General features: G+C 68.7%; 37 protein-coding genes (1 of these 37 cut by a window edge). 21 read left to right on the forward strand and 16 right to left on the reverse strand.

Features of this window, described 5'->3' with window-relative positions; translation table 11 throughout:
• Both BS329_RS06900 and BS329_RS06905 read right to left on the reverse strand, forming a co-directional pair.
• Nucleotides 1-2094: the 5' portion of an FtsX-like permease family protein gene (locus tag BS329_RS06900; protein ID WP_076156678.1), read on the reverse strand. Its footprint begins 153 nt before the window's first position; 2094 of the gene's 2247 nt are visible here — the first part of the coding sequence; its start codon is at nt 2092-2094; the stop codon falls past the left edge of the window.
• Nucleotides 2094-2789: an ABC transporter ATP-binding protein gene (locus BS329_RS06905; protein WP_076156681.1), complete on the reverse strand. Its 696-nt coding sequence runs from the start codon at nt 2787-2789 to the stop codon at nt 2094-2096. The genes BS329_RS06900 and BS329_RS06905 overlap by 1 nt, the downstream gene beginning before the upstream one ends.
• A 180-nt stretch (nt 2790-2969) precedes the next feature.
• On the opposite strand from BS329_RS06905, the gene BS329_RS06910 reads away from it, so the two are divergent.
• From BS329_RS06910 to BS329_RS06920, 3 genes are read left to right on the forward strand one after another with little or no spacing between them, the layout of a single operon-like run.
• Nucleotides 2970-4754, forward strand: a complete 1785-nt coding sequence (locus BS329_RS06910; RefSeq protein ID WP_076156683.1) for a sensor histidine kinase — start codon at nt 2970-2972, stop codon at nt 4752-4754.
• Nucleotides 4751-5401, forward strand: a complete 651-nt coding sequence (locus tag BS329_RS06915; RefSeq protein WP_076156686.1) for a response regulator — start codon at nt 4751-4753, stop codon at nt 5399-5401. The genes BS329_RS06910 and BS329_RS06915 overlap by 4 nt, the downstream gene beginning before the upstream one ends.
• A gap of 14 nt (nt 5402-5415) precedes the next feature.
• A complete protein-coding gene (locus tag BS329_RS06920; RefSeq protein ID WP_076156688.1) occupies nt 5416-6723 on the forward strand; it encodes an amidohydrolase family protein in 1308 nt (435 codons plus the stop codon).
• Nucleotides 6724-7364: 641 nt separating this feature from the next.
• Here BS329_RS06920 and BS329_RS06925 read toward each other — a convergent pair.
• The 8 genes from BS329_RS06925 to BS329_RS06960 all read right to left on the reverse strand — a co-directional run bounded on the left by BS329_RS06925 (nt 7365) and on the right by BS329_RS06960 (nt 18342).
• Complete coding sequence (locus BS329_RS06925) at nt 7365-8051, reverse strand: SDR family oxidoreductase (protein ID WP_076156690.1); 687 nt, start codon at nt 8049-8051, stop codon at nt 7365-7367.
• Nucleotides 8052-8065: 14 nt separating this feature from the next.
• Complete coding sequence (locus BS329_RS06930) at nt 8066-9790, reverse strand: arabinofuranosyltransferase AftB family protein (RefSeq protein ID WP_076156693.1); 1725 nt, start codon at nt 9788-9790, stop codon at nt 8066-8068.
• A gap of 53 nt (nt 9791-9843) precedes the next feature.
• Nucleotides 9844-10461, reverse strand: a complete 618-nt coding sequence (locus BS329_RS06935) for a class I SAM-dependent DNA methyltransferase (RefSeq protein ID WP_076156695.1) — start codon at nt 10459-10461, stop codon at nt 9844-9846.
• A 32-nt stretch (nt 10462-10493) separates the two neighbouring features.
• Complete coding sequence (locus tag BS329_RS06940) at nt 10494-12122, reverse strand: DUF7850 domain-containing protein (RefSeq protein ID WP_244197046.1); 1629 nt, start codon at nt 12120-12122, stop codon at nt 10494-10496.
• 133 nt (nt 12123-12255) lie between these two features.
• Nucleotides 12256-14352: a PhoX family protein gene (locus tag BS329_RS06945; RefSeq protein ID WP_076156698.1), complete on the reverse strand. Its 2097-nt coding sequence runs from the start codon at nt 14350-14352 to the stop codon at nt 12256-12258.
• Nucleotides 14353-14531: 179 nt separating this feature from the next.
• On the reverse strand, nt 14532-16580 hold the full coding sequence (locus BS329_RS06950; RefSeq protein WP_076156701.1) for a PhoX family protein: 2049 nt from the start codon (nt 16578-16580) through the stop codon (nt 14532-14534).
• Between the two features lie 96 nt (nt 16581-16676).
• Entirely contained in the window at nt 16677-17894 is a 1218-nt protein-coding gene (locus tag BS329_RS06955) for an MFS transporter (RefSeq protein ID WP_076156703.1), read from the reverse strand.
• Nucleotides 17884-18342 (reverse strand): MarR family winged helix-turn-helix transcriptional regulator, encoded by a 459-nt coding sequence (locus BS329_RS06960; protein ID WP_076156706.1) that lies wholly within the window; start codon nt 18340-18342, stop codon nt 17884-17886. Before BS329_RS06960 ends, BS329_RS06955 begins: the two co-directional genes overlap by 11 nt.
• A 77-nt stretch (nt 18343-18419) precedes the next feature.
• Here BS329_RS06960 and BS329_RS06965 point away from each other — a divergent pair, with 77 nt between their 5' ends.
• Entirely contained in the window at nt 18420-19064 is a 645-nt protein-coding gene (locus tag BS329_RS06965) for an HAD family hydrolase (protein ID WP_076156708.1), read from the forward strand.
• A gap of 187 nt (nt 19065-19251) precedes the next feature.
• Here BS329_RS06965 and BS329_RS06970 read toward each other — a convergent pair whose 3' ends face one another.
• Nucleotides 19252-20334 carry an inositol-3-phosphate synthase gene (locus BS329_RS06970; RefSeq protein WP_076156711.1) on the reverse strand — a complete coding sequence of 361 codons (1083 nt, stop codon included), beginning with the start codon at nt 20332-20334 and terminating at the stop codon, nt 19252-19254.
• 63 nt (nt 20335-20397) lie between these two features.
• The gene (locus tag BS329_RS06975; protein WP_005168208.1) at nt 20398-20943 is read right to left on the reverse strand and encodes a PadR family transcriptional regulator; all 546 of its coding nucleotides are present in this window, start codon (nt 20941-20943) and stop codon (nt 20398-20400) included.
• A 248-nt stretch (nt 20944-21191) separates the two neighbouring features.
• On the opposite strand from BS329_RS06975, the gene BS329_RS06980 reads away from it, so the two are divergent.
• The 3 genes from BS329_RS06980 (at nt 21192) to BS329_RS06990 (ending at nt 27187) form a co-directional block, all read left to right on the forward strand.
• Nucleotides 21192-21605: a DUF5318 domain-containing protein gene (locus BS329_RS06980; RefSeq protein ID WP_076156714.1), complete on the forward strand. Its 414-nt coding sequence runs from the start codon at nt 21192-21194 to the stop codon at nt 21603-21605.
• A 487-nt stretch (nt 21606-22092) separates the two neighbouring features.
• Nucleotides 22093-24501 carry a transglycosylase domain-containing protein gene (locus tag BS329_RS06985; protein ID WP_084749450.1) on the forward strand — a complete coding sequence of 803 codons (2409 nt, stop codon included), beginning with the start codon at nt 22093-22095 and terminating at the stop codon, nt 24499-24501.
• 160 nt (nt 24502-24661) lie between these two features.
• Nucleotides 24662-27187 carry a transglycosylase domain-containing protein gene (locus BS329_RS06990; protein ID WP_076156719.1) on the forward strand — a complete coding sequence of 842 codons (2526 nt, stop codon included), beginning with the start codon at nt 24662-24664 and terminating at the stop codon, nt 27185-27187.
• Here the strand turns inward: BS329_RS06990 and BS329_RS06995 are convergent, their stop codons facing one another.
• The gene (locus BS329_RS06995; protein ID WP_076156722.1) at nt 27188-28222 is read right to left on the reverse strand and encodes a Gfo/Idh/MocA family oxidoreductase; all 1035 of its coding nucleotides are present in this window, start codon (nt 28220-28222) and stop codon (nt 27188-27190) included.
• Between the two features lie 70 nt (nt 28223-28292).
• On the opposite strand from BS329_RS06995, the gene BS329_RS07000 reads away from it, so the two are divergent.
• Nucleotides 28293-29387, forward strand: coding sequence for an ROK family transcriptional regulator (locus tag BS329_RS07000; RefSeq protein ID WP_076156724.1), 1095 nt, complete (start codon nt 28293-28295; stop codon nt 29385-29387).
• Nucleotides 29388-29397: 10 nt separating this feature from the next.
• Nucleotides 29398-30936, forward strand: a complete 1539-nt coding sequence (locus tag BS329_RS07005; RefSeq protein ID WP_076156727.1) for a glycosyltransferase family 87 protein — start codon at nt 29398-29400, stop codon at nt 30934-30936.
• Here BS329_RS07005 and BS329_RS07010 read toward each other — a convergent pair.
• The 3 genes from BS329_RS07010 to BS329_RS07020 all read right to left on the reverse strand — a co-directional run bounded on the left by BS329_RS07010 (nt 30893) and on the right by BS329_RS07020 (nt 32839).
• Nucleotides 30893-31228, reverse strand: coding sequence for a hypothetical protein (locus BS329_RS07010; RefSeq protein ID WP_076156730.1), 336 nt, complete (start codon nt 31226-31228; stop codon nt 30893-30895). The genes BS329_RS07005 and BS329_RS07010 overlap by 44 nt on opposite strands.
• A gap of 44 nt (nt 31229-31272) precedes the next feature.
• Nucleotides 31273-31782 carry a hypothetical protein gene (locus BS329_RS07015; protein WP_076156732.1) on the reverse strand — a complete coding sequence of 170 codons (510 nt, stop codon included), beginning with the start codon at nt 31780-31782 and terminating at the stop codon, nt 31273-31275.
• Between the two features lie 277 nt (nt 31783-32059).
• Complete coding sequence (locus BS329_RS07020) at nt 32060-32839, reverse strand: deoxyribonuclease IV (protein ID WP_076156735.1); 780 nt, start codon at nt 32837-32839, stop codon at nt 32060-32062.
• A 172-nt stretch (nt 32840-33011) separates the two neighbouring features.
• On the opposite strand from BS329_RS07020, the gene BS329_RS07025 reads away from it, so the two are divergent.
• From BS329_RS07025 to dnaB, 12 genes are all read left to right on the forward strand, one after another.
• Complete coding sequence (locus BS329_RS07025) at nt 33012-33878, forward strand: hypothetical protein (protein ID WP_076156737.1); 867 nt, start codon at nt 33012-33014, stop codon at nt 33876-33878.
• A gap of 123 nt (nt 33879-34001) precedes the next feature.
• Nucleotides 34002-34886 carry a hypothetical protein gene (locus BS329_RS07030; RefSeq protein WP_076156740.1) on the forward strand — a complete coding sequence of 295 codons (885 nt, stop codon included), beginning with the start codon at nt 34002-34004 and terminating at the stop codon, nt 34884-34886.
• Between the two features lie 115 nt (nt 34887-35001).
• A complete protein-coding gene (locus tag BS329_RS07035; protein WP_076156985.1) occupies nt 35002-35886 on the forward strand; it encodes a hypothetical protein in 885 nt (294 codons plus the stop codon).
• Nucleotides 35887-35986: 100 nt separating this feature from the next.
• On the forward strand, nt 35987-36307 hold the full coding sequence (gene rpsF, locus BS329_RS07040; RefSeq protein WP_208619158.1) for a 30S ribosomal protein S6: 321 nt from the start codon (nt 35987-35989) through the stop codon (nt 36305-36307).
• A gap of 17 nt (nt 36308-36324) precedes the next feature.
• Nucleotides 36325-36834 carry a single-stranded DNA-binding protein gene (locus BS329_RS07045; RefSeq protein ID WP_076156744.1) on the forward strand — a complete coding sequence of 170 codons (510 nt, stop codon included), beginning with the start codon at nt 36325-36327 and terminating at the stop codon, nt 36832-36834.
• A gap of 90 nt (nt 36835-36924) precedes the next feature.
• Nucleotides 36925-37173 carry a 30S ribosomal protein S18 gene (gene rpsR / locus BS329_RS07050; protein ID WP_005168122.1) on the forward strand — a complete coding sequence of 83 codons (249 nt, stop codon included), beginning with the start codon at nt 36925-36927 and terminating at the stop codon, nt 37171-37173.
• 12 nt (nt 37174-37185) lie between these two features.
• Complete coding sequence (gene rplI / locus BS329_RS07055; RefSeq protein WP_076156746.1) at nt 37186-37641, forward strand: 50S ribosomal protein L9; 456 nt, start codon at nt 37186-37188, stop codon at nt 37639-37641.
• A 151-nt stretch (nt 37642-37792) separates the two neighbouring features.
• Complete coding sequence (locus tag BS329_RS07060; protein ID WP_076156749.1) at nt 37793-38203, forward strand: hypothetical protein; 411 nt, start codon at nt 37793-37795, stop codon at nt 38201-38203.
• A complete protein-coding gene (locus BS329_RS07065) occupies nt 38203-38802 on the forward strand; it encodes a DUF3558 domain-containing protein (RefSeq protein WP_076156751.1) in 600 nt (199 codons plus the stop codon). The genes BS329_RS07060 and BS329_RS07065 overlap by 1 nt, the downstream gene beginning before the upstream one ends.
• A 3-nt stretch (nt 38803-38805) precedes the next feature.
• Nucleotides 38806-40176 (forward strand): PPE domain-containing protein, encoded by a 1371-nt coding sequence (locus BS329_RS07070; RefSeq protein WP_143252887.1) that lies wholly within the window; start codon nt 38806-38808, stop codon nt 40174-40176.
• A gap of 97 nt (nt 40177-40273) precedes the next feature.
• Complete coding sequence (locus BS329_RS07075) at nt 40274-41071, forward strand: ESX secretion-associated protein EspG (protein WP_076156753.1); 798 nt, start codon at nt 40274-40276, stop codon at nt 41069-41071.
• A gap of 463 nt (nt 41072-41534) precedes the next feature.
• A complete protein-coding gene (gene dnaB, locus BS329_RS07080; protein ID WP_007032313.1) occupies nt 41535-42944 on the forward strand; it encodes a replicative DNA helicase in 1410 nt (469 codons plus the stop codon).
• Nucleotides 42945-42984: the final 40 nt, after the last annotated feature.

The following is a 42984-nucleotide window of genomic DNA, read 5'->3' on the forward strand; positions in this document are numbered from 1 at the left end:
GACGCCGACTCCGATCCCGACCACCCCCGCGCCGATGGTGGCCACCATCGCGGGCAGGGCCGCCTCCATCCGCAGCGCCCTCGCCAGCACCCGGACCGGGGTCCCGGCCGCGATGAGTGCCCCGAAGGTGCGACGGCGGTCCATCACCGAACCGGCGGTCGCCACGGCCGCGCTGCACCCGGCGAGCACTCCGGCGGCGATCAGGCCGATCACGGTGACCCGGCGCAGGTCGGCGAGTTCCTGCTGCTGGCCGACCAGGTGCAGGCCACGGCTGCCGATCTCCTGGCCCGGTGCCGCCCCGACCAGCGCGGTCCGCACGACCTCGCCGTTCTCCGAGGTCGTCGGCACGACCACGTCGAGCTTCTCCGGCTTGACGTCCGACGGCAGCAGGGCCGGGTCGATGACGATCGTGCCGTAGGTGTCCTCATCGGACTCGGGGAACGTGTGCGCCGGGACGTTCCCGAGCTGAGTACCGGCCTTGTCGTAGTCCGTCGTCACGCGGTACGACGCCGGGTCGATCTTGGTGCTGCTGTAGATCGCCGGACCAGGCTGGCAGGAGCCGCCGATGTTCACCCGAAGCAGCTTCGTGGCGTCTTCGCAGGTCATCACGAAGGCCCGGTTCAGCGTCTGGGAGCGGGTCCCCACCTCGCCGGTGGTCAGGTAGACCTGGCCGACCGCGACGGCCTTGTCGGCGATCCCGTTACGGGCGAGGGAGGCGTTGGTGTCCTCCACGATCTGCCGCGAGTGGGTCGCGTCGGCCTCGGCGTAGAGGACGTTGTCCCTGAAAGTCCGCCCGCCGCCCGCCATCGACTCGAACGAGGGCAGCAGGGTGAGCGCCATCGAGCCGGTGAACACCGCGAGCACGACACCCGCCGTGGCCCGGTAGGCGCTCTTCGGGTCGTCACGCAGCCTGCGCCCGGCCAGCAGCGACGCCGGTTTGCGCCAGACGCGGACGAACGTGCCGCCCACCGCCGAGGTGACCCACGGTCCGATGATCGCGGCCGACGCGACCAGCAGGAACAGGCCGAACATCACCATCGGCAAGCTGGCGTCGTCCTGGCTGACCGCGAACAGGAAGAAGGCACCGGACACGGGGACCGCGAGCAGACGCCACCAGTGCAGTGGCTTGCGAGCGTGCGCCGAGGCCGCGAACAGCGGCGTCTTCAGCACGCGGCGGATGCCGAGGACCCCGGCGAACACGACCAGCAGCGGGATCGCCACGGCGACCGCGATGGTCGAGCCGAGCGAAAGGCTGAAGTCCGACGCGAGCCACGTTCCGCCCGCCCAGGGAACGAACGTCGAGAGGCCTTGTAACGCCGGTGCCACGACGATGCCGAGCAGGGCGCCGACGACCGCGGACAACGCGGTCTCGGCGGCGACGATCTTCGTCACCTGCGCCGGGGTCGCGCCCGCCAGCCGCAGCGCCGCCATCCGCAGCTCACGCCGGGTGGCGGTGAGCCGGGCAGAAGACGCGACGAGCACCAGGCTCGGCACGAGCAGGACGATGACGCCGACCCAAGCGAGCAGTTCGAGCATCGGGTCAGGCTTCGCCTGCTTGGCGGGGAAGCCGTCCGCGGCGAGCGCCGACTGCGGCATCGACTCCGGGGTGTGGCCGACGACGGCGACCAACTGCTCCGGATACATCAGCGAGTCCGGGCCGAGCGAGTCGACGAGTTTGCCGAACCGGTCCCCGAGCTGGGCCTGCGGCGTCGACTGGATCAGTTTCCCGAGTTCGGGCGAAACGATCGACTCGCCGGGGGCCGGCAGCTTCGGGATGCCCGGCGGAAGGCTGAGCATCGGCGCGGTGCCGGTCTTGGCGATGTCGACGCGGATGATCTCGCGGTCACCCGAGTAGTCCTTGTTCGCCGCCATCAGCAACGGCGCCGGACGCCGGGCCTGCCCGGAATCGGAGTTGTAGCTGTAGATGTCCTGCCAGATCGCCCGCTGGGAGCGGGCCTGCGTGGCACCCGGGAGGGAGGCCAGCAGGAGCACCAGACTGGTCGCGACGGCGACCCCGACCGCGGTGAGGATGGCCGATGTGCGGGTCCGGCGGTCGACCCGGAGCACCCGCATGGCCAGCTGGAAGCTGTTCATTACGCGGCCAACCTCGTCGCGATCAGGCCGTCGCGGATGGAGACGGTGCGCGGCATGGCTTCGGCGAGTTCAAGGTCGTGGGTCACCACGATCACCGCGGCGCCGCTTTCGGCGGCGGCCGCGAGCAGCGCGTCCATGGTGGCGCGGCCGGTGCGGGTGTCGAGCGCGCCGGTCGGCTCGTCGGCGAAGATCACCTTTGGCCGGTGCGTCAGCGCCCGTGCGATCGCGACGCGCTGCGCCTCACCGCCGGAAAGCTCACCGGGGCGGCGCTTCTCCTTGCCCTCGAGGCCGAGCTTCGCCAGCCATTCGCGGCCCGCTTCGATGGATTCCTTGCGGCCCTTGCCACTCAGCAGCGACGGCAACGCGACGTTCTCCTCGGCGCTCAATTCGGCGACGAGCATCCCGGACTGGAACACGAAGCCGAACTCGGTGCGCCGCAGTTCGCTGCGCTTGCGCTCGTTGAGCTGGTCGACACGCTGTCCGGCGAGGAAGATCTCCCCGGAGTCGGCGCGGAGGATCCCGGCGAGTACGTGCAGCAGGGAGGTCTTGCCGGAGCCGGAGGGCCCGACGATGGCGACCGCGTCACCCGCCTGGATGTCGATGTCGATCCCGGCCAGCGCGTACTGCGTGCCGTACCGCTTCACCAGCCCACGCCCGGCGAGTACCGGCTGCCCTGTCCACTGTGGATCTACCACCGTGATTCTCCCTAGTCAGTCACTTGTGTTCCGCTTCGGGGAAGAGCTTCGCGGTGAACCACCTGTGTCCACTTCGGGCAGACGGCCAGTGCTGATCACCCGCGCATCGGCCGATCGGCCGAGGAGGGTCGGGCCGGTCGGCCAAGGTGCGGACGACGGTGGATCCTCTACCGTCACGGTGTGACAGTAGGTCCATCCCAGAACAAGTTCTACGCACGCGCGGGCTCGCTCGCGCGCCGCCTCGGCATGCCCACCGTCGTACTGCTGGCCGCGCTCGCCTTCGACCTGTTCTTCGTGACCGACGCCGCGCTCGACGACACGGGCCCTCGCGGCATCGACCTGCTGCTGTTCCCCGGCATCTTCGGGATGGTGTTCTGCGCGCTCTGGGCACAGAAACGGGCCGCCGTGGCCGCCGTCGCGGCTTCGGTCGTGCTGGTGGCCTACACGCTGGTCGTCCGGTACTTCACCATCCCGACCTACTCGAGCGTGCTCGCCCACCTGTCCATCACCGAGGTGGTGGCGGGGGTGGAGATCCTTTTCTACGCGGCGCGCCGGACGCGTCCCGGCGTCGCGGCCGCCGTGATCTCCGGCCTGGTGCTGGCCACCCTGACCGCGGTTTCCGGCCGGTACACCTACAACTACTACAGCGGCGGCTCCGGCGGCACCATGGCGCAGGCGCTGCTGTTCGGCGGCATCCTGCTGGGCGGCACGCTGGTCTTCGCGATTCCGGGGCGCGACCGCACGGCGAATCCGAAAAGCTACGAGAAGCTGCAGAAACTCAACAAGCTGGTGATGGGCCAGTGGCCGCTCATCGGCATGCTGGGCATCGCGCTGATCTTGGAATTCGGCTTCACCTACGCCAGCGGGGCGCACGGCTTGCCCATCCTGGTCTGCTCGATCGCCGCCGCGATCATCGCGGTCGCCGCGCCACGGCGACCGGCCGACGCGATCATCGCGCTCGCCGCCGCCATGGTGCTTTCCACGCTGGTCACCCCGTTCCTCCGGCTCGGCTACGACTACCCGCTGCCCGGCGGCGTGCCGGGGACACAGATCGTCGCGGGGATGGGTGTGGTCGTCGCGCTGGTCCGCGCGGTCGGGCCCGCCAAGGCCATGCCACGGCTCGCGGTGCTGTCCGGAGTCGTCGCGGTTTCCTCGATCCTCAACACCAAACGGCCGACTTCCAGGCTGATGACGGACCCCGACGACATCGCCGGGTACGCGGTCATGGCATTACTGCTGCTCGGCATCGCGGTGGCGGTCGGCGCGGCGCTGCGCTCGCGGGATTCGGAACGCACTCAGGTCATCCAATCGGCGATCAGCGACGCGCAGACGTCGGAGCGGATGGCACTCGCGCGCGAACTGCACGACGTCGTCGCGCATCACGTCACCGGGATCGTCGTGCAGGCGCAGGCGGCGAAACTGATGGGCGAGAAGAACCCGCGGGTCGCGGTCGAGGCGATGGGCCGGATCGAGGACGCCGGGGTGGAGGCGCTCGCGGCGATGCGGCGGCTCGTGCGGAGCATGCGCGGCGACGCCCCGGCCGGGAGCAGCGAGTTCAGCGAGCAGGCCACCACCGACCTCGCCGCCGACCTGCGGGCGCTGATCGAACGGTCGAACCACGGCGTGAAGACGTCGATGAGGCTCGAACTGCCGCCGAACGTGCCGCACGAGGTCGGGCGGTCGGCGTTGCGGCTGGTGCAGGAGTCGCTGACGAACGTCGGCAAGCACGCGTCCGGCGCGAAGGAGACGCTGGTCATCGCCGAGGTGTCCGGAACGGAACTACACCTCCAGGTGACCGACGACGGACGCGAGCAGGAGCACCGTCCGGCCGGTGGGTCGGGCGGCTACGGTCTGATCGGGATGCGCGAACGTGTCGCCCTGCTGAACGGCAGGCTTTCCGCCGGGCGGGCGCCGGGCGGCGGATGGCGCGTCGAAGCGTGGCTACCACTTGAAGGAGAAGAGTGATCCGGGTATTGATCGCCGACGACCAGGACATGGTGCGGATCGGCTTCCGGATGATCCTGGACAGCCACGACGACATCGAAGTGGTCGCCGACGTGGCGGACGGCGTCTCGGCGGTGGCGAAGGCACGCGAACTGCGCCCGGACGTCTGCCTGCTGGACATCCGCATGCCCGGGATCGACGGGCTGGAGGTCACCAAGCAGCTGGCCGGACCGGACGTCGCCGATCCGCTGAAGGTGGTGGTGGTCACGACCTTCGACCTCGACGAGTACGTGCACACCGCGCTGCGGAACGGTGCGAGCGGGTTTCTGCTGAAGGACGCCGGGCCCGCGCTGCTGATCGAGGCGGTGCGCGCGGCCGCACGCGGGGACGCGCTGGTCTCACCGCAGATCACCGTCCGGCTGCTGAAGCATTTCGACGGCGGGACCGTGAAACGCGACGTCGTCCCGCCTTCGGAGCCGCTGACCGCGCGGGAGCTGGACGTGGTCAAGGCGGCCGCGAAGGGATTGACGAACACCGAGATCGGGGCCGAGCTGTTCCTGTCGCTGTCGACGGTGAAGACGCATCTGGCGTCGGTGCAGGGCAAGGTGGGTGCGCGGAACCGGGTGGAGATCGCGGCCTGGGCGTGGCGGAGCGGCGTAGTGGACTGACTTAAGCTCCTTTCATGCAACGCCGTTTCCACGCTCCTGTCGTTCTCCCCGCCGACCCCGCCTGCTCGTTGCTGCGTGACGCCGTGGTCGACGTGGACGAGGCGGGGCGTGTCGCCCATGTCGGTCCCCTGTCCGGGGCTCCCGAAACGTCCGCTCCCGTGACTCGGTTGAGCGGTCTCCTCCTGCCCGGGCTGGTGAACGCGCACGCGCACAGCCCGATGACGCTGCTGCGCGGGATGGGCGGCGATCTGCCGCTGCTGCGGTGGCTGACCGAGATCATCTGGCCGACCGAGGCGAAGCTGAAGCCCGCCGACATCCGCGCCGGCATGCTGCTGGGCTCGGTCGAGATGCTGCGGCACGGTGTCACGACCAGCGCGGAGATGTACTTCGAAAGCGAACAGCTCGCCGACGCGGTGCTCGCCACCGGCGGCCGGGTGATCCTGGGCCCGCCGATCATGGAACTGCCGGGGATGGACTGGCGCGCGATGCTGAAGGGCATCGAACGCTGGATCGACACCGACGGTCTCCGGTTCGGCCCCGGCGAGCGGATCGAGGTCGGCTACGGGCCGCATTCGGCGTACATGCTGAACGTCGAAGCGCTGCGCGCGACCGCGGAATCGGCGGCCGAACGCGGTGCGCTGGTGCAGATCCACGTGGCTGAGGCGGCGCTCGAAGACGTCAAGCAACGCGAAGAGCACGGCTCGGTGCCCGCACTGCTGGAGAAGGTCGGGATGCTGCGGGGCCGGACGCTGGCCGCGCACGCCGTCCACCTGTCCGACGAGGACATCGCCCTGTTCGCCACGCGCGGCGTCGGGATGGCGCACTGCCCGGGCTCGAACGCGAAGCTCGCTTCGGGCATTGCGCGGGTGACAGACCTTCGGAAGGCAGGCGTCGCCGTCGGGCTGGGCACGGACGGCCCGGCGTCGAACGACGACATCGACCTGTGGGAGGAGCTGCAGCTCTCGGCGATGTTCGCACGGCTGGCGACCGGCGAATCAACCGTGCTGACCGCCGCCGACGCCTTCCTGCTCGGCACCCGCGGCGGCGCGGACGCGCTGGGCCGGACCGACATCGGCGCGCTGGAAACCGGCCGGTGGGCAGACATGGTGCACGTCGACCTCGACGACCCGGCCTTCGCGGCGGGCGTCGACGTCCCGGACGAGCAGCTGCTCTCGAACCTCGTATGGGCCGCGGGCTCGCGCCGGGTGCGCGACGTGTGGGTGGCGGGCGAGCAGGTCGTCGGCGACGGCGAATCCCTGCGCGTGGACCGCGCGAAGGCGCAGGCGGAAGTCGCCGAAACCTCAGCACGGCTGCGCTCTTAACTCACCTACGCAGCCCCCCACCCATCCCAGGGGGCGGCCCCAGGGCCAGTCTATCGGGGGTTTGAGGCCGGGACCGGGGAAAGTGCTGGTCGGGGTGGAGTTGTCCACAACGGGGTGGGGCTGTGGACAACTGGGGCTGGAGTTGGTGGCGCGAAAGTGGCGTTGGGGACAGGCGGGGCGGGGAATCCGCCGCGGAGTGAGCTGGAGTACTGAAGGCCACCGTTGAGACGTTGAACGTCTCAACGGTGGCCTTCAGGACATGCGGGCGCGGCCGAATGTCGAGGTTGGGACGCTCAGGGGCACCAATGTGGCATTGGGTGCGTTGAGTGCCCCTGATGTGGCATTCGGTGCACAAGGCTGAGCGGCTGGCATCCCATGAGCGCGAGAGCGAACGGAGCCAATGTGGCATTGGGTGCGTTGAGTGCTCCCGATGAGGCATTCGGTGCACGAAGCCTGAGCGACTGGCACCCCACGAGAGCGAGAGCGAACGGAGCCAATGTGGCATTGGGTGCGTTGAGTGCCCCCGATGAGGCATTCGGTGCACAAGGCCTGAGCGACTGACACCCCACGAGAGCGAGAGCGAACGCCGAGGTTGGGACGCTCAGCGTCACCCATGTGGCAGCGGGGGCAGAAAAGGCGAGCTAGACCAGGCCTCGTGGGCGGAGAGTCACGTCCGTAGGGTGGGCGTCGGCGGTCGCGGAGACGGCGGCGAGGACGGCGGCCGCGACGGATTCGGGGCGTAGGAAGCGGTCCGGCTCGTATGAGCGGCCTTCGTCGGCGATGATCGCCTGCTGCATCTCGGTGTCGGTACGGCCAGGGTAGATCGACGTCACCCGCAGTGTGGTTTCTTCGTCCCGCAACGCGTCGGCGAAGGCGCGGACAGCGAATTTGCTCGCCGCGTAGGGACCCCAGCCCGGACGCGCGTTGTGCCCGGCACCCGAGTTGATCACGACGACGTGGCCCTTCGCGGCACGCAGCGCGGGCAGCAGCTGACGGGTGAGCGTGACGATCGCGAGCACGTTGACCTCGAAGTTCGCCCGCCAGTCGGCGTCGGTGGCGGTTTCGACCGTGCCGAGCCGCGCGACGCCCGCCGAGTGCACCAGCACGTCCAGTTCGCCGAATTCGGCGGTCGCCGCTTCCAGTGCTTCGGCGTCGGTCAACTCGACCGGCCACGCCCGGGCGCCGGGCAGCGTGGCGACGAGTGCGCCGAGCGCGTCGGCGTCGCGGCCGCCGAGCAGCAGCCGGTGCGTGGGAGCGAGTGCGCGGGCGACCGCGGCGCCGATGCCACGAGTGGCGCCGGTGACGAGAGCGAGGGGAAGATCAGCCATGCCGTCCACGCTAGTCACCCGCAGGCGACCGGCACCGACGCCACCCGCGGGAACCGCACGGAACCCCTGGTGAACGACCCGATGAGGTTGTCCGCGAACCGTCCCGCCGTCAGCGGGTCCCGCACCGAGGCGTCGATCGCGACGATCTCCGGGCAGCTGAGCGCCAGCCGCGCGGCGGCGACGTCCTCGGCGCGGACCGGGCCGCCCTCGGCGATCGGGAGTCGCGCCGCATTCGCCAGCTCCCAGACCGGCGGCAGCCATTTCTGGTGCCCGGCACGGCCGTTGGGGAGCGACGTCGAATGCGCGGCGAACGGATTGGCGAGACCGTAACCGTCACGCAGCCGCGTTTCGAGCGGGATCAGCAGGCCGAGGGCACCCATGCTGTCCGCGGCGACGGTCACGTACGGCCGGTCCGTCGGGTACGCGTACCACCGCCGGGTCGAGTAGTCCTGGATCAGCACCGCGGGCTCTTCGACGGCGCGGATGGCGTCCAGCGTCGCGGGCATCGACGGATGGTCGGCGTAGTCCTCGGCCAGGACCGGATGTTCGTGCCCGGTCGAGCGAGACCAGAACGCCCGCTCGTCGGTGACGCCGACGGCACGCGGCGCGGCGGAGTACGGCGGCCGCAGCGATCCGGCGGCCACGATCGCCCAGACGCCGACGACCAGGAGGAGGACCGTCGTCGCTCTGGTCAACGGCAGGGCCAGCACGGGCAGCAGCAGGCAGAACAGCGCCGGGAGCAGCATGCGCCCGTGCATGAAATCCCCGCCCACCCGGATCGCGTACAGCGACAGCAGCACCGCGCCGACGATCGGGACCGCGGTGAGCACCAGGAAAGTTTTGTCCACAGTGGACGCGAAGACGGTGGTCGCGACCGCGAGAACCAGTAACGGGAGCCACAGCCAGTACGGCTGAACGAGATCGACCAGGTACGCCAAGCCGCGAGCCCAGTTCGCCTCCGACGCCTCCTTGACCAACGCGGTGTTCGGCGTCAGCAGGCCGTAGTAACCCATCCGGAACACCTGATACGCCAACGGAAGCGCGGCCGCCACGGCCAACAGGCCCAGCGCGCCACGACGTCCCGGGCGCACAAGCACAAGCAACGCCACCAACGCGACACCGCTGAAAAGCGCGAGATCCGGCCGCACCAACGGCCCCAGCCCGGCGACCAGTGCAACCGGCCAGGTACGCGGTCCGTCCACCGTGGACGTACGGCGGACGAGCAGCCACCAGGTTCCGCCCAGCCACAAGGTGATCAGGCCGGTCTCCAGACCGGACGTCGCGAAGTCGCGGAACGGCGGCAGCGCGCAGACCATCAGTGCCCCGGCGGGCGCGAGGCCGTGGAACGCCAGTGGCTGGTAGAGCCGACGGGCGCCGTCCAGGCCGAAGAACAGCCCGGCGACCGAGAAGACCAGTCCGGTGACCACGGAGATCCACTCGAGCGGCACTCCCGGTATCAGGCCGAGAACGCTCAGTATCGCTGTCCACAAGGGACTGGTGTTGGTCTCGACCCGCTCGCCGATGTTGAACACCGGACCGTTGCCCGCGAGGATCTGGCGGACCGTCCGCAACACGATCAGCCCGTCGTCGCTCATCCAGCGGCGGCGCCAGCCGAGGTCGGCGTAAACCACCAGGACCAGGCCGAACCCGGACCACGTCCAGGTCGAGGGCCGCCGGAACCAGGCGCGCGAAGGCCAGGCGGGCGTGTTCTCACCCGTGGTCGTACTCGTTTGTGCCATGATCCCGCCTGACTCGGTTGCGTGCACTGGAGGTCAGGTCCGTGACCCGCGAGTCAAACCGTCTTGGCGAGTAAGCACGATTGCGGTTGCTTCCTCCCTTCCATGGCCAGGCGGGCGGTGACCTCGAACCCCGCCTCGCCGAGCAGGCCGACGACCCTTTCGGGCCGCAGCAAGTAGGCGTCGTAGGAGACCGGGTGGCCGTACGCCCTCTCCGGGCTGAGGCGCTCGTCGCCGACGTGGAAACCGACCAGCAGACGCCCGCCGGGAACGAGCACGCGGCGAAACTCCGCGAACACCGCCGGAAGCTCCTCCGGCGGCAGATGGAAGATCGACCACCAGGCGACGAGACCGCCCAGTTCACCGTCCGGGAGGTCGAGCGCGGTCATCGATCCGACGACGAACCGCAGGTCAGGGTACTGACGGCGCGCGACGTCGATCATTTTCGGCGACAAGTCGACACCGGCGGCATCGAGCCCCAGCGCCGCCAGGTGGGCCGTGACGTGCCCCGGCCCGCAGCCGACGTCGGCGACCGGACCGCGTACCTGTTCGGCGAACGCGGCCAGCATCGCTCGCCCGACCGGGTCCTGGCGGAAGAGCTGTTCGACCAAGACCGCGTAGTCCTCGGCGACGGTGTCGTAGGACTCGCGGGTGGCATCGAGGTGAGTGGTCACGATGGGCGACGCTAGCGGCACCCACCGACAATTCAGGGCTCGATCAGTCCGGCGTCCCTGGTCAGATCTTCCGGCGCGCCCAGTTCGGTCACCGGAGTGCACCCGGTCGCCGGGTCCGCCGCCGAATCCGTGCCGTTGTATTGCGCGGCGCCGGACCTGGTCAGTTGCCGGGCGCCGACGTCGAAGCAGGCCTGGTAGGAGCCCCAGCGCAGGCCCTCGAAGGCGTACCGGCCGTCCGGCCCGCTCACGGTCGAGCCGACCTCCTTGCCGTCCGCGTTCTTCAAAGTCACCTTCACGTCCGGGACCCCGATCTCGTCCCGCGTCTGCAAACCGTCCTTGTCCTTGTCCAGCCAGACGAAATCGCCCAGTTCGCCCGTACGCTCGACGAGGCCCGCGGCGAGTGTCAGGTCCTGGCGTTTCCGGGGGCCGACCGTGGTGGTCGCGGTGCAGCCGGTCGCCGGATCGGCGTCGGAATCCTTCGCGTCGTCACCCACGTCTTTCGACGTGTAGCCGTAGGCCGGAAGTGCGCTGATGTCGAAGCAGACCTGGTAGATGCCGTCCTTCAGTTTGGCGAAGCGGTACTTGCCGCCCGCATCGGTGGTGACGGTGCCCAGCGCCTTGCCCGAGGCGTCCTTCAACGTCACCTTCACCCCGGCGACGCCCGGTTCACCGGCGTCCTGGGACCCGTTCCGATCGACGTCGTTCCAGGCGAACTCCCCGATCTCGTCGATCGCGGGCGGCGGGGTCACCTTGATGGTCGTGGTCGCGGTCTTCTTCGGCAGCGTGCCGCTGGAGACGGTCACGGTGCTGACGTGACCGTTGTCCGCCTCGGTGATGTTCTTGTGGTCGCAGGTGACGGTCGCGGACTTGCCACCGTCGAGACTCGCGATCGGGGCGGGCTTCACGTCGCAGTACGGGGCGACGACCTTGATGTCGGCCAGCGTCGTGGTGCCGTCGTTGGTCACGGTGAACCGGTAGTTCGCGGTGGTGCCCGCCTCGATGGTGGCCGTGGGGCCCCAGGCGCCGCTCGCCGGGTCCCGCACTTCCGCCATCGCCGCGAACGAGGCGACCTGGAGGTGGACGCAGTCCCACATGACCCAGTCGCGGTCGGTTGCGGCGAAGAACCTCACCGAGGTCGCCGACGCCGGAGCGGTCGACGGCGGGAATTCCTGCCGCGCCAATTTCCCGTCGGTCTCGACGGCGTGCGTGACCTTGAGCTTGTTCTCCAGTACGACCTTGTCCGACGCGTCGTAGAAGCGCAGTCCTGTTTCTTCGACGGCGTCCGCGCGCCGGAGGTTGCCGTCGATCGCGGCGGTCCAGCCGGTCAGCGTGTAGACGGCGCCGGGCACGGATTTCATCGCCGCGTAGGCGGTGCTGACCATCTTGTCGGGCGTCGCGATCAGGGCGTACTCGCCGCCGTCCCGCTGGTAGCCGCCGGCGGTGGACAGCCGGGGCTGTCCGCTCTTCGGCGTACCCGGCGGTACCGGGGCGGCCGGGTTGAACGAGTATCCGGCGGGTGGGCTGCCCTGCTCCACACTCGGGTTCGTCGCGACGCCACCGGTGCAGCCGGACGGAACGGCGGGTGACTGCGCCTGAGCGGGCGCGAAGCCCGGGATCAGTGCCAGCGTCCCTGCCGTCATCAAGACCAGTGCCCTTTTCACAGGGCCGAAGCTAGCCACCCGATGGACGTTCCGTAATCGCTGAACCGTGTCGACGATCGCCCCGATCAGGCAGAACCGAGAGTGATCGCCGGTGCCGCCGCCGTCTTCCCACGGCGGCGGCACCCCGCCTTCCCTACTTGACGCCGATGCGGCCGACCTGGCCCCAGCGGCCCTTCTTCCACACCGACACGATCGACGGCCGCGGCTGCGAAGTGCCGCCGTCGGGCCAGTGCGACGTCGGGCTGCCCGAGTTGGGCGCGTCCTCACCCGGGTGCTGCACGGCGACGAGCACCAGGTGGTCGGTCACCACCGGACCGCAGCATTCCGCGCCGACCGGGACCGACAGGAACTGCTTGACGTGCCCGCGTTCCGGACCCTCGACCGGCACCGAGAACAGGCCGTCGTGAGAGCCGAGGGCGTTGCCGTCGGTGGAGATCCACAGGTTGCCGTGCCGGTCGAACGCGACGTTGTCCGGGCACGAGATCGGGCTGACCTGCTCCTTCGGGAAACCGCCGAAGTAGGTGTCCGCCGTCTTCGGGTCACCGCAGACCAGCAGGAGCCGCCAGGAGAACTTCGTCGACGCGGCGTCGCCGCCGTTCTCGTCCCACTCCAGGACGTGCCCGTTGCGGTTGTTCGGCCGCGGGTTCGCCTCGTCGACGTTCGCCTTGCCTGCCGGGCCACGCTGGCTGTTGTTGGTCAGCGCCGCGTAGATCCGGCCGTTGACCGGGTTCGGCTCGATGTCCTCCGGCCGGTCCATCTTGGTCGGCTGGACCTTGTCCGCGGCGTCCCGGGTGAACACGTAGACCTCTTCGGCGGTGAAACCGTCCACAAAGGACTTGTTGCCGGCGGCCAGCGGGATCCACTCGCCGACGCCGTCGAACTCGCCGTCCTTGGGGAGCTTGCCGGTGCCGTCGATCTCGCCCGGGCTGTCGCCGGTGAAGCGGGCGACGTACAGGGTGCCGTCGTCGAGCAGCGCCGAGTTGTGGCGGCGCGCGTGCGCGCTCTTGCCCGGCTTGTACTTGCCCTTGGAGACGAACTTGTAGATGTATTCGAAGCGCTCGTCGTCACCGGAGTAGACGGCGACGCGGCCGTCCTTGGTGATCTTGATGTTCGCGGCCTCGTGCTTGAACCGGCCGAGCGCGGTGTGCTTGATCGGCGTCGAGTTCGGGTCGTTCGGGTCGATCTCGACGACCCAGCCGAAACGGTTGGCCTCGTTGGGCTCCTGCGCGAGGTCCCAGCGCTTGTCGAACCGCTCCCACTTACGGGTGCTGGCGGCGCCGGAGAAGCCGTACCTCTTCAGGCGCGCGGCCGCGACCGGGTCGGTGACGCTCGCCGCGTTGGCGAAGTACTGGTTGACGTTCTCCTCGCCGGAAAGCACGGTGCCCCAAGGGGTCACGCCGCCGGCGCAGTTGTTCTGCGTGCCGAAGACCTTGCGGCCGGTCGGGTCCGCGGAGGTCTTGAGGTACTTCGAACCGGCGGCCGGGCCGCGCACCTCGAAGGCGGTGTTCAGCGTGATGCGGCGGTTGAACGGGCTCGGCACCGTGCGCAGCGCGCCGCCGATCGGGTCGCGGAAGGCCTGGACGACCGAAAGGCCGTGCGCGGCCCACGCGATCTTGACCTGCTCCTCGGTCGGGTTGGCCGGGTCGTACTGGTCGGCCGGGAACATGTGGACCTCGGTGGTGTACTCGTGGTTCACCACCAGCAGGTTGCGGATGCCCAGCGGATCCTGCGGGATCAGGCCGACGAAGTCGCAGTTGTAGCCGAACTGCTTGGCCTGCGCGGCAGCGGTCTGCTTGGCGAAGTCGAACTTCGGCGCGCCGAATTCGACGGCGTCGCCCCAGCGGATGACGACACGCTGGTCGTAGCCCTCGGGGATGGTGATCGCGTCGAGCGTGTTCGGCGGCACGGCTTCGAAGTCGGTGCCGGGCACCGGGCGACCGGGACGGCCCGGCTTGCCGTGGCCCGCGGCCGCGACGTCGGCCGGTTCGGCGGCGGCGGTGCCGGAGAGGGCGGCGAAGCCACCGGCGGCGGCGGCCATCACCGCGCCGGCCTTCAGCGCGCCACGACGGGACAGCATGTTCTTGACGACGTCGCCGAAGTACTCGTTGTCCGAGGTGTTGGGCTCGGGGTGGGCACACGCGTTGCCGCAGCGGTACTCACAGGTGACCGCGGAGCGGCCGCCGGGATGGGAGGTGATCAACGGCAGGAGCCGCTGAGGCTCGAAGGACACAGGGCCTCCATGTTCGCGGTGGGTTCACGTAGTCCAGTCGGGGGAACGAGGTGACGTTAAGCGACCAAAACGATCCAGTCCTGGACGACAGATGAACAGCGCGCGAACGAGCGATGGCGCACTGCCGGGACCGGCCGCGCGCCATCGACGAAAAGTACTGCTAGGACGTTGCTTACCGACTAGGAACCGATGTCGGACAGGCCACGCCTGCCGGGTTTCCAGACGGCCACCACCGAGGGCCGAGGTTGGGTTTCCCCACCGTCGGGCCAATGGGAGGCCGGTTTGTCGGCATTCGCCCCGTCCACTTCACCCGGATGCTGGACACAGACCGTGACGATCTTCTCCTCGACGATCGGCCCGCAGGTCTCCGCACCCCGGGGCACGGTGAGGAACAGTTTCAGCTCCCCGCGGTTGCGGCCCTCCAGCGGCACCGAGTACAGGCCGTCGTTGATGCCCAGCGCGCCGGCCGAGTCGGTGGAGATCCAGAGGTTGCCGTGCTTGTCGAAGGCCACGTTGTCCGGGCTGGAGATCGGCGAGACCTGATCCTTGGGGAACCCGGCGAAGTAGGTGTCGGGCGAAGCCGGGTCACCGCACACCAGGAACAGCCGCCAGCTGAACGTCAGCGCGAGCGCGTCGCCCCGGCGCTCTTCGAATTCCAGCACCTGACCGTGCTTGTTGTTCAGCCGCGGGTTGGGCTCGGTGGCCCCTTCCTTGCCCGGTTTGCCGCGATCGACGTTGTTGCTCAGCGCGCAGTAGATCCGGCCGGTGCGCGGATGCGCCTGGATGTCCTCCGGGCGGTCCATCTTGGTGGCGCCCACCTTGTCCGCCGCCTCACGGGTGAACACGTAGACCTCTTCGGCGGTCATTCCGTCCACAAAGGACTTCCGGCCCGACGCCAGCGGGATCCACTCGCCGCTGCCGTCGAATTCACCGTCACCGGGGAGTTTCCCGGTGCCGTCGATCTCCGCGGCCGGGCTGTCGCCGGTGAACCGGCCGACGTAGAGCGTGCCGTCGTCGAGCAGGGTCATGTTGTGCCGCCGGGCATGTCCGCTGTCACCCGGCTTCACGCGGCCCTTGGAGATGAACTTGTAGATGTACTCGAACCGCTCGTCGTCCCCGGAGTAGGCGACCACGCGGCCGTCCTCGGCGATCCGGATGTTCGCCGTCTCGTGCTTGAACCGGCCAAGATGCGTGTGCTTGACCGGGGTGCTGTCCGGATCGTGCGGATCCAGTTCGATCACCCAGCCGAAGCGGTTGGCCTCGTTCGGCTCCCTGGCGATGTCCCAGCGCGCGCCGAACCGCTCCCACTTCCGGGTGGTCGCGGTGCCGTTGATGCCGTAGCGCGCGAGCCGCTTGCGCTTCACGGGATCGGTCACCGTGTCCGCGTTCCCGAAGTACTGGTTGATGTTCTCCTCGCCGGACAGGATCGTGCCCCACGGCGTGACGCCGCCGGCGCAGTTGTTCATCGTGCCCAGTACGACCGTGCCGGTGGGGTCGACGGCGGTCTTGAGCAAGTCGCTGCCCGCCGCCGGACCGGTCACCTTGAACGGGGTGTGCAGCGTGATCCGCCGGTTGTAGCGGGACATCTTCGGCCGCAGGTGCCCGGTGTTCCGTCCGCGGGACACCTGGACGACCGTCAGCCCGTGCGCCGCCCAGGCGATCTTGACCTGCTCCGCGGTCGGATTGTCCCGGTCGTAGCCGCGGAACATGAACTCTTCCGACGTGTACTCGTGGTTCGTCACCAGGAGCGAGGAAAGGCCCGAACGGTCGAGAGGGAGCAGGGCGGCGAAGTCGCAGTTGTAGCCGAACTGCTTCGCCTGCGCCGCGGCGGTCTGGTGGTCGAAGTCGAATTCCGGCGCGCCCGGCAGTACCGCGTCACCCCAGCGGATGACGATGCCCTGCTGATAGCCCTCGGGCACCACGACGGCGTCGAGCGTGTTCGGCCGGACCCGCTGGTAGTCGGTGCCGGGTGGTGGTTTCGGACGGCCCTCGGGGGCGGCGGTCGCGGTCGCGGGTGCGGCGAGCGCGAGCGGCGTCCCGGCGGCCAGCGCGACGACGGCGGTCGCCTTGAGCGCGCCGCGACGGCTCACCGCGCCGAGTACGTCGGCGAAGGTGGGGTTGTCCGAGGTGTTCGGCGCGTCGTGGAAGCACGCGTCGCCACAGCGGTAGGTACAGGTCACTGACGCCCGGCTTGGTGAGTGGCCGGCCAGCAACGGAAGGAACTTCACGCGGACCTCCGGTCAGGCAGTTCGGGAGGTCGACGCTAGACACCGGACCAGCGGGAGGAAACCCCCCGTTGGTCCGGCGTTCATCTCGTGTACGGATTACATCTCTTCGCCGACGAGGGCCGCCTCGGCCGGGATCGTGTGCGGATCGGCGGACTTCTCACGAAGCGTCAGCAGCGCGCCGGCGAGGACGCACAGGATCGCGGCGATCACGAACGGCGCCTGTTTGGCGCCGAACCACTCGGCGAGGTGACCGACGACGGTCGCGGCGACCGCGCCCCCGAGCCAGCGGCAGAAGTTGTATCCGGCGCTCGCGACCGGACGCGGGGCGTCGCTGATCGACATGGCCGTCCCGGTGAAGAGCGTGTTCAGCAGACCGGAGACCAGCCCCGACAGGATGATGCCGACGACCAGCACCGGCTTGCTCGGAATCGCCATGATCAGCAGCAGTACGGCGTAGCCGAAGACGGCGACCACGGTCGCGTGCCGCTCGCCGAGCTTCGCGGCGAGTCTCGGCGCCAGCACCACGCCCGCGACGGCGACCGAAAGGCCCCAGCCGCAGAAGATCAGGCCGACGGCGACGGCGCCCCACTCCAGCACGAACGGCGACCAGGCCAGCACCACGAAGAACGCGGCGGTGTAGAGCGCGGAGCCGATCGAGGTGCGCAGGAGACCGCCGTGCTTCAGCGCGCGGAACGGGTCGAGCAGGCGGACCTTCGGCCGCTTCGCCTTGGCATCACCGGTCAGGAAGATCGAGCACAGCACGAGACCGCACAGCATCAGCAGCGAAGTGCCGATGAACGGGCCACGCCACGAGATGCTGCCGAGCAGCGCGCCCAGCAGCGGGCCGACCGCGAGGCCGACCCCGAGCGCGGCTTCGTAGAGCAGGATCGCGCCCGCCTGGCCGCCGGTCGCGGCGCCGACGATGACCGAAAGCGCGGTCGCGATGAAGAAGGCGTTGCCGAGACCCCAGATCGCGCGCAGCCCGATGAGCTGCTCGATCGACCCGGACGCGGCACACAGCGCGGTGGCGACGACGACCAGCGTCAGCCCGGCGACCACGGTCCGCTTGGCCCCGAACCGGGCACTCATCGCGCCGGTCACCAGCATGGCGACCGCCTGGACGCCGAGATAGCTGGAGAACAGCAGGGTCACTTCGGACGGCGTCGCGTGCAGGCCCTCGGCGATCGACAGCAGGATCGGGTCGACCAGCCCGATCCCCATGAACGCGATGACCGCGGCGAACGCGGTGATCCATACCTGTTTGGGCTGTCCTTTGAGGGCATCCAACAGGCTCGAGTGGGACTCAGCGCTCATCGCGGATCAGTTCCTCCTTCTTGTCTTCGTGCAGCAACCTGGTGAGGGCGGGGAGCGCGGCTTCGATCGCGGCGCGGTCGGTCTCGTCCAGTTCGATGAGCCGCTCGCGGAGGAATTCCTCCCTGGCGACGATCAACCGGCGATGGAAGCGCTGCCCCACCTCGGTGACCTCGACGAGCACGGCCCGGCCGTCGGCGGGATCCGGACGGCGGCTGAGGAGGCCGAGCCGTTCGAGACGGCGGACGACGTCGGTCATCGTCGGCATCCGGACCCGCTCGAGGTCGGCGAGCGTGCTCATCCGGCGGGGACCGCCGTTCAGCAGCTCCGACAACACCGAGCCTTGGGTGAGGGTGAGCTGCACCTGCGGGGTCTCCCGGCGGACGAGGTAGTACAGCCGGAAGACCAGCGGGCGGAGCCGGCCGGCGAGGTCGGCGACTTTCGAGGTCACTTAGCCATGCTAACTAAAATTACTGAGCCTGGCTAAGTAATCTGCCGCACAGGTCTCCTCGGCCTAGGGTTGAGGGTGTGGAAGCGGTGATCTTCGATCTCGACGGTGTCCTGGTTGATTCGGAAAAGATGTGGGACGAGGTCCGGCGGGCGGTCGCCCACGAGTTCCACGGCACCTGGCGCGACGAGTCGACCAGGGCGATGCAGGGGATGAGCACCCCGGAATGGGCCGCCTACCTGGCGCACGACCTGGGCGTTCAGCTCCGCCCGGCGGATGTCGCGCAGGTGGTGATCGAGCGGATGGCGCGGCGGTACGCGGAGAAGCCGCCGATCATCCCCGGCGGGCCGGACGTCGTACGCGAGGTCGCGAAGCACTGGCCGGTGGCGATCGCGAGTTCGTCGCCGCCGCTGCTGATCAAGGCGTTCCTGGACATCACGCGGCTTCCGGTGCCGACGGCGGTGTCCTCGGAGCAGGTCGGCGCTGGAAAACCAGCGCCTGATGTGTACTTGCGGGCGGCCGAACTGCTGGGCGTGGAGCCGAAGAACTGCGCGGCCGTGGAGGACACGACGAACGGGCTGCGCGCGGCGCTGGCCGCGGGGATGACGGTGTACGCGGTGCCGAATCCGCACTTCCCGCCGGATCCTTCGGTGCTGGCGCAGACGACGGTGGTCTCGAAGATCACGGAGCTTCCGGCGGCTCTTCAGGCGCCGAAGGGAGACTAGCTCGGTCGAGACTTCGACTTTGTCAGGGCCCTGCTCTCAAGGTGGGGAACGCCTTCACAACCCTCCTCAGCCGTCTCAGGGCTGCCGCCTCTCGCTCGCTCGAAGTACATGAAGGCCCCCTTCCTTGCGCTAGGCGCAAGGAAGGGGGCCTTCAGGTACTTCGGCGGCCTTCACAGCTACGGGAGGCTTACGCCTCGCCGGCGATGAACTTCTCCACCTCGTCGCGCGCGGTGGCGTCGTCGTACTGCTCCGGCGGCGACTTCATGAAGTACGAAGAGGCCGAGAGGATCGGGCCGCCGATGCCGCGGTCCTTCGCGATCTTCGCGGCGCGCACGGCGTCGATGATGATGCCGGCCGAGTTCGGCGAGTCCCACACCTCGAGCTTGTACTCCAGGTTCAGCGGCACGTCGCCGAAGGCGCGGCCCTCGAGCCGGACGTAGGCCCACTTGCGGTCGTCGAGCCACTGCACGTAGTCCGACGGTCCGATGTGGACGTTGCCCTTGCCGAGCTCGCGGTCGACCTGCGAAGTGACCGACTGGGTCTTCGAGATCTTCTTCGACTCGAGCCGCTCCAGCTCCTTCATGTTCAGGAAGTCCATGTTCCCGCCCACGTTGAGCTGCATGGTCCGGTCGAGCTGGACACCGCGGTCCTCGAACAGCTTCGCCAGCACGCGGTGCGTGATGGTGGCGCCGACCTGGGACTTGATGTCGTCACCGACGATCGGGACGCCCGCCGCGCGGAACTTCTCCGCCCACTCGGGGTCGGAGGCGATGAACACCGGCAGCGCGTTGACGAACGCCACGCGAGCGTCGATGCACGCCTGCGCGTAGAACTTGTCGGCCTCTTCGGAGCCCACCGGGAGGTAGGAGACGAGCACGTCGACCTCGGCCTCGCGCAGTGCGGCGACGACGTCGACCGGGGACTCGTCCGACTCCTCGATGGTCTCGCGGTAGAAGCGGCCGAGCCCGTCGTAGGTGTGACCGCGCTGCACGGTGACGCCCAGCGGCGGCACGTCGGCGATCTTGATGGTGTTGTTCTCGCTGGCGAAGATCGCCTCGGACAGATCGCGGCTGACCTTCTTGGCGTCCACGTCGAACGCGGCGACGAACTCGATGTCGCGGACGTGGTACTCGCCGAACTCGACGTGCATCAAACCGGGCACGCGGGTGCTGGGATCTGCGTCACTGTAGTACTGAACGCCCTGGACCAACGAGGCCGCACAGTTGCCGACGCCCACGATGGCCACCCGAACGCGGCGGTTCTCGCCCATGCCGGTTTCTCCTTCAATTCGTCCAACAGTTGTAGGTAGTGCCCAGCGGGCACGGAGAGCGCCTCAGGTCTCCGGTCCACGCTGCTCGGCCTGTTCGTGCGCGATCAGCTCGTTGAGCCAGCGCACCTCCCGCTCGCTGGACTCCAGCCCGAGCCGGTGCAGCTCGCGGGTGTAGCGGTCGATCTTCTCCTCGGCCCGCGCCATTGCCGTCCGAAGTCCTTCTCGGCGTTCCTCGACCCGGCGACGACGGCCTTCCAGGATTCGCATCCTGACGTCGGCCGGTGTCCTCGAGAAGAACGCCAGGTGGACGCCGAAGCCTTCGTCGTCCCATGTCTGCGGGCCCGCGTCGCCGAGCAGTTCGGCGAACCGTTCCTTGCCCTCGGCGGTGAGCTTGTACACCCGCTTGCCGCGGCGTGCCCAAGCCCGGTCTTCCACCTCTTCGAGCTCCTCGACGAGGTAACCGGCGCGGAGCAGCCGACGCAGGGTCGGGTACAGCGAACCGTACGAGAACGTCCGGAACATCCCGAGCGTCTCATGCAAACGTTTGCGCAGCACGTAACCATGCATGGGGGTCTCGTGCAGCAGGCCCAAGATCGCGAGCTCGAGCACACCGCACCCCCTTCCGGGAACAAACCGCGACCGATCACGTTGGCCACCGAGACCGGCTCGGTCAACCTACCGGCCCACTATATCGCGCCGATACATCTGAGTGGTGTAGCTAACCCCGATCGTGTTACCGGAGAACCGGACGAAATTCACCGGAGAGTTATCGAATTTTCGGCGTGTCCGACTGTGCACGCACCGTTCCGCCGAGAACGGGACGTGGACCACACAGCAAGAGCCCGTACTCTGTTGGCGTGCGAAACCAGCGGCAGGTCGTGGACTACGCCTTACAGCGGCGCGCGCTGCTCAAGGGCGTCCACTCCGGACGGGTCGGCACATACGACGTCTGCGACGCGGGTCCGTACCTCCTGCGGGCCGCGAAATTCCACGGACGACCTGGTGAGCAGGACTGCCCGGTCTGTCACCGGGAGGAACTGACCCTGGTGTCCTGGGTCTACGGCGACGAACTCAAGCACGTCGCCGGATCCGCCAAGACGCCGGACGAACTGGTGCGGATGGACGGGCTCTTCGCGGAGTTCACCGTCTACGAGGTCGAGGTCTGCCGGAGCTGTCACTGGAACCACCTGGTGCGGTCCTACGTCCTCGGAACGGGAGACCCTGGAACCACCAGGCCACGGACCCGGTCACAAAGGACAGCGGGTCAGTGACAGGTATCGAAATCGCAGTTGACCACAGAGCGGCGTCCCCCGAAGCGCCGGTCTGGGAGGCCCATTCGTGAACGACGACCGCAACCGCTCCTGGCCGGGTCAGGAGCCTGATGCACCTCGCCGTGCCCAATGGCCGGGCGAAGCCGACGATCCCGGCTGGCCGGGCGAGGAACCCCCGCGCCGCCCCCAGCGCCGGACACCCCCGAACGGCGCTCCCCGCTCGGCCGCCCCACGCTCGGCGGGCCCCCAGTGGCCCGACGGTGACGGTGGCGGTCCGGAGTGGCCGTCCGACGACGAACCCCGCCGTCCCGCGCCGCCGCGCCGTCCCAACGGCGTGCCCCCGCGCAGGCAGGGGCCCCCGCCGCCCGGTGGCCGCCCCGTCGGTGCCGGTACCCAGCGTTCCCAGCAGGGCGCCGTCGGGCACCGCCCGCCGCCGCCCGCGTCCGGCAACCGGCGTCCTCCCGCGGCCACCGCTCAGGCGACCGCGCTGGTCCGCCCGGTCGAACCGGATCCGTACGAGCGCGAGCCGGACCTCATCACGCATCACGCGCACAACGGCACCGAAGACCCGTACGGCTACGACCCGTACGACGATCGCTATGACGATCGTCACGAAAGCGCGGCGCTCGGAGCCGAGGGCGACGACCAGTACGACGAAGAGCCCGCCGACGACGAAGACGGTGACAAGAAAAAGGTCCTCACCCCGAAGCAGCGCAAGAAGCGGCGCTGGCGCATCGTCCGCCGGGTGCTCTACGCGATGTTCGGCCTGTTCGTCGTGGTGCCGGCGATCGCGTTCGTCGTCACCTACTTCCTGGTGGACGTCCCGTCGCAGGAAAGCATCGCGAACCAGCAGAGCCAGCCGATCACGCTGATGTACGCCGACGGCAGCCCGATGGGCAAGATCGCGCCCGCCAGCGGCGGCAGCCGGTACCTGCTGAAGCCGGGCGATGTCCCGGACGCGGTCAAGAAGGCCGTGTACGCGGCCGAGGACTCGTCGTTCGAAACCAACTCCGGGTTCGACGTCGGCGGCATTCTGCGCGCGGTCTACAACAACGTCACCGGCGGCCAGGGCGGCGGTTCGACGATCTCCCAGCAGTACATCAAGAAGGCCACGGCCAACGAGGCTCCGACGCTCACCCGTAAATGGACCGAGCTGGCCAAATCCTTCAAGATGAACAACCAGATGTCCAAAGAGGAGATCATCACCGCCTACCTCAACACCATCTACTTCGGCCGCGGCGCGAACGGCATCGAAGCGGCCGCGCAGGCCTACTTCAAGAAGCCAGCCAAGGAGCTCGGCGCGTCCGAGGCCGCCTTGCTCGCCGGCCTGATCCAGGGCCCGAGCAAGTCCGAGAACGACGCGTACGCGCAGAGGCGCTGGAACTTCGTGATGGACCAGATGGTGGCGAACAAGTGGCTGGACCCGGGTCAGCGCGCCACCGCCGAGTTCCCGAAGCCGATCCCGAAGGCGCAGGCGAAGGCCGACGACGCCGGGACGCTGAGCCTGCACATCCGGAACCGGGTGATCGACGAACTCGAAGCCCGCGGCTACGACCAGGACCGGCTGCACCAAGGCGGTTTCAAGGTCACCACGACGATCGACCCCAAGGCGCAGAAGATGGCCGAGGAGTCCGTCGCCGAGGGGATGAAGGGCCAGACCGACGAGAGCATCCTGAACGCGCTGGTCGCGGTCGATCCCAAAACGGGTGGCGTGGTCGCCTACTGGGGCGGCCCGGACTGGACGAAGAACGATCAGGGCCAGGACGTCCAGGCCCATGACTGGGCGAACGTCCCGCACAACCCGGGCTCCGCGTTCAAGGCCTTCGACCTCGCCGCGTTCCTCAAGATGGGCAAGGGCCTCGGCGAGACCTTCGACGGTTCCAACAACCGGAAGTTCGAGGTCGGAAACGGCACTTACCGCACGATCCGGAACGCCGGCGAGAGTTCCAACTGCGGCTCCCAGTGCACGGTCGCCGAGGCGATGAAGGTCTCCGCGAACACCGTGTTCTACGACATGGTGATCAACAAGACCAAGGTCGACCCGGTGGCGAAGGCCGCGAAGGAAGCCGGTGTGAAGACCGAGGACGAGGGCGGCAAGTCGGTTCTCTACCCCGACCTCAACATCGCGCTCGGCGGTGGCCGCACGGTGACCACGGCGGAGGACATGGCGGCCGGGTTCGCCACGTTCGCCGGTGAAGGCGTCCGGCAGAAGCAGCACTTCGTCGCCAAGCTGACCAACTCCCAGGACGAGGTCGACTTCGACGAGACGACCCCCAAGGGCACTCCCGCCTTCAGTGACGACGCCGACAAGAGCAAGCAGATCGCCGGCAACGTCACGGACGCGCTCGAAGAGGTCATCCCGTACTCGAAACTGAAGTGCCCCAAGGGTCAGGAATGCGCGGGCAAGACCGGGACGCAGCAGTACGACTTCAAGGACAGCGACCCGGCGAACTTCCGCGACCGCAACGCGCAGACCTGGATGGTGGGCTACACGCCGAGCATCTCGACGTCGGTGTGGGTCGGTGGCGACGGCAACAAGCCGCTGCACGACAAGAGCGGCAAGCCGATCTACGGCCGGACCATCGCGGGCCCGATCTGGGAAGACTTCATGTCCCGGTATCTGACCGGCAAGCCTTCGGAGAAGTTCGACAGCGTCAAGCCGATCGGCAAGGACGCGCGCTACGTGCCGCCGGCGACGACGGTCCAGAAGCCGCCGGAGACGACGACGCCGCCGCCCGAGACACCGTCGACCACGCCGACACCGACGACTCCCACCGAGCCGACCAAGCCGACGGAAACCGGTGGCTGGCCGACGAAACCGACCATGCCCACGAAGCCGACCAGGCCGGGGCCGGGTACTTCGGATCCGTTGTTCCCGAACGCCGAAGATCCGTGATGAACGGGCGAAGCGACTGAAGAAGGTGTGCTGGGCAGTGGCCCGGCACACCTTCTTTCGTCACACCGGTGAACCTGAACCGATCCGATACGTCTTAACTAGAAGGAGACCTGCGACCGCAGGACCGCGCTCACCCACGAAAGGTTCGGAGGACGTCAAAGTGAACGACGATCCCCACGGCGGATGGCCAGGTCAGGACCCTGACCCCGCCCGTCGTCCGCAACGCCCGGCCGGACCACCCCGCCGTCCCGCCGGGGGACCGCCGCCGGGCCACGGTCAGCGACCGCCCGGCCCTCAGGGCCCGGGTCAGGCGCCGTGGCAGCGGCAGGGCGCGCCTCAGCAACCACCTCAGCAGCCACCGCAGCGTCCACAGCGACCGCGGGTCGCTCCGCAGCACGAGCCGGACCTCATCACGCATCACGAGCACAACGGCACCGAGCACCGGTACGAAGAGCCTTACGAAGACGACCAGTACGTCCAGGAGCCCGGCGAGGACGGGAAACCGATCCTCACCCCGGCGCAGCGCAAGAAGCGCCGGTGGAGACGGATCCGGCGAGTGCTGCTCGCGCTGTTCTGCCTCTTCTTCGTGCTCCCGGCGATCGCGTTCGTGATCACCTACTTCGCCGTCGACGTCCCGTCGCCGCAGGCCGTCGCGGCCACGCAGGGCCAGGCGGTGACCTACTACTACGCCGACAACACCGAGATGGGCAAGGACGTGCCCAAGGGTGGCAACCGGCAGATCCTGACGCCGGAGCAGATCCCGGACATCGTCAAGAAGGCCGTCATCGCCACCGAGGACGCCTCCTTCGAGACGAACTCCGGCTTCGACATCGGTGGCATCCTGCGCGCGGTCTACAACCAGGTGACCGCGGGCAAGGGCGGTGGTTCGACCATCTCCCAGCAGTACATCAAGGTCGCCAGCGGGGACGACGAATCGTCGCTCACCCGTAAATGGACCGAACTCGCCAAATCCTTCAAGATGAACCAGACGTACGAGAAGAAGGACATCATCTCGGCGTACCTGAACATCATCTACTACGGCCGTGGCGCGTACGGGATCGAATCGGCCGCGCAGGCGTTCTTCGGCAAGCCCGCCGGCGAACTGAACGCGTCCGAGGCGGCGCTGCTCGCGGGTCTCATCCAGCAGCCGGGCCGCTCGGAGAACCCGAAGGTCGCGAACGAACGCTGGACCGTCGCGCTGAACCGCATGGTGGAGAACAAGTTCATCTCCGCCGCGGACCGCGCGAACCTGCAATTCCCGACGCCGATCCCGCAGACCGACAAGGAGCAGGCCGGGGTGGTCAATCCGTTCATCCGCGACAAGGTCAAGGACGAACTGGCCGCGAACGGCATCACCGGCGACATCTATTACACGGGCGGCTACAAGATCTACACGACCATCGACCCGAAGGCGCAGGCCGCGGCCGAGCAGGCGGTCGCCGACGGGATGAAGGGCCAGACCGACGAGAACCTGCTCAACGCGCTCGTCGCGATCGACCCCAAGACCGGCGGGGTGAAGGCGTACTACGGTGGCCCGTCCATCGTGAAGGGACCCGACGGCCAGGACCAAAAGGGCCGGGACTGGGCGAACACGCCGCAGAACCCCGGGTCGTCGATGAAGCCGTTCGACCTCACCGCGTACCTGCAGATGGGCAAGGGCGGCATCAACTCCACGTTCGACGGGTCCAACAACCGGCAGTTCGGGAAGCAGACGATCCGGAACGCCGGCCCCGGCAGCTCGTGTTCGGCGCAGTGCACGGTGTCCGAGGCGATGCAGCGGTCGGCGAACACGGTGTTCTACGACATGGTCGTGAACGTGACCAAGCCCGGGCCGGTGGCACAGGCCGCCAAGGACGCCGGGGTCGTGCCCGCTCCCGAAGGCGCCTCAGAACTGTACGCCGACAACAACATCGCGCTCGGCGGTGGAAAGACGGCGGTAAGCCCTGAGGACATGGCCGCCGCGTACGCGACCTTCGCGGCCGATGGCCAGCGGCGAACGAAGCACTTCGTCGCCAAGGTGACCAACTCGCAGGACGAGGCCGCGTACTCGGCTCCGGAAGAGGCGAAGCCCGCCTTCTCCGACAACTCCGACAAGAGCAAGCAGATCGCGGGCAACGTCACCGAGTCGCTCAAGGGTGTCATCCCGTTCTCGAAGCTCAAGTGCCCCAACAACCACGAGTGCGCGGGCAAGACCGGAACCCAGCAGCACACCTACCGGCAGGGCGAGCCCGCGTCGGCGAAGGACTCCAACTCGCAGACCTGGATGGTCGGCTACACGCCGTCGATCTCGACCGCGGTGTGGGTCGGCGGCGACGGCGACAAGGCGTTGAAGGGCAAGAACGGCAAGGCGATCTTCGGTTCGACGATCGCCGGGCCGATCTGGCAGAAGTTCCTCTCGCTGTACCTGAACGGGAAGCCGGGGGAGCGCTTCGACCAGGTCAAGATCATCGGCGGGGGCGACAACAACAGCAACGTTCCGTCGACGCAGACCCCGCCCGAAGAGAACGAGGACCCCGGTGGTGAGACCGGGACGCCGTCGACCGGCCCGTCGACCGGTCCGTCGTCCTCGCGGAACGAGGAGAACCCGCCGTCCAGTTCGCGGAATCCCCCGTCGTCCAGTGAGAACAACGGCGAAGAAGGCGGCGGCGGTCCCGGCCGCGGTGGCGGACGAGGCGACGACGGCTAGCTAGAGGGTGACGACGCGCCGTTCGGCACCGGAAAGGTGAGCGGCTTCGATGACCCGGAGCGCCTCGACGGCTGAGGCGGGATCGACCGGGAACTCGCCTTCGCCGAGCAGCGCGTCGCGCACCTGCGCGTAGAAGTCCTCGTAGCGCCCGACCTCGGTGGGCACGACCTCGACGTCGTCGTTCACGCCGAGCCGTCCGGCGTCCGACGGCGGTTCCACCGCCCAGCCGGGATCGCCGGGCCGCAGCCCGTCCTTGATCTGCGGCTCCTGGACGTCGAGGCCGTACTTGGTGAACGTCGCCTTGTCGCCGAGTACGCGGAACCGCGGGTTCCGGGTCCCCGCGAGCGCGGACGCCCACAGGTGCGAGCGCACGCCGTTGGTGTGGTGGAGCGCGACGAAGACGTCGTCGTCGACCGACACCCCGGCACGGCGTTTGTCGACCTCCGCGTAGACCTCGGCGACCGGGCCGAACAGCTGGAGCGCCTGGTCGACGATGTGCGCGCCGAGGTCGTAGAGCAGTCCGCCCGCCTCGGCGGGGTCGCCGAATTCGCGCCAGTTGTCCCGCGGCTCCGGGACCCAGCGGTCGTAGCGCGACTCGAAGCGGAAGACGTCGCCGAGACGGCCCGCGTCGATGAGTTTGCGGACGGTCAGGAAGTCCGAGTCGAACCTGCGGTTCTGGAACACCGTCAGCCCGACGCCTTTGGCCTTCGCGGCCTCGACGACCTTCGCCGCTTCGGCCGCCGTCGGCGCGAAGGGCTTGTCGACAACGACGGGCAGCCCGGCTTCGATCGCCCGAAGCGCGAGCGGGACGTGCGTGCGGTTCGGCGTGCTGACCACGACCAGATCGAGTTCGTCCGCCTTCGCGAACAACGCGTCCGCGTCCGGCAGCACGTCGGCGGCCGGATAGTCGGCGCCTGCCTGCCCGACCCGGCCGGGGTTCGAGGTGACGATGGCGGCCGGGGTCAGCCCCGGCGTCGCGCTGATCAGCGGGGCGTGGAAGACGCGCGCGCCGATGCCGTATCCGAAGATCCCCACTCGCAAGTCAGCCATGACTTCATTAAACAACAGTGTTGCGTAATCAGCCAGTCGTGGCAGGATGCGCGCCATGCCGGAGACCGGGGTCAATCTGCGCGGCCTGCGCCAGCACAACCGAACGCTGCTGCTCACGCACATCCTGCGCGCGGGCGGCCTGAGCCGCGTCGAACTCGCCGAACGCACCCGGCTCACGCAGCAGGCCGTCTCGAAGATCGTCCCCGAACTGCTCGAAGCCGGCCTGCTGGACGAGGAACGCCAGCCCGCGTCCGGTGTCGGCAAGCCGCGCACGCTGCTGCGCGTTCGCGCGGACGCGCGGTACGCGCTCGGCGCCCAGCTCGACCGGGACTCCTTCCGGGTGCTCAGGACCGACCTGACCGGGAAGGTCATCGCGTCGCGGGGCGGCCCGCTGTCCCCGGGGTTCACTCCTGACCAGGCCGTTTCCGCCCTCGCCGAAGCGGCCGAAGCGCTACTCGACGGTGTCGAGCGCAAACGCGTACTCGGCCTCGGCGTCGGCGCCGTCGGACCGCTCGACCACCGCGAGGGGCTGGTCCGCGACGCCACGAACATGCCGGGCTGGCACCACGTCCCCCTGCGCGACCTGCTCGCGAAGCGCACCGGCCTGCCCGTGCGGCTCGACAAGAACACCAACGCCGCCGCCTTCGCCCAGCACTGGGCCGACGGCGACCAGGCCGCGACCGCCGTCGTGCTCGTCGGCACCGGGATCGGCGTCGGCCTGCTGATCGACGGCGGGCTGTACCGCGGGCCGCGCACCAACGCGGGCGAGTTCGGGCATACGACGCTCGCCTTCGACGGGCCGCGCTGCGCGTGCGGGCGCCGCGGCTGCGTCGAAGTGCTGCACAACGCGGCGGCGACCACGGAGGAGGCGGCGGGCCTGCTGGGGATCGGGCTCGCCGACCTCGTCCAGGTGCTCGACCTCGAACGTGTCGTGCTGACCGGGCGCTCGGTCCGCGCCGAGCCGGAGATCTATCGCGACACGGTCGCCGCGCGGCTGCGGGAACTGCTGCCTTTGCCGCACTGGCAACGGATCCAGGTCGATCTGGACGAGATGGGCGACGACGTCGTCGCGTTCGGCGCGGCGGCCGAAGTGCTGGCCGGGTTCTACGACAGCGGCGATATCACCGGCGGTCGCCCGGACAGGCGCTAACATCCGCCACGTGTCCGACCAGACGACCCAGCCCGAGGCCCCGCTCTCCCTCACCCCCGGCGAGCGGGTCATCCCGAGCTGGAACGAACCGCTCGTGGCCGCGGCCACCCGGCCGATCGGCGGCCCGCTCGGCGAACACGCGGCCGTGGGACGGCACTGGTTCTGGTCGCCGCAGCGGGTCGGTCTGCTGCTGGCCTGCCTCGCGCTGCTGCTCTCGTGGTTCGGCAAGGCGTCCTGCATCCAGGAGTACACCGACGACTCCGGGACCCATCAGCTCGACTGGCGGGCGGGCCGTCCCTTCGTCGCGATGTGCTACTCGGACATCATCCCGCTCTACAGTTCCGAGCGGCTGAACGATCCGGAGACCTTCCCGTACGTGACTTCGTGGATCGAGGACGAGGGAACGGCGAAGGAGACCACGCGGTACATGGAGTACCCGGTCGCGACCGGGTTGTTCCAGTGGATCAACGCGAAGCTCACCGAAGCGTGGGTTTCGGTCGCGAAAGCGGGCTGGCTGCCCAGCGCGCTCCCGGTCGCCATCTACTTCAACATCTCGGCGCTCTGGCTCGCGCTGGCCTGGCTCGTCACCGTGTGGGCGACCGGCCGATCGCTGAAACGCCGTCCGTGGGACGCCGCACTGGTGGCGATCTCGCCGCTGGTGCTGGTGCACGCCTTCACCAACTTCGACGCCATCGCGACCGCGTTCACCGCGACCGCACTGCTGGCCTGGGCCCGGCGGCGGCCCGAAGTCGCGGGATTCCTGCTCGGCCTCGGCGCGGCGGCGAAGCTGTATCCGCTGCTCCTGCTCATCCCCCTGTTCTTCCTGTGCCTGCGTGCGGGGAAGGTCAAGCACTGGGCGCTCACCGCCGGACTCGCCGCGGCGACGTTCGTGGTCGTCAACGTCCCGTTCGCGCTCGCCGCGCCGACCGGCTGGTGGGAGTTCTTCCGGCTCAACACGGCGCGCCCGATGGACCCGGACTCGCTCTACAACGTGGTCTCGCACCTTTCCGGCTGGGCCGGTTTCGACGGGAAGCTCGCCGCGGGCGAGACGCCGATCGTGCTCAACGCCGTCGTCGCGGTGCTGTTCCTCGCCGCTTGCGCCGGCATCGGGTACGTCGCGCTGAAGGCACCGCGCCGTCCGCGGCTCGGCCAACTGGCCTTCCTCGTGGTGGCCGCGTTCCTGCTGACCAACAAGGTGTGGAGCCCGCAGTACTCGCTGTGGTTGGTGCCGCTGGCGGTGCTCGCGATCCCGCGCTGGCGGCTGCTGCTCGGCTGGATGCTCGTCGACGCGCTGGTGTGGGCGCCGCGGATGATGTACTACCTCGGCGTCGACAACAAAGGCCTGCCGGAGGACTGGTTCCTCGGCACCGTCGTCGTCCGCGACCTCGCGGTGCTCGGCCTGTGCGCGCTGGTGATCCGCGACATCTACCAGCCGCGCACAGACCCCGTCCGCCTCGCCGGGGACGACGATCCCGTCGGAGGTTTCCTCGACGGCGCGCCGGACGTCAAGCGCGCTTCAGCACCTCGGGTCCAGGACGTTCCAGCTTGACGTGCCTGCCGAAGTCCTCGGCGCCGAAATCGTCGATCCGGACGACGACCTCGTCGGGCGAGGTCTCGACCAGACGGCAGGCCAGCCAGTCTTCGCCGTACTTGACCGACCAGCGCTCGGCGAGAATGGCCAGGCCTTCCGCCTCCAGTAACGCCACGGAGTCGTCGAAGGCGGCAGGCCCACCGAGCGGGTAGCCGAAAACGGTCAGTGCCTGCCAACGAGTTTCCGGCGAAGGGACGACGTAACCGACGTGCTCGCCGTCCTCCGCCCGGTACACGGTGCGCTTCTTCATGCGGTTCAGGTTCGACCCTCCCGTGGCGTGAGGGTCAAGCCGATTCAGCGGACGGTGTAGCCGCCGGTGCTCGTCCGGAAGAACGGCACCGGGCCGGTGCACGGCAGGACGTCGTGCTCGATTCCGCCGTAAGCCCAGCTCCAGCCGATCCGATCGTGGCCGCGCGACTCGTCCTGCACCGAGAAGCCGACCCGGCGGCCGACGACGTTCACCGGGAGACCGGGGATGTCGGCGCGTTCGATCACGCCGGTCAGGATGGCGAGGTCGCCGGCGCGGGCCACACAATCGACCCGGCCGTCGAAGTCGGCGACGAGTTTCCCGTCCTTGGTCAAGTGATTCACGTGGAACCGGCCCGAGGACTTGCCGGGTTCGCCGAACGCGGCGAAATCGAAGCGGACCGGGTCGTTGTCGTAGCCCGGGAACGTCAGCGGTCCGCCCGCCGATCCCACGACGACCGAGCCCCGCTCCGGCGCCGCGCTCGCCTGTGCCGCCCCCAGTGTTCCCGCCACGGCGGCGAACACGGCGACCGTGGCGATCTTCGACTTGATGTTCATGGCTTTCCCTCCAGTTCCAGGAACGTCCTGGTGGAAAGGAGCCTTCCGCCCCGCGCGCGCCCGGTCCTCCCGCTGGAGAGGGAAGGAACTCCCGCCTGAGTGCCCTGCGCGCGGGGCACCACCCCACCGCACGGCTACTCCGCGATCCAGATGGCCGAGCGCCTCACGGGAGGCGCGTCGCGTTTAGCGGGCTGAACGCGACCAGGCTCCAGGCCCAAGCAAGTAGTCCTCTAGTTGCGGGGTTGAGCGCAACCAGAGGACTACTTGCGGGAGAGCGTCAAGTGGAGGCGACGCGTTCCCGGACGAAGGCGATGTCGGCGGCCTGGCCGTCGGCCGGGGTCTCGACGATCACGGGGGCGCCCGCCTCGGCGGCGACCGCGGCCAGCACCTCGGGGTCGATCGTGCCGTCGCCGCCGACGACGTTGGCGTGCCGGTCGCGGGTGGAACCGAACTCGTCGCGCGAGTTGTTGAGGTGCACCAGGTCGATCCGGCCGGTGATGGCCTTGACCTTCTTGACCGCCTCGGTCAAGTCCCAGCCCGCCGCGTACGCGTGACAGGTGTCGAAACAGAAGCCCGCGCCGAATTCGCCGACCTTGTCCCAGAGCCGGGCGATCGTGTCGATGTCGCGGGTCATCGCGTTGTCGCCGCCCGCGGTGTTTTCGATCAGGATGGGAACGGCGAAGCCGCCCTTCTCCTGTTCGCGCTCGAAAAGCTTGCGCCAGTTGACAAGGCCTTCTTCGACGTCTTCCGAAGAGCCGACGTGGCCGCCGTGCACGACGAGCCCTTTCGCACCGATCTCGGCCGCGCCGTTCGCGTGCTGCGTGACGTTCTTCCGCGAGGGGATGCGGATGCGGTTGTTCATCGACGCCACATTGATCAAGTACGGCGAATGGACGAACACCTCGACCGGCGATTCTTTGATCGCTTCGCCGTGTGGGTGGGGTTTGGGAGCTTTCCAGCCCTGCGGGTCGGAAAGGAAGAACTGGAGGACCTCGGCGTCGCGTTCGGCGACCGCGGACAGCGGGTCGTCGTCGCGGACATGGGCACCGATTTTCATGTTGGGAGAATCTACGCGGAGCGAAGCTCCTCCGTTGAGGGCGGTGGCGGGGAGGAAGGCGGAGCCACTACCGAGGATTTCTCCCCGGCGCGGCCCAGGTCGTCACGCTCGTGGGGTAGCGTGAGCGCGTTCCGTTAAACCGCGTGGGTCTAAGGGGCGGAGGACGAGTTCGATGGGGAAGACTGCCGGGCGGATCACGGCATTGGGTTTCGCACTTTCGGTTTCGGCCGGACTCGCGTTCCCGACGGTCGCGATGGCCGCCGAGAAACCGAATCCGACCCTCTCCGGCGAATGCGCCGCGACGCTGCGAAACGGGTCGTCGGCCAACGGCCTCGTTCTCGACGCGGGTGCACCGCTCAACTCGCCCGAGGCATTGACCGTCGGGCTGGACTCGAAGGCCAAGACCGCCGAAGGCCGGAAACCGCTGCTTTCACTGCCGGTCGGTGACCTCGTCAAGACGACAGGCCTCACGGACAACGCGATCGGCGACCTCGTGGCCAAGGGGATCTGCCCGCCCGTGCAGAGCGCGGTGAACGCGGTCGGCAACCTGACCCAGGGTGTCGCCGAGGAACTCCCGCTGCCGGAACTTCCCGAGCCACCCAAGCCCGAGCCACCCAAGCCCGAGCCACCCAAGCCCGAGCCGCCCACTCCCGAGCCACCCACGCCCGAGCCCCCGGACCCCGGTCCGAAACCGCCACGGCCCGAGCCCCCCATGCCGGGACAGCCCGGCGGACCGGGTAGCGAACTTCCGATCGAATCCGGTCCTGGCTCCTCCACCGGTATCGGCGGCGACTCGATCGCCGGCGTCATCAGCAACGCGGCGTTGCTTCCCGGCGACTTCGTGCAGGCGCCGGTGATCATCGAGACCATCCCCGGCGAGGTGCCGCCGCCGACCGTCGACGAGAAGGACACCGGCACCGCGCAGGCCATCCAGGCCCCGGTCGCCCCGGCCAAGCTGCCGCTGCTGCTCGCGGTGCTGGCGTTGGCCGTCGTCGCCGCGGCGCTGGTCCGCGCCTGGCTGCGGGGCAAGCCCGCCTGATTTCACCCTCGGTGACGCCCGCTTCCACTCGAATGCCTGACTTCTTCGAGTGAGCGGGCGTTACTCGTCGCCCTTGGCGTCGTTGTGCTGGTAGGTGAACCCGACGACGGAGGAGTCGAAGGCATGCGCGAACGGACACGGAGGGCGACCGCCCTGGGTGCCTCGGCCTTCATTCTCGCGGGCTCGGCCGCCCTCGCCATGCCGGGCACGGCCGCCGCCGCCGAGACCAAGACCGCCGCCTGCGGCGGATCGGTGACCGCGAAACCCGGCGACCGGATCCTCGGGAAGACGCCGTTGCTCGGCATCCCGCTGGACCTCGGCCACGCCGGTCCGGTTTCGGGAGTGCTCACGGGCACGATCAACGCGCTGCTCGGCACGGTCTGCAAGGTGACGGTGACCGTGGTGAACGCCGTGGTCGCGCCGGTCCCGGTCATCGGCGAACCCGCCGCGGAAGCGGTGAACGGCGCCGTCACCGGCACCACCCAGGCGCTGACCGGCGGCGGCAAGCCCGCCCCCGGCACCCAGCCTCAACCACAAAAACCCGCTCCCGGCACGGGCGGCCCGCAGACAGGCGGCCCCGGCGCCCCGGCGCAGGGCGGCAACCCGGCGACCGGCCCCGGCATCCCGGCGGCGAACAGCCCGCTGCTGCCCGGCACCTTCACCCCGAACTTCGGCGGCCTGCCGTTGGGCGTCAGCACGGGTTACGCCCCGATGCGCGACTACAGCTCCATCCCGATGGCGATGGCCGGTCTCTTCAGCCCCTCGCCCGGACTGCGCTACGGCGGTCAGATCCCGGGTTACGCGCCGCAGTTCGGCGTCACGACCGAAAACCAGACCGGTAACCCGGACGTCCAGAACGCGGGGCAGGCCGAGGCGCTACCGAACGTGAGCGACGGATTCACTCAGGACGGGAAACTTCCGCTGCTGATCGCCGTTTTGCTACTTTCCGGAGTCAGTGCGGGCCTGGTACGCACCTGGGTCCTCCGCCGAATGGCCGCTACAAGTTAGGCCTACCGCCTAGTATCTTTCGGATCACTCCCTCGTTATCCCCGTCGGCAGTGTTTTCTCCGGTGAAAACCTGATGCACTGCCTCATGCCCCCACCGACCCGGAGGATCGCGCTCGTGCGGAAGACCACCATCTGGCAGACCACCCGCAACGCGTTCACCGTCACCGCACTCGCGGCGTTGGTCACCGGTGGCGCCTTCCTGACCTCGGGCACCGCCTCGGCGGCGACCACGCTGGCGAACGCGTGCAGCGGCACCGTGAACGGCGGGATGGGCGACACCGTCGCGATCACCGGTACTTCGGTCAAGGAACTGGTGCGAGCGGGCGCGAAGGAAGCGGGCACGCTGGCGCTCTACGACGTCGCCGCGAACGACATCGCCAAGGTCAACAAGATCGACCTCGGCACGGTCCCGAACGCCGCGGGCGGCTCGGTCGACGGCAAGGCCATCGGCGCGGCCGTCAAGCGGGCGGTCAGGGAGACCAAGTCCTGGGGCCTCGGCCTCAACCCGGAAAAGACGCTGACCAGCATCGAGCACAAGGTCGCCGGCAGCTGTGGCCTGACGACGGTCGCGACGAACTACGTCGCCCCCGCGCTGCCTGCTCCGGGCACCACGGCCCCGCAGCAGGGCGGCACGGGCGGCGCCGCGAACGGCGCCCCGGCGGGGGGCACGAACCTGCTGCCCGGCAGCAGCAACGGCACCGGCTACGCCCCGCCTCGCGACTACGGCAACCTGCCGGTCGCGCAGCCGGGTGTCGCGGTGGCGCCGGGCGTGCGCTACCCGGCCAACAGCCCGCTCCCCGGCGAGGGTGGCTCGCAGTACGGCGTCCCCGGCGCTCAGGACCAGGGCAGCGACGTCCGCAACACGGGCAACGCCGAGGCGCTCGCCACCGACGGCATGCCCGGCGGCGACGTCCAGCTGCCGATGCTGCTCGCGGTGCTCGTACTCGCCGGGGTGACCGCCGCGCTGGTCCGCACCTGGGTGCTGCGCCGCGTCTCCTGACCTGAGGCGAGACCTTCGAACGCCGCCGGGTACGCTTACCTGGACAAACCCTCCTGCCACGGACAGTCCGTGGCCGCGAGCCCATAGGAGGTGAGTGGTTGTGTCACGCCATTACGAGGTAATGGTCATCCTGGACCCCACGCTCGATGAGCGTACGGTCGCCCCGACCCTGGACAACTTCCTCAACGTGATCCGCACTTCGGGCGGAAGCGTGGAGAAGGTCGACGTCTGGGGCCGCCGCCGTCTGTCGTACGAGATCAAGAAGCACGCCGAGGGCATCTACGCGCTCCTCGACCTGAACTCGACGTCGGAAGCGGTCAAGGAGCTGGACCGTCAGCTCTCCCTCCAGGAGACCGTGCTCCGCACCAAGGTCATGCGCCGCGAGATCAAGAGCGCCGCGACCGCCGCCGCCAAGGCCTGAGCCCGAAGGACTTCCCGATGGCTGGAGACACCGTCATCACGGTGATCGGCAACCTCACGTCCGACCCGGAGCTTCGCTTCACCCCTTCCGGTGCGGCGGTCGCGAACTTCACGGTCGCGTCCACCCCGCGCACGCTGGACAAGCAGTCCGGTGAGTGGAAGGACGGCGAGGCCCTGTTCCTGCGCTGCAACATCTGGCGCCAGGCGGCCGAGAACGTCGCCGAGTCGCTGACGCGCGGCGCGCGAGTCGTCGTGCAGGGGCGCCTCAAGCAGCGGTCTTTCGAGACCAAGGAAGGCGAGAAGCGCACTGTCGTCGAGCTCGAGGTCGATGAGATCGGCCCGTCGCTGCGCTACGCCACCGCCAAGGTGAACAAGGTCAGCCGTGGCACCGGTGGCGGTGGAGGCGGCGGCTTCGGTGGAGGCGGCGGCGGTGGCCAGTCCGGCCCGCCCGCCGACGACCCGTGGGGTTCCGCCCCGGCCGCCAGTGGTGGCGGCGGCGGTGGCTTCTCCGACGAGCCGCCCTTCTGATCGACAGTCGCACCAGGTGCGTCCACCGCGGGCGAAAGCTCCGCGAGACGCCTCGAGACAACCACTACGTAGGAATCCAGGAGTAAAACCGTGGCCAAGCCACCCATCCGCAAGCCCAAGAAGAAGGTCTGCGTTTTCTGCAAGGCCGAGAAGAAGGGCCGCCCGGAGAACATCGACTACAAGGACACCAACCTGCTGCGGAAGTACATCTCCGACCGCGGCAAGATCCGTGCCCGCCGGGTGACCGGCAACTGCAGCCAGCACCAGCGTGACATCGCCATCGCGGTCAAGAACTCCCGCGAAATGGCGCTGCTGCCCTACACCTCGACCGCGCGCTAAGGAGGCACGTCAATGGCGAAGATCATTCTCACCACCGACGTCTCCAACCTCGGTGGACCCGGCGACATCGTCGAGGTCAAGGACGGTTACGCGCGCAACTACCTGCTCCCCCGCGGCTACGCGATCGTGGCCTCCAAGGGTGCGGAGAAGAACGTGCGCACGATCAAGCGGGCGCAGGAGAGCCGTCGCATCCGCGACCTCGACCACGCCAAGGAGATCAAGGCGACCCTGGAGGGCCTCGGCGCCATCCAGCTGTCCGGCAAGGCGGCCGAGGGCTCGAAGAAGCTCTTCGGTTCGATCACCACCGCCGAGATCGTGGACGCGATCAAGGCCGCCGGCGGCCCGCTGCTCGACAAGCGCGTCATCGAGCTGAAGGACCACATCAAGACCGTGGGCAAGCACTCGGTCGGCGCCCGTCTGCACCCCGACGTCCGCGTCGACGTGCGGCTCGAGGTCAAGGCCAAGTAACACCGCTTCGGCACAGGGCGGGACTTCTCCATCGCGGAGAGGTCCCGCCTTTTGCTTTCCGTGCTTGTCATCGGAACCCCACTCGGGCGGGTCACGTCTTAGGATTGACTCGACGTCGAGGCACGGGGCCTCAAAAGGGGATCTGGGAGCTATGGCTTACGACAGCAACGCCGAGCAGAACCGGCAGGAGAAGGTCACGGTGTCCGCGCCGGCCAACCCGGACAAGCCGTCGTCGGCGTCGGGCGGGGGTGGCGGCGGGTTCACCTTCGACAAGGACAAGATCGACGGCATCATCAAGAAGTGGACCGACCTCCAGGTCGAGCTCAAGAAGGACTTCGCCGACGCGAACCTGATGGCCAACGTCAAGGCGCCCGGCAAGGAGTTCGCGAGCGGCGACTGGGAGAAGCTGGCCAACCCCTCGGGCAAGGCGTTCCTGGAGCAGAACCAGAAGATGCAGGACTACGTCAAGAACTACATCGACCAGCTGACCGCGGCGAAGCAGAAGATCGCCACGAACGAGGCCGAGACGCAGGCTTCGCTCAACAAGCACAAGGCCGTGTGATGCGACGTTCCCTCGTACTCGTTTTCGCCGCCGCCGCGCTGGTCGCGGGCTGTTCCGGCACCAAGAGCGGCACGGCGTCCTCGGAGCCGTCCTACACGACAGGGGCCGGTTCCCCGAGCGCGTCGAGCGGATCCTCCGGCTCCGCGCCCAAGGTGCCGAGCCCGTTAAAAACCTCCTCGATCGAGAGTGACGCGTGCTCCGCGCTCTCGGCGGCGAAGCGGTCCGAGCTCGGCCTCGGCGAAGGCGAACAGCGGACCACGAGCGTCGGACCCGGCTGTTCGATCTTCGCCGCGGACGACCGGCTGAACCAGATCGAGATCAGCCCGGTGCTCGCGAACAAGAACGGCCTCAGCGACGTCTACGACACGAAGGCCAACGACGAGTACTTCGAGCCGACCGAGGTCGCCGGGTACCCGGCGGTCTACGCCGCGGCGCTCGACGGCCGCAAGAGCGGCAAATGCGGCCTCTTCGTCGGCGTGACCGACCAGCTGGCCGTGAACATCCTGGTGCAGTACGACAACGGGCCCGGCGCGAGCGATCCGTGTCCTGTCGCGCTCAAGGTGGGGGAAGCGATGATCCAGACGTTGAAGGAGGGCTGACGCGTGTTCCTGCTGCCGATCATCGCCGGGTACTCGGCCTACAACATGGCGACCACGAAATCCGGCGACTTCGAAGCGTCGGGTGGCGATCGCAAGATCGACTGCTACAACATCTGGGAGAAGATCGTCACCGGCCCGGGTACCGGGTCGATCTCCGAGGGCCAGGCCGCGGCGACCCGGCTCAAGGCCGGTTACCAGGACAGGCTGACCACCATCGACAACCTGTCGAAAGAGATGGACGCCGCCTGGACCGGTAAGAGCGCCGAAGCCGCGCAGGAGTCCGGCGCGCATCCGCTGCGGACGTGGATGGAGGACTCCGGCAAGAAGCTGACGGACTCCGACAAGTACCTCGGCGAGCAGAACACCGCGTTCACCACGGTGAAGGCGAAGGTGCAGCAGGTCCCGAAGGATCCGCCGAAGAACAACCTGCTCAACTCCATCACGCCGTGGACGACCGACACCGACCGCGCGATCCGGGACTACAACCAGCGGGGTCAAGCGAACGTCGACGCGTTCAACGAGTACTTCAAGGCCAGTTCCGAGAACGGCAAGAAGCTGCCCACCTACTCCAAGATGGAGGGGCAGAACACGAACGTCGACGTCAACGGCGGCAGCGGCGGCAAGGACAAGGACGGCAACGGGAACGACACCGGCCAGGGTGACCGGAACGGGCACAACGGCATGCCGCCCGGCGGCATCTCGACGCCGCCCGGTTCGATGCCGCCCGGTTCGATGCCGCCCGGCGGCATGCCGAGCGTTCCCGGGTCGAACCTGCCCGGCATCGGTACGCCGGGGTCGAACCTGCCCGGCTCCAACCTTCCCGGATCGAACCTGCCCGGCAGCACCATCCCGGGGTCGAACCTTCCCGGATCGAATCTGCCGGGCGGGCAGTACAACCCGAACATCCCCGGCAGCAACTACAAGCCGCCGTCCTGGGACGACGGGACGAACGCGTCCGGTTTCACCCCGCCGAAGATCCCCGGCGCCGGTGGCTTCGGCCCTGGTGGCGGCGGCGGTGGCGGTGGCTTCGGCGGCACCGACATCCCCGGCGCGGGCGGTTTCGGCCCGGACGGCGGCTTCGGCCCCGGTGGTTTCGGTCCTGGCGGGCCGGGCAGCGCGAGTGGCGCGGCCATCCCCGGTGGCGCGGCCGGGATGGGCGGCATGGGCGCCGGTGGCGCCGGAGCGGGCGGTGCCGGAGCGGGTCGTGGTGCCGCCGGCGGCATGATGGGCGGCATGGGCGGTATGGGTGCCGGTGGCGCCAAGGGGAAGGGTGGCGAGGACGAGGAGCGCAGCGCCAAGTACCTCGTCGGCGACGACCCCAACGACATCTTCGGGACCGACGAACTCACCGCACCGCCGGTGATCGGCGAGTAGTCGTCACGAGCGAGCCGGGCGCGTGCCAAGATTGGGGCCGCGCCCGGCTTGTCTTGTTCCGGGTTGGACGAACAAGAACGACTAGGGGGCAGTTCCGGTGCTGGACAAGCAGGTCACGATCACGACCGGCACCCTCATCACGCTGATCCACCGCCGGGGCGGCGAGCCGCACACGATCCTGTCGGAAACGCCGACCTGGTACGACGAGGACGCGCAGCGGACCGAGGACGAGCGGACCAACAAGGAGCTGGTGAGCCAGGGCCTCTTCGGCGCGCGAGGTCTGCACCCGGGATTCAAGGCGACGCTCGAAGCGATCGCCAGGCCGAGCCTGGAGTACTACGGCTGGGTCGACGGCGGGTTCGAGGGCAAGGCGCTGAGCTACACCCTGCTCGCGGGCAGTGCCGGCGGCGAGGGTTTCGTCCTCGCCCGCCACAGTGAGCACGACGGTGTCGCGCTCGCCTCGGTGCGGCCCGAAGAACTGCTGACCGAGTTCCTCGACCAGATCCCGAAGCTCGCGCCGGGACGCGGTCGGCCGGTCGCCGTCCCGAAGAGCCAGGTCGAGGCCCCGCGCTCGTCGTCGACAGCGCAGGACGAGGGTTTCGAGGTGCTTCGCAGCGGACGGCAGAGCGCCGGCAGCCAGGAGGCCGACGAGCTTCGCCGTATCCTCGCGCTACGCCGAATGGGCAGCGGCAGCCTGTACGTCGCCGCCCGCGGCCGGAGCGGTGCGCGGCAGCGGATCGAACGCCCGGTGAACTACATCGATACGTCCGAGGGCCGGTGGCTGACCGAAGAGATACCGGGGAGTGGCGAGCCGAGGATCGCCTTCACACCCGCCGACCAGCAGGTTCTCGGAGAACGACTACGGAGCGCACAGGGCAGGTTGTTCGCGTCCTGAATTCCACACCGTTCAGCCCAGCGGGCCACCCCTCCGCCCTCCGTGGCATTCATCCACAGGGCATCGCTGTGCGCCGCCGTGCGACACGCCGACCGACGTGTTTCGCCCGACACGCCGCACGGATTTGAGAAAAGTTCTCCACAGTGTGTACACAGCCCCTGGCCAGCACTTTTGTCAAACCATCCCGCCGTTGCCCACAAGTTGTACACAGGCTATGGGCCACCTGTGAAGGGATGCCCGCAGTCATCCCCAGGTTGTCCACAGGGCGGTCCCCAGGCGAAATTGCGCTGGTCCTTTCGGGGGGCCTACCGTGCCCGATTGGCCGGTACGCACAGTGGCGTTCTTCCGGCCGAGGGGAGCACCGGGAGCCGAGGGAGGGCGACCGGTGGGCACAGGCGGACCGACCGGGGAAAATCTGGCATAATCGAACGCGTGTTCGATGCTTGAGGAGGTGGCAGCAGCGGTGGCGCTGACCGACGACCGCAATCCGATGTACGCGGAGTCCGACCCGGGTCCCGGCGATCCCGGTCCGCGTGGTGGTGAGTACGACCGCCAGCCGCCGCAGGACATCGCGGCCGAGCAGTCCGTGCTCGGCGGCATGCTGCTGTCGAAGGACGCCGTCGCCGACGTCATCGAAGCCCTCGGGCCCGACGACTTCTACCGGCCCGCGCACCAGGCGATCTACGACGTCATCCTCGACCTTTACGGGCGAGGCGAGCCCGCCGACCCGATCACCGTCTCCGCCGAACTGGAACGCCGCGGCGAACTCGGCCGCGTCGGCGGCGCCCCGTATCTGCACACCCTGATCGCGACGGTGCCGACGGCGGCGAACGCCGGGTACTACGCGGAGATCGTCTCCGAGAAGGCGGTGCTGCGGCGCCTGGTCGAGGCGGGCACGCGGATCGTGCAGTACGGCTACGGCGCGGCCGCGGCCGACGGCGCGAACATCGACGAGGTCGTCGACCGCGCACAGGCCGCGATCTACGACGTCACCGAGCGGCGCACCAGCGAGGACTACGTCGCGCTGGAGGAGCTGCTCCAGCCGACCATGGACGAGATCGACGCGATCGCGTCACGCGGCGGGCAGTCGCAGGGCATCCCGACCGGATTCGCCGACTTCGACGATCTGACGAACGGCCTGCACCCAGGGCAGATGATCATCGTCGCCGCCCGCCCCGGTGTCGGGAAATCGACGCTGGGTCTGGATTTCGCCCGTTCCGCGTCCATCAAACACGGTCTGACCAGCGTCATCTTCTCGCTGGAAATGAGCAGGACCGAGATCGTCATGCGCATGCTCTCGGCCGAGGCCCGGATCCGGCTGGCGGATATGCGCGGTGGCAAGATGTCCGACGACGACTGGACACGGCTCGCGCGCCGGATGAGCGAAGTCTCCGAGGCGCCGCTGTTCGTCGACGACTCGCCGAACATGACGATGATGGAGATCCGCGCGAAGGCCCGGCGGCTCAAGCAGCGCAACGACCTCAAGCTCGTCGTCCTCGACTATCTCCAGCTGATGACCTCGGGCAAGCGCGTCGAGTCGCGGCAGCAGGAGGTCTCGGAGTTCTCGCGGCAGATGAAACTGCTGGCAAAGGAGATCGAGGTCCCGGTGATCGCGATCAGCCAGCTGAACCGTGGTCCCGAGCAGCGGACCGACAAACGCCCGATGCTGTCCGACCTTCGTGAGTCCGGTTCGCTGGAGCAGGACGCCGACCTCGTCATCCTGGTCAACCGACCCGACGCCTGGGAGCGGGACGACCCGCGCGCCGGTGAAGCGGACCTGATCATCGCGAAGCACCGCGCCGGGCCGACGGCGACGATCACCGTCGCGCACCAGCTGCACTACAGCCGATTCGTCGACCTCTCGCACGACTAGGGCGTGTCCTGGGGATCTTCAGCGGAGGTGGAGGACGATG

Source organism: Amycolatopsis coloradensis (assembly GCF_001953865.1).
GTDB lineage: Bacteria > Actinomycetota > Actinomycetes > Mycobacteriales > Pseudonocardiaceae > Amycolatopsis > Amycolatopsis coloradensis.

Excerpts from the sequence above, each read along its gene's own strand:
- BS329_RS06920 (WP_076156688.1), top strand. The coding sequence starts at position 5,416 with ATGCAACGCCGTTTCCACGCTCCTGTCGTTCTCCCCGCCGACCCCGCC.
- BS329_RS06925 (WP_076156690.1), bottom strand. The coding sequence starts at position 8,051 with ATGGCTGATCTTCCCCTCGCTCTCGTCACCGGCGCCACTCGTGGCATC.
- BS329_RS06930 (WP_076156693.1), bottom strand. The coding sequence starts at position 9,790 with ATGGCACAAACGAGTACGACCACGGGTGAGAACACGCCCGCCTGGCCT.
- BS329_RS06955 (WP_076156703.1), bottom strand. The coding sequence starts at position 17,894 with ATGAGCGCTGAGTCCCACTCGAGCCTGTTGGATGCCCTCAAAGGACAG.
- BS329_RS06970 (WP_076156711.1), bottom strand. The coding sequence starts at position 20,334 with ATGGGCGAGAACCGCCGCGTTCGGGTGGCCATCGTGGGCGTCGGCAAC.
- BS329_RS07000 (WP_076156724.1), top strand. The coding sequence starts at position 28,293 with ATGCCGGAGACCGGGGTCAATCTGCGCGGCCTGCGCCAGCACAACCGA.
- BS329_RS07010 (WP_076156730.1), bottom strand. The coding sequence starts at position 31,228 with ATGAAGAAGCGCACCGTGTACCGGGCGGAGGACGGCGAGCACGTCGGT.
- BS329_RS07015 (WP_076156732.1), bottom strand. The coding sequence starts at position 31,782 with ATGAACATCAAGTCGAAGATCGCCACGGTCGCCGTGTTCGCCGCCGTG.
- BS329_RS07020 (WP_076156735.1), bottom strand. The coding sequence starts at position 32,839 with ATGAAAATCGGTGCCCATGTCCGCGACGACGACCCGCTGTCCGCGGTC.
- BS329_RS07025 (WP_076156737.1), top strand. The coding sequence starts at position 33,012 with ATGGGGAAGACTGCCGGGCGGATCACGGCATTGGGTTTCGCACTTTCG.
- BS329_RS07030 (WP_076156740.1), top strand. The coding sequence starts at position 34,002 with ATGCGCGAACGGACACGGAGGGCGACCGCCCTGGGTGCCTCGGCCTTC.
- BS329_RS07045 (WP_076156744.1), top strand. The coding sequence starts at position 36,325 with ATGGCTGGAGACACCGTCATCACGGTGATCGGCAACCTCACGTCCGAC.
- rplI (WP_076156746.1), top strand. The coding sequence starts at position 37,186 with ATGGCGAAGATCATTCTCACCACCGACGTCTCCAACCTCGGTGGACCC.
- BS329_RS07060 (WP_076156749.1), top strand. The coding sequence starts at position 37,793 with ATGGCTTACGACAGCAACGCCGAGCAGAACCGGCAGGAGAAGGTCACG.
- BS329_RS07065 (WP_076156751.1), top strand. The coding sequence starts at position 38,203 with ATGCGACGTTCCCTCGTACTCGTTTTCGCCGCCGCCGCGCTGGTCGCG.